Annotated in this window: 56 protein-coding genes and 2 tRNA genes (2 of these 58 cut by a window edge); 34 read left to right on the top strand and 24 right to left on the bottom strand. The window is 60.1% G+C overall.

The features are described from left to right. Positions 1-905 carry the 3' portion of a M24 family metallopeptidase gene (locus tag ACZ5GQ_RS04120; RefSeq protein ID WP_498855923.1) on the top strand. Its footprint begins 298 nt before the window's first position, so only the last 905 of its 1,203 coding nucleotides appear in the window; the start codon falls outside the window, past its left edge; it ends in the stop codon at positions 903-905. Here ACZ5GQ_RS04120 and ACZ5GQ_RS04115 read toward each other — a convergent pair. Together ACZ5GQ_RS04115 and ACZ5GQ_RS04110 are read right to left on the bottom strand one after the other, a co-directional pair. Continuing rightward, positions 902-1,549 carry a 16S rRNA methyltransferase gene (locus ACZ5GQ_RS04115; RefSeq protein WP_498855922.1) on the bottom strand — a complete coding sequence of 216 codons (648 nt, stop codon included), beginning with the start codon at positions 1,547-1,549 and terminating at the stop codon, positions 902-904. The genes ACZ5GQ_RS04120 and ACZ5GQ_RS04115 overlap by 4 nt on opposite strands. 66 nt (positions 1,550-1,615) lie before the next feature. Continuing rightward, on the bottom strand, positions 1,616-2,539 hold the full coding sequence (locus tag ACZ5GQ_RS04110) for an MBL fold metallo-hydrolase (protein WP_498855921.1): 924 nt from the start codon (positions 2,537-2,539) through the stop codon (positions 1,616-1,618). Between the two features lie 189 nt (positions 2,540-2,728). Between ACZ5GQ_RS04110 and ACZ5GQ_RS04105 the strand changes: the two genes are divergently transcribed. The 7 genes from ACZ5GQ_RS04105 (at position 2,729) to ACZ5GQ_RS04075 (ending at position 8,984) form a co-directional block, all read left to right on the top strand. Then, positions 2,729-3,274, top strand: coding sequence for an aspartate racemase/maleate isomerase family protein (locus tag ACZ5GQ_RS04105; protein ID WP_498855920.1), 546 nt, complete (start codon positions 2,729-2,731; stop codon positions 3,272-3,274). A 4-nt stretch (positions 3,275-3,278) separates the two neighbouring features. After that, positions 3,279-4,190 carry a hypothetical protein gene (locus tag ACZ5GQ_RS04100; protein ID WP_498855919.1) on the top strand — a complete coding sequence of 304 codons (912 nt, stop codon included), beginning with the start codon at positions 3,279-3,281 and terminating at the stop codon, positions 4,188-4,190. A gap of 20 nt (positions 4,191-4,210) precedes the next feature. Further along, on the top strand, positions 4,211-5,266 hold the full coding sequence (locus tag ACZ5GQ_RS04095) for a TIGR04084 family radical SAM/SPASM domain-containing protein (RefSeq protein ID WP_498855918.1): 1,056 nt from the start codon (positions 4,211-4,213) through the stop codon (positions 5,264-5,266). Between the two features lie 53 nt (positions 5,267-5,319). Then, on the top strand, positions 5,320-6,060 hold the full coding sequence (locus ACZ5GQ_RS04090) for a DUF5131 family protein (RefSeq protein WP_498855917.1): 741 nt from the start codon (positions 5,320-5,322) through the stop codon (positions 6,058-6,060). A 124-nt stretch (positions 6,061-6,184) separates the two neighbouring features. Then, the gene (locus ACZ5GQ_RS04085) at positions 6,185-7,447 is read left to right on the top strand and encodes a winged helix-turn-helix domain-containing protein (protein ID WP_498855916.1); all 1,263 of its coding nucleotides are present in this window, start codon (positions 6,185-6,187) and stop codon (positions 7,445-7,447) included. Positions 7,448-7,450: 3 nt separating this feature from the next. Further along, a complete protein-coding gene (locus tag ACZ5GQ_RS04080; protein WP_498855915.1) occupies positions 7,451-8,284 on the top strand; it encodes an ABC transporter ATP-binding protein in 834 nt (277 codons plus the stop codon). Further along, positions 8,268-8,984: an ABC transporter permease gene (locus ACZ5GQ_RS04075; protein WP_498855914.1), complete on the top strand. Its 717-nt coding sequence runs from the start codon at positions 8,268-8,270 to the stop codon at positions 8,982-8,984. The genes ACZ5GQ_RS04080 and ACZ5GQ_RS04075 overlap by 17 nt, the downstream gene beginning before the upstream one ends. A gap of 1 nt (position 8,985) precedes the next feature. On the opposite strand, the gene ACZ5GQ_RS04070 is transcribed toward ACZ5GQ_RS04075, so the two are convergent. Continuing rightward, complete coding sequence (locus ACZ5GQ_RS04070) at positions 8,986-10,128, bottom strand: glycosyltransferase family 4 protein (RefSeq protein WP_498855913.1); 1,143 nt, start codon at positions 10,126-10,128, stop codon at positions 8,986-8,988. 113 nt (positions 10,129-10,241) lie between these two features. Between ACZ5GQ_RS04070 and ACZ5GQ_RS04065 the strand changes: the two genes are divergently transcribed. The 6 genes from ACZ5GQ_RS04065 (at position 10,242) to ACZ5GQ_RS04040 (ending at position 17,914) form a co-directional block, all read left to right on the top strand. Beyond that, positions 10,242-11,117 (top strand): glycoside hydrolase family 12 protein, encoded by an 876-nt coding sequence (locus ACZ5GQ_RS04065; RefSeq protein ID WP_498855912.1) that lies wholly within the window; start codon positions 10,242-10,244, stop codon positions 11,115-11,117. Between the two features lie 98 nt (positions 11,118-11,215). Further along, complete coding sequence (locus ACZ5GQ_RS04060) at positions 11,216-13,969, top strand: ABC transporter substrate-binding protein (protein WP_498855911.1); 2,754 nt, start codon at positions 11,216-11,218, stop codon at positions 13,967-13,969. 37 nt (positions 13,970-14,006) lie between these two features. Further along, a tRNA-Arg gene (locus tag ACZ5GQ_RS04055) sits at positions 14,007-14,082 on the top strand. A gap of 97 nt (positions 14,083-14,179) precedes the next feature. Next, positions 14,180-15,985, top strand: coding sequence for a peptide-N4-asparagine amidase (locus tag ACZ5GQ_RS04050; RefSeq protein ID WP_498855910.1), 1,806 nt, complete (start codon positions 14,180-14,182; stop codon positions 15,983-15,985). Between the two features lie 253 nt (positions 15,986-16,238). Next, positions 16,239-16,317: transfer RNA gene (locus tag ACZ5GQ_RS04045), tRNA-Gly, on the top strand. A 133-nt stretch (positions 16,318-16,450) separates the two neighbouring features. Continuing rightward, positions 16,451-17,914: an APC family permease gene (locus tag ACZ5GQ_RS04040; RefSeq protein WP_498855909.1), complete on the top strand. Its 1,464-nt coding sequence runs from the start codon at positions 16,451-16,453 to the stop codon at positions 17,912-17,914. Positions 17,915-18,043: 129 nt separating this feature from the next. On the opposite strand, the gene ACZ5GQ_RS04035 is transcribed toward ACZ5GQ_RS04040, so the two are convergent. Next, complete coding sequence (locus ACZ5GQ_RS04035) at positions 18,044-19,363, bottom strand: MFS transporter (RefSeq protein WP_498855908.1); 1,320 nt, start codon at positions 19,361-19,363, stop codon at positions 18,044-18,046. 406 nt (positions 19,364-19,769) lie between these two features. Between ACZ5GQ_RS04035 and ACZ5GQ_RS04030 the strand changes: the two genes are divergently transcribed. Then, the gene (locus tag ACZ5GQ_RS04030) at positions 19,770-23,609 is read left to right on the top strand and encodes a S53 family peptidase (RefSeq protein ID WP_498855907.1); all 3,840 of its coding nucleotides are present in this window, start codon (positions 19,770-19,772) and stop codon (positions 23,607-23,609) included. A 5-nt stretch (positions 23,610-23,614) separates the two neighbouring features. On the opposite strand, the gene ACZ5GQ_RS04025 is transcribed toward ACZ5GQ_RS04030, so the two are convergent. Beyond that, on the bottom strand, positions 23,615-25,129 hold the full coding sequence (locus tag ACZ5GQ_RS04025) for an extracellular solute-binding protein (protein WP_498857366.1): 1,515 nt from the start codon (positions 25,127-25,129) through the stop codon (positions 23,615-23,617). Between the two features lie 146 nt (positions 25,130-25,275). Between ACZ5GQ_RS04025 and ACZ5GQ_RS04020 the strand changes: the two genes are divergently transcribed. Then, positions 25,276-26,712, top strand: coding sequence for an ABC transporter substrate-binding protein (locus ACZ5GQ_RS04020; protein WP_498855906.1), 1,437 nt, complete (start codon positions 25,276-25,278; stop codon positions 26,710-26,712). 195 nt (positions 26,713-26,907) lie between these two features. Here the strand turns inward: ACZ5GQ_RS04020 and gapN are convergent, their stop codons facing one another. Beyond that, entirely contained in the window at positions 26,908-28,440 is a 1,533-nt protein-coding gene (gene gapN, locus ACZ5GQ_RS04015) for an NADP-dependent glyceraldehyde-3-phosphate dehydrogenase (protein WP_498855905.1), read from the bottom strand. Between the two features lie 182 nt (positions 28,441-28,622). Between gapN and ACZ5GQ_RS04010 the strand changes: the two genes are divergently transcribed. Next, entirely contained in the window at positions 28,623-28,949 is a 327-nt protein-coding gene (locus tag ACZ5GQ_RS04010; RefSeq protein WP_498855904.1) for a transcriptional regulator, read from the top strand. Between the two features lie 90 nt (positions 28,950-29,039). Further along, positions 29,040-29,495, top strand: coding sequence for an NUDIX hydrolase (locus ACZ5GQ_RS04005; protein WP_498855903.1), 456 nt, complete (start codon positions 29,040-29,042; stop codon positions 29,493-29,495). On the opposite strand, the gene ACZ5GQ_RS04000 is transcribed toward ACZ5GQ_RS04005, so the two are convergent. Next, complete coding sequence (locus ACZ5GQ_RS04000) at positions 29,461-30,525, bottom strand: FAD-dependent oxidoreductase (RefSeq protein WP_498855902.1); 1,065 nt, start codon at positions 30,523-30,525, stop codon at positions 29,461-29,463. The two genes, ACZ5GQ_RS04005 and ACZ5GQ_RS04000, sit on opposite strands and share 35 nt — an antisense overlap. A 73-nt stretch (positions 30,526-30,598) precedes the next feature. Here ACZ5GQ_RS04000 and ACZ5GQ_RS03995 point away from each other — a divergent pair, with 73 nt between their 5' ends. From ACZ5GQ_RS03995 to glcS, 3 genes are all read left to right on the top strand, one after another. Beyond that, positions 30,599-30,943 (top strand): hypothetical protein, encoded by a 345-nt coding sequence (locus tag ACZ5GQ_RS03995; protein ID WP_498855901.1) that lies wholly within the window; start codon positions 30,599-30,601, stop codon positions 30,941-30,943. Between the two features lie 47 nt (positions 30,944-30,990). Beyond that, positions 30,991-31,221: a sulfurtransferase TusA family protein gene (locus ACZ5GQ_RS03990; RefSeq protein WP_498855900.1), complete on the top strand. Its 231-nt coding sequence runs from the start codon at positions 30,991-30,993 to the stop codon at positions 31,219-31,221. Between the two features lie 259 nt (positions 31,222-31,480). Next, positions 31,481-33,052 (top strand): glucose ABC transporter substrate-binding protein GlcS, encoded by a 1,572-nt coding sequence (gene glcS, locus ACZ5GQ_RS03985; RefSeq protein ID WP_498855899.1) that lies wholly within the window; start codon positions 31,481-31,483, stop codon positions 33,050-33,052. A 377-nt stretch (positions 33,053-33,429) separates the two neighbouring features. Here the strand turns inward: glcS and ACZ5GQ_RS03980 are convergent, their stop codons facing one another. The 3 genes from ACZ5GQ_RS03980 to ACZ5GQ_RS03970 are packed head-to-tail and all read right to left on the bottom strand — an operon-like array spanning position 33,430 to position 35,570. Continuing rightward, the gene (locus ACZ5GQ_RS03980) at positions 33,430-34,146 is read right to left on the bottom strand and encodes a class I SAM-dependent methyltransferase (protein ID WP_498855898.1); all 717 of its coding nucleotides are present in this window, start codon (positions 34,144-34,146) and stop codon (positions 33,430-33,432) included. Positions 34,147-34,192: 46 nt separating this feature from the next. Continuing rightward, positions 34,193-35,221, bottom strand: coding sequence for a V-type ATPase subunit (locus ACZ5GQ_RS03975; protein WP_498855897.1), 1,029 nt, complete (start codon positions 35,219-35,221; stop codon positions 34,193-34,195). A 10-nt stretch (positions 35,222-35,231) separates the two neighbouring features. Continuing rightward, the gene (locus ACZ5GQ_RS03970; RefSeq protein ID WP_498855896.1) at positions 35,232-35,570 is read right to left on the bottom strand and encodes a hypothetical protein; all 339 of its coding nucleotides are present in this window, start codon (positions 35,568-35,570) and stop codon (positions 35,232-35,234) included. Positions 35,571-35,834: 264 nt separating this feature from the next. On the opposite strand from ACZ5GQ_RS03970, the gene upp reads away from it, so the two are divergent. Next, positions 35,835-36,470, top strand: a complete 636-nt coding sequence (gene upp / locus ACZ5GQ_RS03965) for a uracil phosphoribosyltransferase (RefSeq protein ID WP_498857365.1) — start codon at positions 35,835-35,837, stop codon at positions 36,468-36,470. Here upp and ACZ5GQ_RS03960 read toward each other — a convergent pair. Genes ACZ5GQ_RS03960 through ACZ5GQ_RS03945 form a run of 4 tightly spaced genes read right to left on the bottom strand, consistent with a single transcriptional unit; the run spans position 36,467 to position 39,642 of the window. Beyond that, positions 36,467-37,222 carry an enoyl-CoA hydratase/isomerase family protein gene (locus tag ACZ5GQ_RS03960; protein WP_498855895.1) on the bottom strand — a complete coding sequence of 252 codons (756 nt, stop codon included), beginning with the start codon at positions 37,220-37,222 and terminating at the stop codon, positions 36,467-36,469. The two genes, upp and ACZ5GQ_RS03960, sit on opposite strands and share 4 nt — an antisense overlap. A 32-nt stretch (positions 37,223-37,254) precedes the next feature. After that, on the bottom strand, positions 37,255-37,620 hold the full coding sequence (locus ACZ5GQ_RS03955; protein ID WP_498855894.1) for a hypothetical protein: 366 nt from the start codon (positions 37,618-37,620) through the stop codon (positions 37,255-37,257). 40 nt (positions 37,621-37,660) lie between these two features. Beyond that, positions 37,661-38,830, bottom strand: coding sequence for a CaiB/BaiF CoA transferase family protein (locus ACZ5GQ_RS03950; RefSeq protein ID WP_498857327.1), 1,170 nt, complete (start codon positions 38,828-38,830; stop codon positions 37,661-37,663). Then, complete coding sequence (locus tag ACZ5GQ_RS03945) at positions 38,827-39,642, bottom strand: HpcH/HpaI aldolase/citrate lyase family protein (RefSeq protein ID WP_498857326.1); 816 nt, start codon at positions 39,640-39,642, stop codon at positions 38,827-38,829. The genes ACZ5GQ_RS03950 and ACZ5GQ_RS03945 overlap by 4 nt, the downstream gene beginning before the upstream one ends. A 152-nt stretch (positions 39,643-39,794) precedes the next feature. Here ACZ5GQ_RS03945 and ACZ5GQ_RS03940 point away from each other — a divergent pair, with 152 nt between their 5' ends. Continuing rightward, positions 39,795-41,084: an MFS transporter gene (locus ACZ5GQ_RS03940; RefSeq protein ID WP_498857325.1), complete on the top strand. Its 1,290-nt coding sequence runs from the start codon at positions 39,795-39,797 to the stop codon at positions 41,082-41,084. Here the strand turns inward: ACZ5GQ_RS03940 and mvk are convergent, their stop codons facing one another. The 6 genes from mvk to ACZ5GQ_RS03910 form a co-directional block, all read right to left on the bottom strand. After that, a complete protein-coding gene (gene mvk / locus ACZ5GQ_RS03935) occupies positions 41,085-42,059 on the bottom strand; it encodes a mevalonate kinase (RefSeq protein ID WP_498857364.1) in 975 nt (324 codons plus the stop codon). A gap of 38 nt (positions 42,060-42,097) precedes the next feature. Further along, positions 42,098-42,889 (bottom strand): tRNA (adenine-N1)-methyltransferase, encoded by a 792-nt coding sequence (locus ACZ5GQ_RS03930; protein ID WP_498857324.1) that lies wholly within the window; start codon positions 42,887-42,889, stop codon positions 42,098-42,100. A gap of 280 nt (positions 42,890-43,169) precedes the next feature. Continuing rightward, positions 43,170-45,197 carry an APC family permease gene (locus tag ACZ5GQ_RS03925; protein ID WP_498857323.1) on the bottom strand — a complete coding sequence of 676 codons (2,028 nt, stop codon included), beginning with the start codon at positions 45,195-45,197 and terminating at the stop codon, positions 43,170-43,172. Between the two features lie 247 nt (positions 45,198-45,444). Then, complete coding sequence (locus ACZ5GQ_RS03920) at positions 45,445-46,623, bottom strand: UxaA family hydrolase (protein WP_498857322.1); 1,179 nt, start codon at positions 46,621-46,623, stop codon at positions 45,445-45,447. After that, the gene (locus ACZ5GQ_RS03915) at positions 46,620-46,916 is read right to left on the bottom strand and encodes a UxaA family hydrolase (protein ID WP_498857321.1); all 297 of its coding nucleotides are present in this window, start codon (positions 46,914-46,916) and stop codon (positions 46,620-46,622) included. Before ACZ5GQ_RS03915 ends, ACZ5GQ_RS03920 begins: the two co-directional genes overlap by 4 nt. A gap of 25 nt (positions 46,917-46,941) precedes the next feature. Further along, positions 46,942-47,646: a creatininase family protein gene (locus ACZ5GQ_RS03910; RefSeq protein WP_498857320.1), complete on the bottom strand. Its 705-nt coding sequence runs from the start codon at positions 47,644-47,646 to the stop codon at positions 46,942-46,944. Between the two features lie 102 nt (positions 47,647-47,748). On the opposite strand from ACZ5GQ_RS03910, the gene ACZ5GQ_RS03905 reads away from it, so the two are divergent. Beyond that, complete coding sequence (locus ACZ5GQ_RS03905) at positions 47,749-47,979, top strand: MoaD/ThiS family protein (RefSeq protein ID WP_498857319.1); 231 nt, start codon at positions 47,749-47,751, stop codon at positions 47,977-47,979. On the opposite strand, the gene ACZ5GQ_RS03900 is transcribed toward ACZ5GQ_RS03905, so the two are convergent. Then, positions 47,976-48,311 carry a hypothetical protein gene (locus ACZ5GQ_RS03900; RefSeq protein WP_498857318.1) on the bottom strand — a complete coding sequence of 112 codons (336 nt, stop codon included), beginning with the start codon at positions 48,309-48,311 and terminating at the stop codon, positions 47,976-47,978. The genes ACZ5GQ_RS03905 and ACZ5GQ_RS03900 overlap by 4 nt on opposite strands. Positions 48,312-48,452: 141 nt before the next feature. On the opposite strand from ACZ5GQ_RS03900, the gene ACZ5GQ_RS03895 reads away from it, so the two are divergent. The 5 genes from ACZ5GQ_RS03895 to ACZ5GQ_RS03875 all read left to right on the top strand — a co-directional run bounded on the left by ACZ5GQ_RS03895 (position 48,453) and on the right by ACZ5GQ_RS03875 (position 51,175). Beyond that, complete coding sequence (locus ACZ5GQ_RS03895) at positions 48,453-48,929, top strand: aminoacyl-tRNA deacylase (RefSeq protein ID WP_498857317.1); 477 nt, start codon at positions 48,453-48,455, stop codon at positions 48,927-48,929. Continuing rightward, the gene (locus ACZ5GQ_RS03890) at positions 48,926-49,333 is read left to right on the top strand and encodes a vitamin K epoxide reductase family protein (RefSeq protein WP_498857316.1); all 408 of its coding nucleotides are present in this window, start codon (positions 48,926-48,928) and stop codon (positions 49,331-49,333) included. Before ACZ5GQ_RS03895 ends, ACZ5GQ_RS03890 begins: the two co-directional genes overlap by 4 nt. 310 nt (positions 49,334-49,643) lie before the next feature. Further along, positions 49,644-49,853, top strand: a complete 210-nt coding sequence (locus ACZ5GQ_RS03885) for a hypothetical protein (protein ID WP_498857315.1) — start codon at positions 49,644-49,646, stop codon at positions 49,851-49,853. Beyond that, positions 49,850-50,254 (top strand): cytochrome b family protein, encoded by a 405-nt coding sequence (locus tag ACZ5GQ_RS03880; RefSeq protein ID WP_498857314.1) that lies wholly within the window; start codon positions 49,850-49,852, stop codon positions 50,252-50,254. The genes ACZ5GQ_RS03885 and ACZ5GQ_RS03880 overlap by 4 nt, the downstream gene beginning before the upstream one ends. Positions 50,255-50,632: 378 nt before the next feature. Further along, the gene (locus ACZ5GQ_RS03875) at positions 50,633-51,175 is read left to right on the top strand and encodes a hypothetical protein (protein ID WP_498857313.1); all 543 of its coding nucleotides are present in this window, start codon (positions 50,633-50,635) and stop codon (positions 51,173-51,175) included. A gap of 3 nt (positions 51,176-51,178) precedes the next feature. Here the strand turns inward: ACZ5GQ_RS03875 and ACZ5GQ_RS03870 are convergent, their stop codons facing one another. Further along, positions 51,179-52,657, bottom strand: coding sequence for a dihydropteroate synthase-like protein (locus ACZ5GQ_RS03870; RefSeq protein ID WP_498857312.1), 1,479 nt, complete (start codon positions 52,655-52,657; stop codon positions 51,179-51,181). A 105-nt stretch (positions 52,658-52,762) separates the two neighbouring features. Between ACZ5GQ_RS03870 and ACZ5GQ_RS03865 the strand changes: the two genes are divergently transcribed. Genes ACZ5GQ_RS03865 through ACZ5GQ_RS03850 form a run of 4 tightly spaced genes read left to right on the top strand, consistent with a single transcriptional unit; the run spans position 52,763 to position 56,625 of the window. Further along, on the top strand, positions 52,763-53,779 hold the full coding sequence (locus ACZ5GQ_RS03865; RefSeq protein WP_498857311.1) for an alcohol dehydrogenase catalytic domain-containing protein: 1,017 nt from the start codon (positions 52,763-52,765) through the stop codon (positions 53,777-53,779). After that, a complete protein-coding gene (locus tag ACZ5GQ_RS03860) occupies positions 53,776-54,546 on the top strand; it encodes a CBS domain-containing protein (RefSeq protein ID WP_498857310.1) in 771 nt (256 codons plus the stop codon). Before ACZ5GQ_RS03865 ends, ACZ5GQ_RS03860 begins: the two co-directional genes overlap by 4 nt. 34 nt (positions 54,547-54,580) lie before the next feature. Then, positions 54,581-55,879, top strand: coding sequence for a histidine--tRNA ligase (hisS, locus tag ACZ5GQ_RS03855; protein ID WP_498857309.1), 1,299 nt, complete (start codon positions 54,581-54,583; stop codon positions 55,877-55,879). Beyond that, positions 55,879-56,625, top strand: coding sequence for a PEP/pyruvate-binding domain-containing protein (locus ACZ5GQ_RS03850; protein WP_498857308.1), 747 nt, complete (start codon positions 55,879-55,881; stop codon positions 56,623-56,625). The genes hisS and ACZ5GQ_RS03850 overlap by 1 nt, the downstream gene beginning before the upstream one ends. On the opposite strand, the gene ACZ5GQ_RS03845 is transcribed toward ACZ5GQ_RS03850, so the two are convergent. After that, positions 56,604-57,119, bottom strand: a complete 516-nt coding sequence (locus ACZ5GQ_RS03845) for a hypothetical protein (protein ID WP_498857307.1) — start codon at positions 57,117-57,119, stop codon at positions 56,604-56,606. The two genes, ACZ5GQ_RS03850 and ACZ5GQ_RS03845, sit on opposite strands and share 22 nt — an antisense overlap. A 76-nt stretch (positions 57,120-57,195) precedes the next feature. Continuing rightward, positions 57,196-57,366 (bottom strand): ribbon-helix-helix protein, CopG family, encoded by a 171-nt coding sequence (locus ACZ5GQ_RS03840; RefSeq protein WP_013267398.1) that lies wholly within the window; start codon positions 57,364-57,366, stop codon positions 57,196-57,198. Between the two features lie 174 nt (positions 57,367-57,540). Here ACZ5GQ_RS03840 and ACZ5GQ_RS03835 point away from each other — a divergent pair, with 174 nt between their 5' ends. Further along, on the top strand, positions 57,541-57,671 hold the 5' portion of the coding sequence (locus ACZ5GQ_RS03835; RefSeq protein WP_498857306.1) for a hypothetical protein. 229 nt of this gene lie beyond the right edge of the window; only the first 131 of its 360 coding nucleotides appear in the window; it begins with the start codon at positions 57,541-57,543; its stop codon lies beyond the right edge, outside the window.

Here is a 57,671-nt window from a genome sequence, read left to right as displayed (position 1 = left end):
TGGCCAACAAAATAGCCGATGCCATAGCTAGCTCTGGGCTCAGGTCAGTCATGGGGGAGCCGCTGGGGCCCAAGGGAGCATACGGCTACGCCGGCCCGCCGCTCCAGGAGCTGCTTGCCAAGAGGGGGGTCAAGTGGAGCGACATGGGCGACCTAGTGGCCAGCATGAGGCTCATCAAGTCGCAGGAGGAGCTCTCGCTGATAGAGGAGAGCGGCAGGTGGGCAGCAAGGGCCATAGACAAGGCCATGGAGCTCATAGCCCCTGGCACTTGGGACTGGGAGGTCTCGCTGGAGGCCAGCCTTGAGGTCAGCAGGGAGATGAACAGCTACTACTCGCCCTATGTGCCTTTGAGGGGCACAGTTGGCTGGGTTGTGGGCTTTAGGGGGCAGGTGGGCGAGTTCTCGGCGTATCCCCACGCCCTGGTGGCCGAGAGGCCCATGAGGGAGGGAGACGTTATTGGGATAGGCTCTGGGCCCGAGGTCGGGGGCTACTTCGCCGAGCTCGAGAGGACGCTGATCTTAGGAACACCAAGCGGCGAGGCCAGGGACTACTTTGATAAGATGCTGAAGGTGAGGCAGGCGGCCATAGACTCCCTGAGGCCAGGGGCCAGGGCCTCAGAAGTGGACAGGGCCATGAGGGCCAAGGCTAGGGAGCTTGGGGTTGAGGGCCTGCTGAGGCACCACAGCGGCCACGGCCTGGGGCTTGAGGAGCACGAGCCGCCGTTCCTCGACGTTGGAAATGACCAGGAGCTCAGGCCAGGCATGGTAGTCACCATAGAGCCGGGCCTTTACGTGTCAGGCCTCGGGGGCTTCAGGCACAGTGACACCTTCGTCATAACCGAGGACGGGGCCAGGAGGCTTACCAGGTACCCTGAGGACATTGACGAGCTTACAGTCAGGCGCTAGAGCTCGTAGTAGGCGTTGGCTATTGAGCAGGCCACGTCCCAAGACTTGAGGGGCTCCCCCTCCCTTATCCTGTAATACTTGAGGGCCAGCGACCTTACCTCGTCTGAGAAGTCGCCCCTTGGGAAAGCCCCGAAGCCCACGGGCACCCCAAGCTGTGACGCCTCCCTGATAACTGAGAGCGCGTCAGAGCTGGCCCCGCCCTCGGAGAAAACTATGATTTTCCTGCTCCCCAGGAACTCCCTGAGGCTGTCAGCCACCTTCCACGCCAGCGGCCTCCCGCTCGGCGGCACCCTGTTGTTCCTCAGCAGCTGCGACATGAGGCCCTTGAACCTGTCGTAGTTCTTTGGCACCCTTATGTCAGGGGCGAACGCGAAGACCCTGCCATCCTGGAGGTGCATGTAGACCTCCACCACGCCCTCGAGCACTGGCCTCTTCTCGAGCAGGTTAAGGAGGCTGAGGTGCACTATGTCGGGTCTGCCCCTCCTCCACCAGTCCCTCAGGGACCTCATGGCCTTCCAGTGTAGGCCAGCGTCAAGGACCATCTCCTCGGGCCTCAGGCCGTACCTCCTGGCTGACTTGAGCACCTGGGGGTGGGAGGCAAGCTCCTTGGGGATTACCTCAAGCGCGGAGTCAAGGAGGATCACTGTAAGCTTTGCCAGGACCCCTCACCCTTCCCATTTTATAAAATTAGGTATAGTTCAGTTGCGCGATTATTCATAATCCTCGTTATCCTCAGCGCCCTCCTCGCCCGCCCTGCCCCAGAGCTCCCTCCTCCTGGCCTCCAGCTGGTTCACCTCGACGCCCATCAGCTCGGCCGCGGTCAGCAGCCTGACGCCGGCGTCCTCAGCGGCCCTGTAGTGCTCCCTAAGCCTCTCCCTGTAGTTGAGGTCCCTGAGGAGATGATGATCTACTACTATGGTGTCAGCCGCGTGGGCCTTGATCAACTCCATCAGGCCGTCAAGGCCCCTCTGGACGGCCTCAACGGGCACCTTGAAGCCAGCGAAGTAAGTCGGGGGGCCGCTGAGCACCAGGAGCCTGGCCCCAGCCCACGACTTGAGCTGCTCCACCGCCTGTGGGTCAGCGGGCCCCTGGGAGTCGCTGGCGAATATTATGGACTCGCCGTCACACGAGGCCCTGACCATTATCAGCCTGCCCACCTTGGTGCCTGGCTCGCCGTGCCACACGGGCGGGGAGAACTCGAGTGTTAGGTCGCCCACCTTGAAGGACTGCCCATCCGCGTAGGAGACCTGGGAGTTCTGCTCCACCTTGCCCTCAACCAGGAACCTCCTAGCCCTCCCCCTCTGGCTCCAGTTTATGTTATTTGTTGGATCCTTGATGAACAGCCTCTTGCCGTAGTAGAGGTCCGGCCTGTCCTTTAGGTAGTGGTCATAGTGGTAGTGAGTTATTATTATGGCGTCTGACCTCGAGACCTCCTCGGCTATCCTCTCAAGGGCGCTGTGCAGCGCCTGGAGCTCAAGCTGGTGAGGGGGCAGGCCGTACCTCCTGGGCGCGAGCGAGGCGCCCAGGTCTATGCCAAGCCTGACGCCGCAGGCCTCGGCCACCGTGGCTATGCTCCTTACCCCCATGCTGTCGGCGGCGAGTATGGAGACCTCAAAGGGCCCAGCCCTTACCAAGCTCCCGCCGGGGGTAGCCGTGGTCCCCGGCAATAGTAAGCGTTACACCCGCAGCTCAGGGTTAAAGGCCCAAGCGGGCCCAGGGCCCAGCAGGGGATAGAGGCGCTCTCAGTAATACTCTCAAGCGAGAACCCGACGCTGCAGAGGGACCTCGAGGCCCTTTACCCGGGCCAGTTCAGGTTCTTCTACATGCAGTACAGGCCGGGCCACGGGATAAGGAAGGACGAGATGGACCTGATGTTCGCCGAGCTCTCCAAGTTCAAGAAGGAGGCGGAGCGGGCTGACGGCATACTGTACGCCAGGTCCTACGGCGCCTTCAAGAGGTTCCAGTTCAAGCTGTTAAAGGACTTCTTCTCCGTGCCGGTTATAATAGCCACGGAGGCCATAATTACTAGGCTCACGGAGCTCGGTGCCAGGAAGGTCTACCTGGTGACGCCCTACAACCAGTGGAGGCACGACTACGAGGTCAGGTGGCTCAGGCAGAACGGCTTTGAGGTCGTGGGCTCCATAGCCCTTGGCAGGACAGGGGGCAAGGCAATAGCCTCAACGCCCCACGAGCTGGTGGTAGACGCCGTGAGCGTGGCCCAGAGGAGCGAGGCTGACGCAATATACGTGGCGTGCACGATACTTTCAACGCTCCCCATACTTGACAGGCTCAGGGGGAGGCTGCCGGTCGTGACGGCGTCGTCGGCGATGCTTGACGTGGCTAGGGAGATGGGCATCTTCAAGGGGTGATCCCTTGCTCTCCATAAGCTCCGAGGTGCTGGAGTTCCTGAGGCTCAGGGAGGGCACTGTGGAGGTCATAGACAGGGCCCCTCCCTCGGACGGCCAGCTCGTGGGGCTAGTCAAGGAGGCCATGGAGAGGGAGAAGTCCCTGGTCTCCGGCCTAAGGCTGGGCGACGACATGAAGTATGCCATAGACGTAGGCCTCACCAATGCCTCGGCTGGGCTCCTCTACCCTGCTGAGGTTGCGGTGAGGTTCTTCCTAGAGAGGGGCTCGCTGTGCCTCATAGCCTCAAGGACCACGGACCTCTACATAAAGGCCCTGAGGGAGAGGGCCTGGCACGCCATGGTTGACGACGGCTACATAGTTAGGAGCGGGCCGGAGGCCGTGGGCAGGGTCAAGAAGCTCAGCGGCAGGAAGAGCCTCGAGGGGGACGCCATATTCCTTGCTGGGAAGCCCGTGTGCGAGAGGCACCTGAAGTGGCCAGAGTACTCAAAGCCCATAGAGGACCTGCCCCTGGAGAAGAAGTACCTCAGGGCCACGCTTGAGACCAGGAAGAGGAAAAAGGGCTCCGCAATAAAGTGCGCCTTCTGCGGCAGGGAGGCCAGGTACTTCACGCTGCCCATGATAAAGGCCAGCGCACTGGTGTTCATAGCCAGCTACCTGGCGGGCCTGAACCCTGATGGACCCATGGAGCTCTACTCCAACCTCTCAAGGGTGCTTCACCCATACGGCTTCTCCTGGCTGAGGCCAGAGGTCGCGTTCACCGTGTGGGCCAGGGACATGCTAACTGCGGCCTTCTACGTAAACGCAATGCTCGGCTTCCCGCTGCCCAGGGTCAGCCCAAGGAAGGCCCCGGCTGAGGCGGCCCTCGAGCAGCTGCTGTCCATAAGAGACACTGACGAGGCCTCAAATGCCCCGGCCTAGGGCCCTCCAAGGGAAGGAAGTTGCTGTGGCTGGTGTTCACCACAGGCTTCTGCAACCTGAGGTGTGACTACTGCGGCGGCTCCTTCCCCAGCAAGGTGGTGCCATACACAGTAAAGTATGACATTGAGAGGCTGAGGAAGCTCGTGGAGGCGGACCCCCAGGCCACAGTAATATTTTATGGCGGCGAGCCCCTGGCCAACCCCAGGTTCATAGAGGAGTTCATGGACAGGGTCAGGGCCAGGAGGTACGGTGTGCAGACCAACGGCACGCTCTACAGGCTTCTGCCAGACTCCTACTGGAAGAGGATGAACGTGGTCCTGCTCTCGATAGACGGCAGGGAGTCGGTCACTGACAGGCACAGGGGCAGGGGGGTCTACAGGAAGGTGCTGGAGGCCGCCAGGCACCTGAAGTCTCTTGGGGTGGAGACCATAGCAAGGATGTCAGTCACCCAGGACACTGACATTTACGAGGACGTCACACACCTCCTGGGCCTCGGGCTCTTTGACAAGGTTCACTGGCAGCTCGACGTGGTCTGGTCCCCCAGGTGGGACTTTGAGGGGTGGGCCGAGAGGAGCTACCTGCCGGGGGTAAGGAGGCTCGTGGAGCTCTTCATATCAGAGCTGAGGAGGGGCAGGGTGCTCAAGATAGTTCCAATACTTGGAGTTATCAGCGCCCACTTCTTCGGCGGCTACCCTGGCTCCCCCTGCGGGGCCGGCTACAGGAGCGTTGCGGTGAGCACTGACGGCAGGGTCCTAGCATGCCCCATAGCTGTATATGAGAGGTGGGCCGAGCTGGGCACCGTGGACAGGGGGTTCAGGCTCATGGGCCCCTACCTGGCCAAGGAGTGCGCCTCCTGCCCTTACAGGAGGTACTGCGGGGGCCGCTGCCTCTACGCCTCAATAGAGAGGGACTGGGGTGACGAGGGCTTCATGGCAGTTGACAGGGTCACAAGGGCCTACCTGGACTCCGTGCTCTCAATAATGCCGGAGGTGGAGAGGCTTGTCAAGGAGGGCGTCGTGAGGCTGGAGGACTTAAGGTACGACCCGACGGAGGACTCCACGGAGGTCATACCGTGAGCTCTCTAACTCAGGGATATTAGCCTTGAAAGCCCATACTGTAGCTGAAGATCATGTCCCTGCTGCCTGACCTGGGCAAAAGGAGGCCGGTGAGCCCCAACAGGTCGTGGAACCCGGTTACCGGCTGCCCTCACCTGTGCACCTACTGCTGGGCCATGAGGCTGATAGAGGGGAAGCTCAGGGATAGCCCCAAGTACAGGAACGGCTTCGTCCCAACCCTCCATGAGGAGGACCTCGAGAGGGCCAGGTTCAGGCCGGGCGACACAGTGTTCGTAGTTGACATGGGTGACCTCTTCAGCGACGCCATGCCCTCGGAGTGGATAGCCAGGGTGTTGAGGAAGGCCAGGGAGTTCCCCTCAACCAGGTTCATGTTCCTGACTAAGAACCCGGCAAGGTACGGCGAGTTCCTCGACCTGTTCCCCAGGAACTCTGTGCTAGGCGCCACCATAGAGACCAACAGGGACGACCTTGCAAGGTCCGTGTCAAGGGCCCCTCCGCCGTCGGCCAGGCATGAGGCCATGGCAGAGCTCAGGTGGCCCTACAAGTACGTCTCCATAGAGCCCATAATGGACTTTGACCTGGACGTCATGGTCTCCTGGGTGGCTGATATAAGGCCCGTGAGCGTGCACGTGGGCTACGACAACTGGAACTCAAGGCTGCCCGAGCCGCCCCTCTGGAAGGCCAGGGAGCTGGTCAGGAGGCTCTCCTCCATGGTTCCCGTGGCCCTGGGCTCCATGAGGGAGCCCTGGTACGAGTCCGCGCTCAGGAGGAGGCTGGGGAGCGAGGTTCTCTGATAGTTTAGAATACGTCAGCTAACTGGCGAGCCCGCTCGCCACATGGACCAGCGGCCTGAGGAGGAGGCTCGTCAGAAGGCCTTATCTTTGACGAGTCTCCTCAAATAATTGAGCGGGTGAGCAGTTGTCAGAGGACGTGTTCGAGGCCCTCTCGCACCCGACAAGGAGGGCCATAATAAGGGCCCTCGGCGACAGGGGGCACCTGACGTTCACTGAGCTCATGGATGCGGCCGGGGTCAAGGACACCGGCACCATGACCTTTCACATGAGGAGGCTCTCAGCGCTGGTGACCAGGAACAGCTCCGGCGAGTACGAGCTGACGGAGCTTGGGAAGAGGGCCTACGAGGCCATAAGGCTCGTGGAGTCGCAGGGCCAGGTCAAGGTAGAGAGTGGCGGTAAAGGCGAGTCGGGCCTCCTGGTTATGTCAAACAGGCTACACGTTGACGTCACCAGGTCCCTTCTCGAGGACGCCAGGGCCCAGGGCAGGAGGGTGCTCGTCAGCGACTGCGTGAGCGTGAGCGTAACTGACGACGTTGACGAGGCCCTGGTCAGGGAGGCCCTGGAAGGCATAAGGAAGGTCGTGTCTGTCGAGGCGCCTAAGTCGCTGGCCGGCGTCCTGGAGCCCAGGCTCAGCGACGTGGCTGTCGTAAGCTACAAGGACCACGTCAGGGGGTACCACGGCACCTACGCCTCTGGCCTTGGCTGGCTCGACAGGCTGCTGGGGAGGGCAATAACTAGCGCCGTCGGCGCTGCTCTTGGCGAGGCCGCTGGGAGGGGGTCCGAGGTTTACTCCACTTCAATAAGGCCGGTCAAGTCTGTGAGGGCAAGCCTGAGGAGGAGCTCCCTGAGGCTGGGGCAGGGCGAGGGCAAGGTAACGGTTTACCCCTACTGGAGGGGCTGCAAGTACGACGTGAGCCTTAAGGACGACGAGCTCGTAATAGATTCCAACGGCTGTTACGTTGAGGTCTCCCTGCCGCCCGGGGCCTCCTCCCTGTCAGTGGAGTCCGAGGAGGGGGACGTTAAGCTGGCCTACGGCGGCCTGGGCTCGTTCAGGGCCGACCTGCTGGAGTCATCCATGTCAGTGTCCCTGAAGGACCTGGGCAACCTGGCGGCTGAGCTCGACCTCAGCGACAGCGAGGCAGACCTTGAGCTCTCATATGGGGAGCTCAGGGGCGAGTCCAGGATAGCGGTGGACGCCGAGGGGAGCAGCGTTAACATAGATGCCACGGCCAGGGAAAGCGTCTCGGTGACGCCTAAAGTTAAGGAGAGCGAGGACAGCTCAATCTCAGTAGACGTTGACAGCTCCCTGGGCGGCGGCGAGGGCTCCATAGTCTTTGAGCTAAGCTCCAGCGAGAGCCGCGTGAAGGCCAAGTTCAGGAGGGGGTGAGGCGTGGAAGCTGCCATAGAGGTGGAGGGGCTGAGCAAGTCATATGGTAAGGTCGTGGCCCTGGAGAACGTCAGCCTGAAGGTTATGAAGGGGGAGCTTGTCTCCCTGCTGGGCCCCAACGGGGCGGGCAAGACGACCCTGGTGAGGCACCTGTACTGCGAGCTCAGGCCGCAGTCGGGGAGGGTCAGGGTCCTCGGCGGCGACCCGTGCGACAGGAGGGTGAGGCTAAGGCTGGGCGTCGCCCCCCAGGAGGCGGTCCCCTTCCTGGACCTCAGCGTGTTTGACAACGTTTACTACGCCGCCAGGATAAGGGGGGTCCCGCGCGGCAAGGCCAGGGAGATGGCTGAGGAGGCTGTGAAGGCCCTGGGGCTCTGGGAGCACAGGGACAAGTACGTCATAGACCTCTCGGGAGGGCTGAAGAGGAGGACCCTGATAGCTATGGCTGTTGTTCACAGGCCAGAGGTGCTCATACTGGACGAGCCCACCACTGGCCTCGACCCCGAGGCCAGGAGGGAGCTGTGGGGCCTGCTTAAGCAGCTCAGGGGCGAGGGCAGGGCCATACTCCTGACCACGCACTACATGGAGGAGGCCGAGGCGCTCTCCGACAGAGTTTACTTCATTAACAGGAAGGTCATAGCCGAGGGAACGCCGACGGAGCTGAGGAAGAGGTTCGCGTACTATTACGAGGTAGTTGACCTGGACGAGGGCAAGGTCTACAGGGTCAGGGAGGACGAGGTCAGGGACTTCGTGTCAAGGCTTAAGGGTAGGTTTGAGGTGAGGGCCCCGTCCCTTGAGGACGTGTACCTGGAGGTGATGAGGGATGCTGAGGGAGCTTGAGTCGCTGGCCGAGATGTTCATTAAGGAGGCCAGGACCTGGTTTGCAGTGAACATATTCTACTTAATAGTGTTCCCAGTTGCCATAATAGCGTCATTCGGATACATAGTGAGCAGGCAGGACATCTACTACCTGGTCTCAGGGACCATAGTCTTCCAGGTAGCCCTCTCCGGCGTGCTCTCAGTGCCAAACAACATAGGCATCGACAGGCAGGGCGGCAGGATCTCCATCATGGTTGCCAGCGGGGTGCCCCTGTGGGCGTACGCTATAACGTCAGCGCTGGTGAACAACATCTTCGCCATGCTGTCGGGCCTGCTCATAGTTGGCGTGGCAGTGGCGCTCAGGTACATGACGCTTAGCGACGTCGGGTTAGCCTACCTTATCATTGCGCTGCTACTGAGCACCTTTGAGGGCTCCATGGTTGGCCTCCTGATAGCGGCCAAGGTGAAGAACTGGAGGCTGCTGCAGCAGGTGAGCCAGATAGCGGCCTTCTCGCTCACCTTCTTTGCTCCTGTCTACTTCCCGCTCTCGGCTGTGCCCAGGTACCTGCTGCCGCTGGCCATGCTTGAGCCCACGACTTACGCGGCGCAGGCCGTAAGGCTGGCGCTGCTCGGCAGCCCAGCGTCGCTGCTCTGGGGGCTGGCCGCCCTGGCTTATGGCATAGCTGCGGGGGCCGCGGCAGGCAGGTGGGGGCTCGCCTGACCTACCCCAGCTCCTCAAGGTACCTGGCCAGGGTCTCCTTGAATGAGCTGTAACTGAACCTCCTCGCCACCTCTGCCGAGGCAGCTGACAGCTTGGACCACCTGCCCTCATTGCCCAGGAGCTCCGCTATGACCTTGGCGGCCTCCTCTGGCGTGGCGTAGCCGAGGCCCTGGTCGACCCTAGAGGCCATGTCGGTCCAGCCTCCCCCGTCCCTGTAGACTACCGGCACGGCCCCAGCAGCCATGCCCTCCGCAATAGCTATGCCGAAGTGCTCCGCGAAGGGCGGGTGGAGGTACACCTTGGCCCTGGCGTAAAGCCTCAGGAGCCCCTCCCTTGGCACATTGAACTCTAAGTGGACTATATCATCAACGTTCAGCCTCCTCGCCTCCTCCCTTATCGAGTCTATGACCGGCCCGGAGTAGCTGGCTGTGGAGCCGACCATGTAGAACTCAGCCCTCACGCCCATATCCCTGACGGCCCTGGCTATCGCAGGGATGACGTCAAGTCCCTTCTCAGGGCTGAACCTTGACACGGTGAGGACTATGGGCTCCTTCTCAGCGGCCCTCGCAGCCTCCCCTATGGCCTCGACCTCAACTGGGGGGTAGAGGACCCTAGCCTCAACGCCGTAGGCCTGCTTAACCTTCCCAGCAGTCCACGAGCTGTTGGTCAGCACGAGCCTTGGGGGCCTCCTGGAGGCTTCCCTCAGCACGGGCCTGGCCGCAAGCCTCACAGCCAAGTTGTAGGCCCACCTGAGGCCACCCCCTCCCATGTAGTCCAGGAGGGCCGGGTAGTGTATGTAGACAGCGTCGGAGGGGAAGGGCAGGTTTGCCTGGGTCTCAAAGATAAGCTCGTAGCCCTCCTCCCTGAGCCTGGGGAGGCCCTCCCTCATGAAGGCCCTCAGGGCCATTATCCTCCTGAGCCTTGTTAGCCTGTTCCTGGAGATGCCCTCCAGGGGGAACCCTATGTCTAAGACCCTGGGCGGCGGCTCCCCGGGGGCCAGGAGCTCCCAGGCCTTGGCGTTGAGCCTCATCGTGTAGAGGTCTGCCTCGTGGCCCAGCTCCCTCAGAGCCCTGTAGATGCTTATGGCCAGCCTCTCCCCGCCGCCCGCCTCCTCCATCAGCGTGTGGACCACTGCTACCTTCATGACTTACCGATGCTGTAAGTTGAAGCGGCATATAAAAAGCGTGAGGAGCGCAAGACGTGGGCAGGCAACATGGAATATAGCCCCCTGCGGCCTCCCTAGCTGGGAATGCCCTCTTGGCGTCCCTTGGAGGCTACCTGAACCTGGTCCCTCCCGGCGGCCTCAGGGACTGCGTGGCCGCGTCCTCCACCAAGGCTGGTGAGCCCAGCTGGGTCACGGTGAAGGATCCCCAGGGCCACGGCATAGTAGTTGACCCAAACCCGTGGAACACCTGGGAGGGGTCCGGTAGCTCCTCAGCGAAGCTCTGCAGCGACGGGCTTGACGTCGTGGTCTCCTACAGCGAGGCCACGGCCGCCAGGCCGCCTGAGACGGTACTTGGCTACCCTGAGGTGATCTATGGCTACAAGCCTTGGGGCACGCTCTCGACGCCCACCTCACCACTGCTCCAGCTGCCGGCCAAGGTAGGCCAGCTCCCCCAGTCGCTGGTGTACGTTGACTACTCCGTTGAGTTCCCCAACGGCAGGGGGGACCTGGCGTTCGACCTCTGGCTCACCAGGGGGCCTGGCCAGAGCAGCGTGGGGCCCAGGGAGCTGGAGGTCATGATATGGCTTTACCGCACCCCCGGCTTCAACCCCATGGGCTACCAGTCGCCCAGCTCAACCCTGGCCCTGCCCACTATAGTTAACGGCAGGCCTGGTGTCGTTAACTGGGGAGTTTACATAGCTGACCCCATGGGCCCAGGCCGCTGGACCTACGTGGCCTTCACGCTGGAGCCTCCGCTGGCCTCTGGGAGCGTCATGGTGCCCCTGACCCTTATGCTGAGGTCTCTTCAGGGCCTCCTGCCGTGGGGCGGCGAGGTGGGCGAGCTCTACCTCAACGGGCTTGAGTTTGGCATGGAGTACACGTCGCTGACCTGGCCGCCAACTAAGGTGAGCGTCATGGCCAGGTATAGGCTGAACTCATACGGTGTCCTGGTCCTCCCCCAGGCTTAAGGCTTAATAGCCTCCGCTGAAGCCGCTTAGTGGCCCCAGAGGGGATTGGGGGATGTCGGTTCGCGTGTCACTCGCGGGCCTCCATTAGTAGGCTCGCCTTGGGTCTGTTCGTAGTCCTTGTTGTAGTCCTTGCGTCCCTGGGCGTCCTCCTGTGGCACCAGCACGGCTCTAGCAGTGCGCCATACACGGCAGGGCCCACGTACACTTTGTCGCCGCCCGCGCTGAGCTCCTACACTACAATAGCCGGACAGCCCATCTACATAACCGTGCCCTCGTACTCGCCTTCCCCTGGCCAGTACGTTATCATATATGTTGGCAACGGCAGCGCCGTGAACTCAACGACGGGCTCGGCGCAGGTTACGTACAGCTACCCAGGCCACTACCTGGTGTACTACGCCATCTACAGGAACGGCCAGCTCGTGGGGAGCTCCCAGGGCAACCTGCTCGAGGTCCTCGTCACGCCGCCTCAGTTCAACGAGAGCTATGCCCAGCTCATAACGGTGCCGGTGGTAGCTCCCTCGGCCCAGGCGGTTAACGTTGATCAGCCGGTCAACCTCTCAGCGGGCTTCCTGCAGCCGCCGTCCGGGACAAACATGACCATAGAGGAGTACGTCTGGAACCTGGGCAACGGGACCACAATAACCATACCTTCAGTTAACGGCACGGGCTACGCGGAGCAGGTAGCCCTCACGGGCCTAGGTAACGTGACCTACCTGGAGCCAAAGGAGAACCCCATAACTGTTAAGTATGACAAGCCGGGCCTCTACACCGTGTGTCTAACAGTTGTAACTAAAAACGTGAGCGATGAAACCGCGTATAACTATACCTCGTGCTATACCCTGGCAGTAAGCTCCGTGAAGGACAAGTTCTCCATATTTGCGCCGCAGCTGTCCGTGCCCAACCCGGGCACCATCGTGGTTGCAGAGAACGTGCCGGGAGGCCCCTTCAGCTTCGACCCAGCTATAGATTATGAGACCGTTGGCTTTGAGGTAATAGATAACATATTTGCGTCCCTGCTAATATATGATGGCCCCTACACGGACAAGTTCATACCCATGGCGGCCGAGTACCTGCCCACCGTGGGCAACTGGTCCAACGCCACGGCCAGGTACCTTTACGGGGCCATATCGCCGAACTACACGGTGTACATATTTAAGGTGAGGCCTGGCCTTAGGGCCGCCAACGGCGACCCGATAACAGCGTACGACGTCTGGTACAGCGTGATAAGGGACATACTGCTGGCCGGAGGAGTGCCCTCCACAAGGGGCTGGATATTAGCGCAGTACCTCATACCGAACTACACGCCCTTCACCTTCGTCGTCACGTCGCCCAACGACACCCAGGGGGCCGAGGAGATCATAAACGCTGTCAGCTACAACAACGAGACCGACACTGTCACGTTCCACCTGGTGAGGCCTGTCAGTCCACAGGTGTTCTTCACGGCTCTGGCCGAGGGATGGGGGCCAGGAATCCTTGACGCGAAGTGGCTCGAGGAGGTGGGGGACGGCATAAACTTCACAGGCCTCTACGACCACAACATGACCCAGCTGGCGGAGGCCTTCTACAGCTACGAGCAGACCGCCAATGAGTGGGACTACAACGAGGAGGTCAGGTGGGACCCCATGGCAACAGGGCCTTACTACATAGCGGCGTACACGCCGGGCCAGAGCATTGTGCTTAAGCCAAACCCCTACTGGCCGAACAACATAACTGACGTGCCGAGGCCAAACGATACCGTGGTTATAGAGTGGGTCAAGGACCCGACGACCGCCTATGAGCTCTTCGCCTCCGGCCAGGCGGACATAGTGACTGGGCTGCCCAGCAGCTTCATACCAAGCATAGAGCAGCTTGAGAGCGAGGGCGAGGCCAAGGTTTACGAGTTCCCCAGCCTACTTGAGGAGTTCTTCGGCTTCAACCTTAACATAACAGAGTCCCTGCTCTCGCAGCTCAACCCCGCGTACCACGTACCCAGCTGGTACTTCGCCAACCCCCTGGTCAGGGAGGCCTTCGCCTACGCCTTCAACTACACTGAGTACATAAACGACATAGTTGGGAACGTGAAGTACCACTTCAACTTCGGCAGCCTTTACTGCGGGGCCATAATCAAGGGTCTCGATATCTACATACCCCCCTCGCAGCTCGCCGGCTGCCCCACGTTCAACCTGACGTACGCCAAGGAGCTGCTCGAGGAGAGCGGCTTCTATAACATAAGCGTCTACTTCCCGATAGTAATATCAAGCGGCGACACGACGGACTACACGGCGGCCCAGATGTGGGCCGCGGCCCTCCACAACATAGACCCGAACATAGTGGCCCAGCCGCTCTACCTCCCGTGGCCTACCATGCTCTCCTACTGGGTGCCCGGCATGAACCCGATGGCCGTATGGAACAGCGGCTATGTAGCTGACTACCCACTGGCCTCAGATATGATGAACGCCCAGTACACCGGGACCGTGTGGGTGGAGCCTGACGGCTGGAACGTGACCTACCTGGAGAACCTCAGCGCCTACTTCAACCAGTCAAAGATTAGCTACCCAGGCCTGAGCCCGAGCGTCGAGCCCGAGATAGGCAAGTGGCTCTGGCAGGAGGCCATGGAGTACCAGGAGCTTCAGAACCTCATATCTGAGGCCGACAGCGTCGAGCTGACCAACTCATCAGCGTCACTGCCCATCTTTAGGCAGGCTGAGGACCTGGCAGTGGAGCTCTACATGTACGTCTACACCATACAGCCCAACGCCTACTGGGTTGTGAAGCCTTACATAGTCGGCTACGAGGGCTCGGTCTCGTGGGAGGAGAACCCCATGATAGGCGGCGGAGGGGACTCCATATACTGGTGGTGGGTCAAGGTGTAGGGGCCGCGCTTTATAGGCCTGAGGCCCTCCAATTCCTGGGCCCGTGGCGCAGCCAGGATCAGCGCGCCAGCCTCCGGAGCTGGTGGTCCCGGGTTCAAATCCCGGCGGGCCCGCTGTCCAGCTTCAACAAAGCCCACGCTTGTAACTTTATAGCAAAACATATTTTTCCCTCCAGAGTTACACACCTGCAGAGGCTAAGTGGTGGACATTATGAGGTCTCCGATCTTTGCCATAGCGGCCGTCCTGCTTGTCGTGCTGTTCATAGCACCGCTGGCCGGCGCTGTCTCTCCAAGGACTTACCCACAGCTGCCAGCCGCCCATGAGGTCGCGCCGCCCTCAGGCCTCCTTAACCTGGCAGTTAGGGACGCAGGGGTAGCCGGCAACCACGACGGCTACTACTCTTTCCAGGCTTTCAGGTACGTGCCTCCCAACGAGACGCCCATAGTCATATGGATAGGCAAGAACGTGGTCTTCAACCACACGGGCCTGCCCTACAACGCCACCGTTTACATACCTCCAGGGAACTACAGCCTGATACTGCTCAACATGTCAATAAGGGAGCTAGGGGGCACCCAGTATGACACCGTGGCTTACGTCTTCGCCAACGGGACCCCGCTTCTCTGGGGCTCGACGCAGGAGATACTGAACTCCACCACGACCGTTGACGTGACCCTGTTCGAGAACCTGCTCAGGGGCCCGGTGAGGTTCCAGTTCATGGTGCCTAACGGCTACGCTCCCTCCATAGGGATAACTGGATACTACATAGCTAACGTCAGCCTGCTCCTCTACAAGGGGAGCCCGCCGCCCGGCCTGCCGAACTACTTCATACCGCTCTTCGTGAACAGGCTGGGATACTCAATGACGCCTTCAATAAACGCCTACAATGACTACGTCGAGCAGCAGGTGACCATACCCAATGGCACCTACAGGGTGTGGCTTATACTCTACACCAAAGGCAACGCCTACGACGAGTTCTGGTACACCAACATACCAGCCGTGAGGTACGTCAAGGTTTACTACAACGGCCACCTGGCCGGCGTCGTGAACCCATTCGAGACCATATACACGGGCGGAATAAACCTGTTCTGGTGGAAGCCTGTGCCGTCAATAAACACGCTCTCGTTCCACATGCCAGATATCATAGACCTGACACCGCTGTTGGCCTACGGCCTTAATGCGACCCTTGCGATACACATAGCTGACCTGCTGGCCTCCTCGGAGGCCCTTGGGGTGCCGGGCACCGAGTTCAACTGGAACCTTGGTGGAGTGCTGCTCCTGTGGGTCAACAGGAGCAACCCGCTGGTTGGGGCTAAGATAATTACTAGCCAGGCCTCCTACCACGACACAGGCCCGCTCATAATGAACCCAGGGGTCGCGGGCTTCTACTTCCAGGAGGGGGCCAGCTACTTCATAAACTACACGTCGCTGCTCGAGTTCGAGCATGGCCAGGAGATAGTTAGCAGTCAGCAGGAGGGCGTAACTAACGTGGACCAGGCGTACAACTACGCCGGCACCTTCGCCTACAACTACCTCGACGAGGACTTCACAGTGAGCTCATGGGCCCAGGGCTATGAGCCCTACAGGCTCTGGGTCAGCGCCAACTGGCCCGTGACCCTCTACTATGACTTCGTGGCAATACCGATAACACCGCCGACGAGGTTCCCGTATAACGCGACCTTCCTGCAGAACGGGAGCATAGCCCTTGCGCCTACCTACTCTTTGAGCTACTCCTGGCCAGGCTATAACTTCACTGAGAGTCTTGACTATGATCTCAACGCAGTGGGAGGCTTCTCCGGCATACTGGAGTTCATAAACCCGACGGGCGCGGTCATAATTGGGCTGACAGCAAACAATGCCCTGACGCAGAAGTCATTAACGGCTGAGGTGCTAGTGAACGGCAGAGGGTTTGAGGAGAACGCCTACCTTGAGGGCTTCCAGAACAGCACTGTGAACACGGCGGGTTACCTGATAGCCAACCAGTTCAGCTACCAGCTCATAAATGGGGGCCTCCAGTAAGCCCTGACCACCTAACTCTAAGCTCCTTTTTTCTTGTTTTATTTACCCTTTTAACCATGTTCACATTCCTGCTTGAGCCTCCATGCCTATAAGGAAAGGCCTCAGGCCGTGAAGCCTCGTCACTGGTCTCGCGGTTGGGCTCCGTGGGAACGTTTGTCCTCATCGGCCTGCGCTAAGGTAAGACCCAGGGCTAATAAGCTCAAGCCGAGGCCGCCTTAAACTTAAAACTCCAAGCACCTGGGATCAGCAAGGTGCGGCGGTAGTCTAGCCTGGACTAGGACGTCGGCCCTCCAAGCCGAAGGTCCCGGGTTCAAATCCCGGCCGCCGCACCACGTCCACATTTCATTTTCATAAACCGCGGCTTTCCTTAGTGCATGTAGCCCGCTGATGGGGCCAGCTCATTCATACGACCCTAAGGTCAAGAGCTTTTAGGCCGACCGCTTCCCTGTGCATAGGTGGGCTTCTGTGGGGTCCCAACTCAGGAGGGGCTCCATGCCCTTTTATGCGATGGTCGCCGCTGTGGTAGCTGGGGTCCTCCCCATAATAGGTCCCATAGAGGTCACTGCGTTCATAAGTGACTCAGGGCCCGCGGCCATATGGCCCGTGATTATAGGCTATATACTCTTTGTGCTTGTGTCCTTGCCAATACTTGAGTACACCAGGATAGTGTCGTTCGCCGGCGGCTACTATGGCCTCGCCGAGCTGGGCTTCGGCAAGGGCGCTGGCAAGTTCACCGCCCTGGGCAACTACTTCTTCTACAACTGGTGGCAGGCGGCCAACGCATTCTTCATAGGCTGGCTGCTGGTTGACACTGTTTACTACGCGTACCACCTAATGCTGCCCATCTGGGCCTGGCTGCTCTCCAGCGTGGTCACCCTCGTGGTGACCTACATAATGTCAGTGCAGCCGGCCAGGAGGCTCGGCATAGCAATAACCGCAGCGGTGCTGACGACGCTTGTTATAGTGGTCGCCTTCACCGCGGTCGTGATAGCGAGGAGCCCGTACAACTCAGCCTATTACCTTAACCCTGCCAACAGCACTGGGGGCCTCAAGGGCCTCATGTTGGCCACGGCCATAGTGGGGTTCTTCACCTTCGCTGGCTACGGAACAGCCCTCTTCTACTCAGAGGAGGGCGTCAACCCTACTAAAGACGTCTGGAAAGCTATATACGTTGGGCTCACTGTGTCGGCCATTGCTATAGCCCTGGCGGCCTACTCGGAGCTAGTTGCCGTGCCCAGGGGCGAGCTCCCCCAGGTGACGTCCTCAGCCCTGCCCCAGCTCGTGGCCTGGTCGAGGTATTTCCCCCTCAGCGCCCTGGTCGGGCTGAACTTCCTCATACTTGTCGTCTCCCTGATAGCCTTTGGCGCCGGAGGGGGCTCCCAGGCCAGGCTCCTCTGGGCCATGGCCAGGGACAACTTCATCTCAAGCGGCTGGCTCAAGAGGCTTAACAGGCACGGCGTCCCGGCCAACGCTGCCCTCCTCGACTTTGTGCTCGCCCTGGCGACGACCCTCGCGGTGTCGGCCGCGCTTGTCAAGGCTTACGGGTACAACCCCAACACAGTAGCCGTCGCCTGGTACGTCATGGGCACAGCATCAAGCATAACCTGGTACTTCCATCACTTTGTGCCTGAGTTCGGCCTATTCCCATACGTGAGGAGACACCCGGAGCTGGGATTCTCAAAGCTTAGGCTCGTCGTCTCAGGACTCCTGTTCCCCCTGCTTGGCACCGCGCTCTTCGTGTACACGTTCTACGAGGGCATCATAAGCGATCTAGTGGAGCCATACTTTGCCTTCATGGCGACGTCACTGCTCGTAGTCGTAGGAGTTGCGGCTTATACAGCATACAGGGCCTCCAAGGGAATCCTTGGCGAAAGCGTGGTAAGCTACATGGCGGCCGAGGCAGGAAGGTCCACGGAGCGGGCTCATTGAGATGCTGCTGCGCAAGGAGCGCGGGAGTCCGCGCTGTTAATTGTCCTCAGCCCTTGACAACTTTAGCCGTGTCAAGCTTACATTTAAGGGATGCCTGGGCCTGCCACCGGCCGCAGAGAAAGCGCAACATCACAGCGGCGTGACTGGCTTTGACGACGACACGCTCTCCAGCAGGGCCCTCCTAGTGTCGTAGCCCCTGAGCCTCCAGAACACCGAGGTGGCCGCCCCGACGCCCCAGAGGGCTATGTTGAAGAGCACGAACTGCCACTCGCCCCAGCTGCTGGTGACGTAGAGGGACACGTCATAGGAGGCTATTGGCACGGCCCTGACAAGCCCTATCATGGTGGCCCTCATGTGCGTTGGGAACAGCACGGGCTCATAGATGGTCCTCACGGCCCAGGCCAGCTCGCTGAAGACCATGTTGAGGAAGAGGAGCGGGTAGAAGAGGGAGAGGAAGCCCTGGGAGCCAAGGTAGTGGAGGGCCAGCGCTATGGGTATCATCGAGAGGAAGCCTCCAACGTAGGCAAGCAGCGTGAAGTTCCTGGTGTCCATTATGTCTGGCAGGAGGGCGGCCGGCACGCCAGCTATGGAGGCGCCCAGGAGGGCCACCAGCTGTATGAAGTACACGGTGGCGCCGCTGTAGTAGAAGTAAGCTATGGTGAACGCCATGAGACCAAAGGTTAGGTACTGGGAGAGCCCAAGCAGCGCAAGGAAGGCGTACCTGCCGCCTATGCCAACCGTTGGGCTCACGGTTGACACCTGCTCGGTGGGCTGCGAGACGAGGGCTGAGGCCTCCCTTGAGGCCCTCTCGCTCATCCCCTTGGCCACGAGCCACCTGACGGACTCCGGCATGGTAGCCCTCACGGCGAACGTCACTGCCAGGGCAACGGCCGTTGCTATCAGCAGCGCAAGGGCAGCGTAGAGGTAGGACCTGGTGCTAATGTACGTCAGGAACAGCACGGCAGCGCCGACAGTGCCGCCTATGTTATTGAAGTTGGGCGAGAGCACGAGCACCCTGTTCCTGTACTTGGCCGGGGTGTTCTCTGCAAGGAACGCGAGGGACACGGGCACGTCGCCCTCTATGCCAATCTTCATTAAGGCGGCCCCGGCGAGGCCTACCAGCACGGCCAGCAGTCCCCTGCCAGCCGTAATCACGAGGTCAAGGCCAAGCACTATGAGGCCGGCGCCTATCAGGGACATGGTGACGTAGAAGGCCCCCTTCCTCGCGAGCTTGGTGTCGGAGAGCCTGCCTATGACTATATCGCCTATGAAGTCAAACGCGTAGAAGACTATAAGGAAGGCAAGGCTTTTGTGAAAAGCGAAGTACCCAGCGGGGCCTATCATGGCCTCAAGGCCCCATATGAACATCCCGAGGCTTGTTGAAGCGAATATTACTCCGTGTGCTGGCGTCCACCTAGAGCTGTCGAGCCGACGGGCCAGCTCCTCCAAGCCCCACACCGCGTTGTTACTACTGGAGGTGGTAAAATGCCTTTCCTACATAGGTTAGGCTAACGAGGTGGGAGATGCAAGGAAGGACTGTCAAAAAGGGCTACCACTGGGGCGGCAGGAAGGCCTGGGCCACTAACATGGCCTCACAGGGAGGCATGGGGGAGTAGACCTCAGGCGACTGCCTCTTCCTGGACTTCCTTAGCAGGCTCACTTATTATCACCTCTCTTGCCTTAGTTATTAGTATAGAATTACAGGCGAAGTTTTTAAACTGTAACACTTATCGCGCAGGGTCAATCCCAGCTATGTGGGAATAAAAGCGAGAGGCCCTCCTACACATCATTTTTACTCCCCGGTCTCTGCCCAACGAATATTAACGCCCCTAACGGTCAACCACTGGGTGGCCGCTTGAAGGGAGTCCTAGGCCTCATAATTGTAGCTGCCTTCATACTTACCATCATAGTGCCTGCGAACGTTACAGCCCTGGGCGTCAGGCTGCAGCAGGTTCCGCAGCGGCTCGACGGGGCGCTGCCTGGCTTTAGGCTGGTCGGCCAGGTGCCCTCGCAGTCGCAGGTGGTAGGTGTCCTCTACGTGCCTCTCAGGGACGTGCCCCTGATATTCTACTACGCCCAGGCGGTGGGCGACCCAGGCTCGCCGCTCTACCGCAGGTTCCTGACGCCGTCCCAGGCTGAGTCCATGTTCGTGCCTGAGGCCCAGGTGGAGCGGGCCGTAGGCTACCTGAGGTCGAGGGGCCTCAGGGTCATTGCGGTGGCGGGCTCAATGGTCGTCTTCAGCGGCCCCGCGTCGCTGGTCGAGGGGGCCCTCGGCGTCTCCCTGGGGCTCTTCAGCAACGGCACCTCAAGCTACTACGCGGTGACTGGATACAGGGGCAACCCGCTGGGCCTCATGCCCTACGTCTCAAACGTCACGGGTCTCGTGTTCAGGCCGTTCGTGTCACTTACGTCGTTTACGCCGGTGGTTAAGGAGCAGGAGGTTTACATTACTGCGGAGGCCTACCCTGTGACCAAGGTAGCCCTCGCCTACAATGTGACGCCTCTCTATTCCAAGGGCTATATGGGCCAGGGAGTCAACGTCGGAATAGTAGACTTCTACGGTGACCCAGAGATCTACCAGGTCATGTCATATTATGATAGGGTGTTCGGCCTCCCGCCCGCCAACATAACCGTGGTCCCCATAGGGCCGTACAACCCCAACCTGGGCGTGCTCACCGGCTGGGACGTGGAGATAGACCTTGACGTTGAGGCTGTGCACTCGGTGGCCCCAAGGGCCCACATATACCTGTACGTGGCCGCCGGCTACCTGCCGCTCTCCACAGTTATAGCCTACATAGACCAGCGCGACAACGTATCCATAGTGAGCCAGAGCTTCGGCATACCTGAGTCCATAATATCTAACATGGGGGCTACGTTCTACTACTACAATATTTACCTTAGCGACGTCTACTACGCGCTTGGGGCGGCCGAGGGAATAACCTTCCTCGCGGCGAGCGGCGACGGCGGCGGCATGGGGTACAGCGCCGGGCCCGTGGGCGGCGTTAACTACCCCGCCTCGTCGCCCTGGGTCCTGGCGGTGGGGGGCACTACAACGTACCTGGACTTCTACCCCAACGGCAGCGTGAGCTCATACTACAGCACGGCCTGGTCCTCGGCCGGCTTCGTGCCGTACATGCAGAACGTGGGAGGCTCCACGGGAGGTTACAGCGCATATGAGCCCATGCCCTGGTGGCAGCAGGGCGTGGCCCCGAGCCCCCCTCAGGGGTTCCCACACGGCAGGGCTGTGCCTGACGTCTCTGCCAACGCTAACATTTTCCCGGGTGTCTACGAAGTGACTTATAATAACACGACTATAGTGGAGGGCGGCACTAGCGAGGCGTCGCCCCTGACGGCCGGCCTCCTGGCCCTGGTTGAGAGCTACGTGGGCCACAGGCTGGGCCTCATAGCTCCCACGCTCTACTCTATGTACAAGGCCTACCCAGCCGCCATAGACAGGGTGACCTTCGGGTACAACATACCATGGAGGGCCGGGGGCAACTACAGCCTCGTCACAGGCCTCGGAACCATAAACGCGGGCCAACTGGCCTTTGCACTGAGCAGCGTGGACGTGATGGACAAGGTCAAGTCAATGCTCCCATCCCTCTCAGTCAGGGTTAACGTCAGTGGGGCGCCCAGCGACCTGGAGCTGGTGCCTGGAAGCAGCGTGACAGTCATCGCCAACATAACTTACCCCAGCGGGACCCCGGTGTCCTTCGGCAGCTTCCAGGTGACCCTTGAGACCACCCAGGGCGTCGGGCTCGTGAAGGACATGACCTTCAACGGCACCGTCTGGGAGGCCAACATAACAGTGCCGGCCAACGTCTCAGGTCCCACCCTAATAGTTGTGAACGGCTCCTCAGGGGGCCTCAGGGGCGAGTCCTTTGTTGAGGGCTTCATAGGTTACTTTGCGTCGTTCACGTACCCCGAGGCAGCGTACCCATGGGACCCATCGCTCGGGCTCCCAGTGGTGGCCAACCTGACCTACGTTAACGGGACCCCAGGGCCCCAGATAACCTACAACGTGTCCCTGCTGTACTATAACTACATAACTAACACGTACTCCGTTTACAACTCCACAAAGATCATTGTCCAGGGGAACTTCGCCCAGGGGGTCGTGGCCTTCCACGCGCCCTGCGGCTACGTGGTCATGGAGGCAGAGCCGCCGGCCTTCGGGCTCGTGCCCATATTCTTTGGGGACAGCCTCCAGGACATGCTGGTCCTCGGCGAGAGCGCCATGATGCCGGGCATAGCTGAGCCTGGCCAGGACATAGTTGTCATGGGCTACGTGCTGCCGCCCGTGGAGACACAGGCCTACACTTCTTACAGCACGGGCCAGTCGCTCTTCGACGCCATAGCCCTTGGCAGCAACGTCACTATAACGCTGGAGTACATCAACGGGACACCCATAGCGTCCTCCCAGGCCTACTATGACCCGAACCTGGGCTACTATTTGGGCACCCTTGCGGTGCCGCCGCTGAGGTCCGGCTACTACTGGGTGCTGCTCAACGCCTCATACAACTCCACCACGCTGGGCGGCCTGGTCAAGGGCTACGGCGTCGACATGATCTACGTGGGGCAGCCCCTCAGGGCTGATGCCTGGGCCCTCCCGGCGGAGCCGGCCGAGGGGCAGAGGGTGACGATTTACGCTAACGTGACATACCAGAACGGAACCCCCGTCAGGTACGGCCTGTTCTCTGCAGTCCTCGTGCCCAGGGCCTATGGCGGCGCCTACTGGCAGCTTGACGGTAACCCGCAGGCGACCGTGATGCTCTACTACAACTCTACCCTGGGCCTCTGGGTAGGGGAGGCTACGACGCCATCGCCCTACTCGCAGGGCAGCACGGGGCTCTCAGGCCTCTACGTTGGGGAGCCGTGGGTAGCCGTAATAACTGGGGCGGCGTTTAACGGCATGACCCCTCAGCCGACGATCAACGCCACAATCATGGAGACCAGGTACGTTTACTACGCCAATGAGACCCTTAGGCCCGGCGGCTTCTACCCATACTATGGCCTCTTCTACGACGTTAACATAACTGGCTACAACGGCGTCATAGAGGACTCGGTGCTCAACGGCACAGTTTATATAGTGGACAGCAACGTGACCCTCATCAACGTGAGGTCCCTGGGTCAGCTCTACACTGTGAACAGCAACGTCAGGATAATGGGCTCCCAGCTGAGCTACCTAGGGGTGATGGAGGGCCATGTCTACCTTTACCCCTCTGACGTCGTTGAGAGGCTGTCGCCTAACGGCACGGTTAGCTATGTGATGCCAAGCAAGTTCATAAGCATAATAGAGTCTAGCACGAACACAGCAATAGCCAACCTCAGCAGGCAGCTCAGGTCCATCTACGCCCACCTGAGCACAGAGATAGTGTCCCTCAACACCACCCTTGGGGGCCTCATCGCCTCCTTTAAGGAGCTGAACAGCTCCGTGAGCTCACTAAGCTATGATGTTGCCAGGCAGGCTGAGGAGCTGGGCTCGAACGTCACCCAGATAGACTCCCAGCTTCACATCCTAAGCCAGGAAGCCAGCGCCGCCAGCTTGACGTCCCTTGAGGCTCAGGCCAGCTCTCAGAGGGCCCTGAGGGAGGCAGGCCTTTACTTGGACGCCATGATAATTAGCGCGGCCTCAGCAATCATGTCCGTGGCGGCCATAATAAGTGCCACAAGAAAAAGAGGAGGGGGCTCCCAGTAGGGCGGCTAGAGCCTCCTGGGCTCTAAGGGCGCTGCCGGGCAGTAGGGAGCAGGGGCTGCTGATGTTGTTGTAGTGCTGGTGTACGCCTCCAGGTCCTGGACCCAGGCCAAGGCCGCCTGCTGCAGCGCCTGGGAGGCGTTGGTTATCTGTCCCTCCAGGTAGCCGAGGACCTCCTTCTCCAGGGCAGGTTCAAGGGCTGTAGTGCTTATGGAGACAGCAGGTATTGCGGCGTACGCGTGCTCGGCCGCATAGTAAGTGGCGTTTATCCACTCCCTCTCATAGGCCGGGAGCGAGGCGTTCTCAAGAAGCATGTGGTAGGCCTCCTTTGATATGGGGAAGTTGGTCATGTTGTAGAAGGAGGCCACTTGCAGCTGGGGGCTGGCTATGAAGCTCAGGAACTCCAGCGCCGCCGCCTTGTGCTCTGAGTACTTGCTGACCCCGAAGAACGTGGCTCCCCCAAGGGCGTAGCCTCCCGGCGCTGGGGCCAGCCTTATCTCGGAGAGGTTGGCCTTGTTAGTGAAGTACGACAGCTGTATCGCGAATATGAAGCCTCCTGGGGCGTACCTGGGCTCCTCGAGCAGGGGCACTATGTTATCATAGGATACTAGGAGCTGGGTGGGCGAAGGCATGTAGCTCACGAGCTGCTTCTGAAGCTCCAGGGCCTCCACGCCCGCAGTGCTGTTAAAGGCGGGCGGCGGGAAGCTGTGGTTCCACCAGCTCGGCACGCACCCCATGAAGAGGTCGCCGTAGAGGGGCATCATGCCCATGACGTTGCCGCAGTTGAGGCTGCTGTTATGCATGTAGTACCACTCAAAGATAAGGGCGTACGCCTCGTAAAGGTCAAGGTCGCCCGGCTGGTCCCAGAGCAGTATGCCGTACTTAGTTATGTTGTGGCTTACGAAGAACTGGTCAACGTCCACCACCTGGCTCCAGTTGCGCCATGTCCATGGGTTAAGGCTGAAGCCGTACTCCCTCTGGAACTCCTGCTGCAGGGTGGCGTTGTCAAAGTAGTTTGCGTAGTAGGCCAAGAGCATGACGCTGGTTCCCCTGGCCACCCCATAGGTCACGTTGTTGATAGTGCCTCCAAGGGCCTGGACAGGGTAAATTAGGTCTGACTCGTTGATGTAACTTGAGTTGAGCGGCACAAGGTATGGTATGAACTCCATTGCGTTGGCCGGCGTGTACGTTATTATGTCGTACTTGCTCTCCCCTGCCTCAAGCTCCGTCAGCTCGTTGGTGACGTACTGCGTGAACGGAAACGCTATCACCTGTACCCGTATGTTGGGGTGCTCCTTCTCGAAGAGGTGCGCTGCGAACTCCATGAATCCCTGGCCGGAGGGTCCCGTGTAGGTTACGACTGTTATAGTGACCTGGGGGCCTGACGGCGAGGTCGTGCTTGTGGACTCCGAGCTCGTGGACGCAGTGGCTGTCGTGCTGGGCCTTGAGCGGTATAGTATGGCGCCCGCCACAGCAGCTATTATCACTATGATAATAACTGCCGCGAGAGCTGCCCTGCTCACGGAGTTCAACAAGCTGTCACCGGCTTTCCTGAGCTGAAATGAAAATAAAAGTTGTAGGGCTTCGGAGGGCCACTGAACCTATATAGAGAACAGCTGTTTATGTAGGTACAGTAGATAACCTTTAAATAGCAGAGCATCACTTCACAATGGTGGTTGCTCTGAACAGAGCCTCAGCGTCAAGGGCGGTTCTAGGAGCGATCATAGTTATCGTTATTGTGGTCGCTGTCCTCGGCGCCTACTATATGGCTAGGACAGCCAAGAAGCCAGCGACTCTGACCGTAGTTACCTACAGCGGCGCCCCGGCCCAGCCTCTGCTCAGCCTGGCGGCCCAGCTCTTCGAGCAGGAGCACCCTGGCGTTAAGGTTGACGTGGTCACGTTCCCCTACAGCGAGTACATATCCAACGAGCTCTCGGTGCTTGAGGCAAAGAGCCCGGAGTACGACGTGGTCACGTACACTACAACCACGGTAGGCCAGGTGGCGCCCTACCTGCTGCCCCTGAACTCCTCTGTCATAAATGAGAGTGACATACTTCCGCCTGACCTTCACGCGGCGGGCTTCTACTACAACCCCCTGACAGGCAACTCTACGTGGGTCGGGGTGCCCATACAGACGGACGGCATAGTTATACTTTACAACACCAAGTACTTTGACAACGCCACCCTGCAGCAGGAGTTCTATGATGAGTACCACGTGCAGCTGAACCCTGAGACCTGGGGCAATTGGACCACGGTGCTTGAAGTTGACCAGTTCTTCGTAAGCCACAACATAACTAAGTACGGGGTGCTGCTCTACACCGACCAGGCTGACCTGCCGGTCAACTCGTTCATGGCAGTCTTCGGGTGGTACTACGTCAGGAACTCAAGCCTCAACTGCGGCAACCCCCTCGGCATGACGAGCTTTGGGACCATGTTCATGGGGTGCGTGCCGAGCTGGTGGAACCACAGCTTCCCGCCGCCCGCCATAAACACCTCGGCCGGAGTCCAGGCCCTTGAGACCCTCAAGCAGCTCGTGAGCTACATGCCTTCGCCCACCCAGCTGCAGGTGACCTTCTATAACTCGCTCCCCCTGATGCTCAGCGGCCAGGCACCTGCAATAGCTGGCTACCTGGGGCAGCTGCCGAGCATAGCGAACAAGTCTAACGCTAGCATAGTCGGGGTTGCCCCGCTCCCGGGCAACTCAATAAGGATAGGGCTTACGTACATAGGGGTGAGCAAGTACTCCCAGCACAAGAGGCTGGCCCTCGAGTTCCTCCAGCTCGTCGAGTCCCCGCAGTTCCAGGTTGAGGCGTTCCTCAGGGCGTACGTGTTCCCCTCCAGCAGGCAGGCCTACCAGATGATAATATCGAACACCACTATACCGGCCTACCTGAGGCAGTGGGCCCAGGCGGCCTTCGCGGCGGCAGGGAAGACGGCCTATGTGGCGCCGTACTTCCCAGCTATAACCTCGTCCGTGAACGGCCAGGTAGGCGAGTACCTGTTCAACTACATAGTGGGCGCGACCCCGAGCGCGGAGCAGGCCCTCCAGCAGGCCGCGGCCACCCTGGCCAGGGCAATAGAGATCTACTACAGCGGCTCATCGTGAGCCGATCCCAAGAGCCTAACATTAGAAGATAAGATCCCACCTCCTTTTACGCACTTTTTATTGTTCTCTGGGGGAAGGCGACCGCAAGAGCCGCTTAGACAACAATTGCCCTAAAGCGCTACGAGGCCTAGAAAAGTCCTTTTACTGGGCAGTTGCCTGCGGGCACGGCTGCTCCTTCTAGAGACGTTAGGGCGGCTACAGGTAGTCCCAGACGCCCCTGCCCTTGTAGTTGTAGATTACGGACTTGTATGCCGTGACGAAGTCTATGGTGTACCCTATGCCCTCCCTCCCTATGCCTGAGTCCTTCATGCCCCCGAAGGGGTAGTAGCCTATGCCGTGCTTCGGGTAGTCGTTTATGTAAACGGCTCCAACCTCCAGAAGCCTGGCAGCCTTCCTTATCTTGCCTACGTCATTGCCAAATATGGCGGCATCAAGGCCGTACCTCCTGCCGTTGGCTAGGGCTATGGCCTCGTCCAGGCTGTTTACCTTGACTATGGCGGCCAGGGAGGCGAAGACCTCCTTGTTGTACATATAGAGGTCAGGCAGCCTCGAGGCCTCGACCTCTATCAGCGTGGGCTTAATGTAGTTCGGTCCAAGCTCATCTACCTTCTCGCCGCCGTAGAGCACCCTGCCTCCCTTGGACACGGCGTCCTTGGTTGCCCCTATCACCTCGTCTGCCGTCTTCACGTCAATAAGTGGGCCCATGTCGGTGTCCTCGTCCCTCGGGTCCCCCACCTTCACCTTGGACAGCTGCTCCACGACCTCCCCCTTTAGTTCGTCATAGACCTCGGGCTCTGCAAGTATGTACTTTATTGAGTCACACCTCTGGCCGGAGTAGCTTGTTATCCCGGTCACTATCTTAGACGCGGTCTGCTTAACGTCAGCGTCGCTGAGAACTATTGCAGGATCCCCTCCCCCAAGCTCCATGACATACTGCTTCACGCCTGCCTCCCTTATGACCTGAAGGCCCGTCTCGGTGCTGCCGGTGAAGGACACGGCCGCTATCCTCCTGTCGGCCAGTACCTCCCCCATGTCCCTGCCCCTCATGGGGACCACTGCCAACGCCTCTGGCGGGAAGCCCGAGTCCACCAGCGCCTTTGCGAGAACGAGGGCCGGCAGCGGGTCGGCCTCGGCGGGCTTCACTATCACTGCGTTGCCAGCTATGGCGGAGTAGACTATTTTATTTACGGCGTCGAAGAGCGGGTAGTTGAACGGGAGTATTGCCGCCACGACGCCGAGCGGCTCCTTCTTCACTATTGCCTCGGTCTCCAGGGTGTCGCTGGACCAGTCGCCGGGCACGAAGTCGCCGTATATCCTCCTGACGTCAAGCTTGGCCAGCCTGAGCCTCTCTATGCTTGCAGTGACCTCGCCCTCGGCGGCCCTCCTTGTCTTGCCAGCGTTTATCATGAGTATGTTAACTAGGTCATCCCTCATCCTCTCCAGGGCGTCGGCCGCCCTCTCGAAGATTTCAACCCTCTCCTCGCCTGGCGTGTCTCTGATCCTCCTCCTGCCTACTGAGTAAACCCTGTCAAGGATGGAGAGGGCCGCCTGCACTGAGGGCCTAGCGGTCACAGCCACGGTGCCAAGGTCTATGGGCGACTTGACCTCAAGCCTGTCCCCCTCGAGGCTCCACTGGCCCGCCGCGAAGTATGGGAACGTGGGCACCTCCCCTTGCTTTATGAACTCCTTCACTGCCTCCGAGCTTAGGCTCAGCTCTGCCTTCCTCATAGTCTCGCCACGGTTTATGTGCAGGGGAAGGGTTTAAATGAGTGTTAGTATTGCGACTTAGCTTTAACTGTGTATTAAAACTTATACACGCCATACTGAGGCCTGAGGAAGGCGTTTATCCTTCCCGCAACACTAGGAACACGTGACCCGGTATGTCCTTTGACGTAAGACAGGTAGTAAACATGAGTCCTGACGAGAGGGAGAAGTTCATGACTCAGGTCTTCAATCAGCTCATGGGAATGAGCAGGGAGCAGGTGATCTCGACGCTTGTAGAGTTCATAAAGCAGCTCGCGGCTGTCGCCACCGACGAGCAGTACAAGGAGGTCTGTAAGACCAACGTGGGCATCATAGGGAAGCTCCCAGAGGACGTGGCCAAGCAGGTGGTTCAGATGAGGCTCGAGGCCCAGTCCAGGCTGCCCCCAGGGCTAAAGGAGAGGGACCAGCGCCTTCTCATGCAGGCCATAAGCGAGAGCCCCTACGGCAACAAGGTCATGTCATTGCTTAAGTGACGCAGCTAATGCCTCCCCTTTCTTCTTTTTTCATTTTACCTAGGCCTCAGGCCCTTTAACTGGGCCAGGCGAAGCTTCCTGGGGGAACGCTTGAAGAAGTGCATAGTGGCCAGCGGGGTCCTCGTGGAGAACGGCAGGGTGCTTATGATATGGCACAGGAAGCTCGGCGTCTGGCTCTACCCAGGAGGCCACGTGGAGCCCGATGAGACCCCAAGGGAGGCGGTGGTTAGGGAGTTCAGGGAGGAGACGGGGCTTGACGTAGAGGTCGTGGGCGCCACGTACAACCTAGGCTCTGGTGAGGTCCTTGACGAGCCCATGCCCATGGCGATACTTCTCGAGACCGTGAGGTACCCCCAGGAGACCCACCTACACTATGACCTGATATTCAGGGTCAGGAGGGTGGGAGGGGAGCTCAGGGAGGGCACTTGGATGACGCCTGAGGAGGTGGAGAGGTCCAACACATATGAGAACGTAAAAAGGATAGTTAAGCTAGCCGTGGCCCTGAACTCCGTTACCTCTGGCTCAGGTACCTCATTATCGCGTTAGCCGCGTCCATGCCGCTCTTCAGCGCGGGTCCCAGCTGGCTTGGGCCGTGAACCACGTCGCCGGCCGCGAACACGCCCTTCCTAGTGGTCATCATGTCCTTATCTACAACTATGGTGCCCCAGTCCGTCAGCTTTATGCCGCAGCACTCCTTCCCCTCGAACGGCGGGGTTGGCCTCTCCCCTATAGCCTCCAGCACGAAGTCAAAGTACGCGTCGAACTCGCTCCCCGGTATGGGCTCAGGCCTCGGCCTCTTCTCGCCCGGCACCTGGACTAGCCTGTTCCTTATTATCCTTGCAATCCTCCTGCCGTTCTCCTCCCTGTAGGCTATGGGCACCGTGAGCTCCCATATCTCGACGCCCGAGGCCTCTATGTTGGTCATCTCCATGGGACCCATGGGGGCCTCGTTCCTGGTTCTCCTGTAGCTGAGCACTATCCTCCTCATCCTGTCCCTGTACTCCGGGTAGGTCCTCGGCACGTAGGCCGCGTCCTCGGCGGTGTACCCTCCGCCTACGACCAGCAGGTCCCCCTTGATGTCAGGCACTATGTCCCATGGCCTGTAGCCGAACTTTGCCAGGTGGGTCGCCACGAGGAACTCCATTGCTGGGTAGACCCACGGCAGCTCCTCGCCGGGCACCCTTGACTTGTTGCTCGTCCACGTGCCCGTAGCTATGAGAACGGCGTCATACGACTTTATTATGTCCTCTAGGTCAACCACGTTCTTAGCCTTTACAAGCTCGTCCATCTTTTCAAGGTTCTTGTTGCCAACCTTGGTGTTGAGGACGAACTCGACGCCCGCGTCCATGAGTTCCCTTACCCCCTCCCTTATGGGGGGCTTCGGTATCCTGTCGACGTGAATGCCAAATATCAGCATACCACCCGGCTCCGGGAGCATGTCATACACTGTGACGTCATAGCCCTTGCACCTGAGGACGCCGGCTGCCCCAAGCCCTGCGGTTCCAGCACCTATGATTGCAACCTTCTTCCCGTTGCTCGGGGGCACCTGGTTGGGCTTGCACCTCAGGAACTTCAAGCTGAGGCACCCCTTGCTTCACAAGTGTCAAAGAATTTATGCATTAAGAGGGCTAGGCCACTGGTGCGTTGCCTTGCAGTGCGAGAGGGGAACTATAGGGGAGTGCAGCGCCTCATGGATGGTGTGTTCCTCGGGCCTCCCCGGGGCCCTAGGGGAGGCGGCCAGGCTCTTCAGGTACCTCAGGCCAGGCTCCCTGCTGCCGGCCGTCTCCCAGGACATGGAGTGGGCCTACTTCCTCTACTTTAACGAGGCTGGGGCCGGCTTCTACCTTGCGATGAGGAACGAGGACTTCAACAACCCCGCCTGCGCCCAGAAGGTTAAGGAGGAGCTCATGAACAGGGTCGACGAGGTTCTTGAGGGGGACCCCCACAAGGCGGTGGTCGAGTATATTATAACGAGCGTGATGTTCCCCCTGTAAGTGCTAAAGGTTAAACGCCTCCCCATTCTCTATGTAAAGATGAGACCATGGAGATCTATGACTACAGGGGCAAGGAGTGCCCAGAGGGTTACGTCCTAGCTATGAGAGTAATCGATAGGTTAATGGATGGCGAGAGCGCGCAGGTAATTATGGACTCGTGGAGGTGCGCTGCCATGATAATCTACTCACTTAAGGATAACAGGAGAGTTAAGGTTGACGTTGACAAGGACGGCAGCATTATAAAGTTCACATTCACCAAGCTCCCTCAGGGCCGCTGACGGTAAGCGGTGGATCTTCACCCTTATCATGCAGCCACCTGCAACACTGACCTGATGCCTGAGTGACAGGGCTGAGCGAGAACGAGAATAGGAGCAAGACATTTTGGTCATAAAATAGTCACGACAGGCTCAACTCAAAGAACTAAAAAGAAGGTAGAACAAATAAGTAGAATAGATATAGTGAAAAAGTAAGTATATGTACCTTTTGTGAGAACCACTATAGCCTCTGTCTTATTGCTTCCTTAATTTGGGTGTTATTATGGAGGGTGAAAGCAGATATTCTATAAGCACTGCTGCGGTGGCCGCTATAGTTATTGTAATAGTTGTTGTGGCGGCCGTCGGGGGCTACCTAGCCTACGTCTCGTCAAGGCATCACATAACCACTACTACCACGTCTACTACAACGACAAGCATAACAACGCCTATAACGACAACTACAACCACTACAGTTACAACGATAACGTTCTACACGTGGTGGGCAACTACGGGCAAGGTTGCGCTGGACCACCTTATATCGTCGTTTGAGTCCATCTACCCCCAGTACCAGGTAACAAGGGAGCTAGTGCCCGGCGCTGGCGGGACTAACGCTAAGTATGCTATAATGGGCCTGATAATCGCGGGAAAGCCGCCGACCTTGTTCCAGAGCCTCCTGGGAGCCAACATGTTAAGCTATGCCGAAGCCGTGCCTAAGAGCTGGAAGAGCATGTTCATGAACTTAACCCCGCTCGCAAAGTCAATGGGCTTCTTTAACCCGTCCGAAGTCTCGCAGCCAATAATAGAGGCCGCGGCTTACAACGGCACAATACTCAACATGCCAGTCAGCGTCCACAGCGGCTTCGTCCTGTACATAAACCTGAAGCTGCTTAGGCAGTACAACCTCCCAGTGCCGACTAACCTGAGCACGCTCATCTACGATACAGTTCAGCTGGCTGACCACGGGGTTACGCCGTGGATGGTGCCAGGCGGCGACGGCGGGTACGACCAGGAGCAGCTCTGGTTCGCCATATTCCTCTCGCTTGGGGGCCCAAAGCTGCTTGACGAGGTTCTCTACGGAACCTTAAACCTGAGCAACCCTGAGGTAATGAAGGTGTTTAATGAGACCAACTACCTATTCCTTAACTTCACCTCGTATAACGTCCCAGGCTGGCAGAGCCTCACATGGTCCCAGGGCATAACTGATGTGGCCCTCGGCAAGGCCGCCTTTGAGGTTGACGTTGACTCAGCTACTAACTACCTCTACGACTTTGACAACATAACTACCTACCCAGCCACCGAGCCCTACATAAGCTGGCCCAACGTTACGGTTGTGGCTGAGCCGTTCCCAGGAACCCAGGACTACTTTGTTGTGGTGTCGGACGCCGTGGCCATACCCTACGGCCCGCTTCAGGGAGCGGCAGAGACCTTCACTAAGTACTGGGTCTCGTACCAGGGACAGCAGGTTTGGACCAAGTGGAAGGCGGTCACGTACTACATGAACGCCACGGACTGGTTTAACACTCCGCAGCAGTGGTGGATGTACCAGCACCTGGTAAACCTGAGCAAGACGGCGCCGCAGAACTTTGTGATAGATCCTCTCTCCCTGTTTGCCGACACCGACGAAACTATATACAGCGGCCTCCTGGCCCTCCAGGAGACTGGCAAGTCGTACTTAGGTGCCTGGACGTCGACGTTTGAGCAGGCAATGCAGGAGGAGTGCAGCGACTGGATATCAGGGGCCCAGCTGGGGCTTGGATACCTAGGATACCCAGGCCACTACTTCGGCGGCTACGTGCCTCCGTGGGTCAACGCCTCAAACGGCGCTTTCATAAGCACATACTCATGTACTGGCTGAACGTTTACTAAGTTACCATCTATTGCACTGCCTACATTAGCAAAATGCTGACAGGCAAAGCCCTTTAGAAGCGGAGATAGTTTTTAATTTTAAGTTTATTTTTAAGAAGTTTTATGGGTTGCTAGATGAGATTTGCCTCCGCTGGGTAGCAAGGTTTGCAAGCTGTTCAATAAAGTCGATAACCACGTTATAAATTAGCCGGAAGAGAGGCCAGAAGAGCTACGCGGCTTATTGAGAAGTTAACCATTAGCTCACAAACCTCATGAGGGCAACTAGAGCGCCCTCTTCTTCCTTCTGAATGCAGGTTCCTGGTACATCGTGTCATATAATCTCATGCAAAACGGGGTCGCCGACGCTTGCTACATGCTATTAGTTGCCTAAAGCCTTGGACCCTCAGCATAGAGTATCCCTACGAGAAAAGGCGTCGGCTTGAACTTAACTCTCCTGAACCTCCTAGAGGCCTCCCTAACTAGCTGGCTCGGGGTCAGCATGCTGAGCACCGTCCTGTATATGTCACCAAACTTGAGGCCGTCCCTGCCGCACCCCATGGCAAGTCCTATTGCTGGGCCCACGTACCTGAACTGCATGAGCGACATGGCGAGCTCCAGGGGGTTCTCAGGCCTATAGAGGTCAAGTATTGCAAGCCTCCCGTCATCCCTCAGCACCCTTGAGAACTCGTCAAGAGCCATCAGGTAGTTGGCAGCGTCCCTGAAGGAGAACATGGCCACGGCCCCGTCAAAGCTCCTCTCCCTGAAGGGCATGTGCTCAAACATGCCCTGAACAGCCCCAGTGCCGTCCCCGGCAGCCCTTGAGGCCCTGAGCAGGTTAAGCGTGCCAGGATCCATGGCCACCACCCTGGCCCTGGGGTACAGGGCCCTTACGACCTTTGTTGAGGTGCCCGGGCCGCAGCCTGCGTCAAGTATGACGCCCGGGGGGTCCCTGTTAAGCCCTATCAGAGCGGCGGTGAGCACCCTGAGCTTCCTGGCGAGGTAGAAGCTTATGGCGTCGCTCACGGGCTCGTAGCAGCCCTTGGTTGAGAGCCTCTGTATGTCGTCAACTATTAGGTTCCACAGCTCGCCCTCAAGGCCAGACATAACGTTAAAGGCCCTTGGGCTCCCTGGGCTCCTAGAAATTAAAAGGCTAGACCAGGGCCTGCTCCAGCTCCTCCTGCGTCAGGTTGAGCATTATGCCCCCGAGGGCTGACCTCACGTTGTCGACCTCAAGCATTAGCAGGGTCAGGGCCGCCGCCACCAGGGCCGGCGTGAACGGGTAGCCCTCGTAAATGGCCTCCGCGGCCCTCTGGGCGGCCAGCCTCGCGGACCTCCTCACGGACACCATGAGCTCCCTCCTCGTCTTGCCCTCAAGCTTTGAGCTCCTCAGCAGCGGGGCCACATCAAGCGCCAGGCCTGAGAGCTCGCCCTCGAAGCCCCTCTCATAAGCCGCAGCCATGAGGTCCCAGCTGACGCCGCACACCTTGGGCCCCTCTATGGCCCTGGCGAAAGTCTTGGGGTTGACCCTTATGGCCCACGCCTCCAGGAGGCCCAGGGCTGCCCTCTCCTCTATCAGAGGGCACACTACGCTCTCGACGTCAGTCAAGTCCTTGCCGTTGAACTCTGCCACGGCGCTCCTGAATATCAGGAAGGAGCCGGTGAGCGAGAAGAACGTGAATACCTCAGGCTGCCTGAGCTCGGCGTAGGCCTCAGAGGCCATAGCCAGCGTCTTCGCCAGGTCCCTGTCACTCACGACCTCCTGGAGCCTGGTCATGGTTGGTGATGCCTCGAGCTCCTGCAGAACGTACGCCATGGAGCCGAGCCTCCACTCCACCGACGGCAGCCACCTCGGGGGCCGCTGGCCCTCAGCCACGGCCCTGGCAACAGTCATCAGGTCCTCGACCTCCTTCGCCTTGGCGAAGGCCGCGGCGAGCCCCTTGGCCTCGTCAGGCGACATCTTGTAGATCTCCTCCACGGTTGAGAAGTAGAGCGAGGCCAGGGCCCTCTCCATGCCCTCCAAGTCCTTGGCCTCTGCCACTGGCGCGTACATGGTGTCCCTCAGCACGGCCACAGCCTCGGCCAGCGGCGGGGCCAGCTCCCTTACCTTGGGGCCCAGCATCCTCGACTTAAGGTACCTGAGCAGCGGGACTACCTTTGCGTAGTCCGCGGGCCCGGCCAAAGCCTACACCTCAGCCCGAGAGGGCCTTCTTGATGGCATCAACAACAGCCTGGACTGCTGCCTCCCTGTTCTGCTGGGCCAGCCTGTTGAGCCTCTCCTCTACCTCCGCCAGCCTCCTCTTCAGGTCCTCGTCAACCTTAGCCTTCTCAGCCCTGTAGGCCTCCTCGAGCTCCTTGGTGGCCTCCGCTATGAGGGGGTCCACGGAGGAGCTCAGCTTCGACGACAGCTCATCCGCGGTCCTAACTATGTTCGCCTGCTGCTCCTTCACGTAGGCCTCGGCCTCCCTCAGCCTGGCCTCAAACTTCACCACGGCGTTCAGCAGCCTGTCCACGTCGCCCCTGGATGACAAGTCCTGCACCGGTAAGTTGACCACGGCCTTAGTTAAAAGCGTTTAAGTTCAGGGACATTTGCCTGACTACAGTCAAGGCCTTAGCTGTCGTGGCCGGGACGCATGGGCAGCCCTGGTTCGCACCTACGCGCTGTCAGGAGCCCTCATGCCAAGCTGAACCCCCGTGAGGCGAGGGTCTCGCTCCGGACCTCTTTACCTTGGCCTGAGCGATCAGCCCTAAAAACCTCCGCAGGGAGATAGTTAGGGCGTCAGAGCTTGGAGCGCGTGCGGGTCTTAGGTGACGAGCTGCCATACGCAAGGTGGCTGCTCCTGAAGCTGAGGGACAGGAGGACCGACCCGCCTACGTTCAGGTACTACATGAGGGAGGCCGGCAGGCTCCTGGCGATAATGTCCTCTGCGGAGCTCGAGTGGACCAAGGAGGTTGTCACCACTCCCCTTGGGGCTCAGACTGAGGAGCTGAACCTGGCCGCTCCCCCGCTGCTCGTCGGAGTCCTAGGCGCTGCGCTGCCGCTCCTTGAGGGCTTCTCAGACGTCTACCCGCAGTCGCCTATCGGCCTGGTTGCCGCCAGGAGGCTCGAGGACAGGGACGGCGTCAGGGTTGAGCTTTACTACAGGAGGCTGCCGAGGGTTCACGAGGGCGTGGCGGTGGTCCTTGACCCAATGCTGGCCACCGGCAGGACCCTCGACAGGGTTATAGCGGAGGTCAAGTCGCTGGGCTCGGGCAAGGTGGTGGTGGGCTCCGTCATAGCGTCAAAGCAGGGGCTGTCCTACATACTCTCAAGGCACCCCGACGTCTCCATTTACACGCTTGCGGTTGACCCTGAGCTCAACCCCTCGTTCTTCATAGTTCCAGGGCTTGGGGACGCAGGGGACAGGGGCCTTGGGGTCGCCCCGCCTTAGGCCTTCTTCCTGTTGAGGAACTGGAGCACCCTCTCGCGGACCACAGGCCTTGCCGTGAACGCTGCCAGCGTCCTCAGGCCCTTGTCACTCAGGTACTGCATCTTGGCCTCAGCCATGAGGGCCCTGGCGGCGGCCACGGCCTCGGGCTCAGCCTCGGCTATCTTAGCTGAGACCCCCTCGACTGCTGACCTCAGCTGCTCCAGGCTGTCGACGACGCCATTTATTATGCCGTACCTGGCGGCGTCCTCGGCGCTTATGAAGTCACCGGTGAGCACAAGGTATGAGATAACCTTTGGGATGCCAAGGAGCATCCCTATCGTTGACGAGGCCGGCGGGACCATGCCGTACCTCAGCGGCGGCAGCCCAAACTTGGCCCACCTGACCGCGTAGGCCAGGTCAGCGGCGTAGAGCACCTCGAAGCCGGCCCCCAGGGCGTAGCCGTTAACTGCTGCAATGACGGGCTTCCTGCAGTTGAAGGCAGCCCTGCAGAAGCCCCCCAGGCCCTCATACATTAGCCTCCAGGCGTCCTCCTCGCTCTGGGCCTCGGCGGTCTCCTTAAGGTCTATGCCAGTTATGAAGAACTTCTCGCCGGCCCCAGTTATTGCCACGGTGGCCGTTGAGCCGTTCGAGCACTCGGCGTTTATGGCCTGCGTGAGCTCCTGGAGGTCCCTGTACCCCAGGGAGTTGCCGGCCTCCTGCCTGTCAACTATGATCCAGGAGGTGTGCTCGCTCCTCTCAACCCTTATGGTCATACTATCCCCACTGGGCCAAGTACCTCAAGGTATTAATGCCTTTCATTGTTGTCCAACAGTATAAAGGCTCTCCTATACCCTGGGCCTGACACTATGACTGCCCTCCTCGGCCTCGCGGCGTCGGCTGAGAGGTAGGCCGCGAAGGCGAGGCCTAAGAGTATGCCGTAGTATGCCACTGTTATTGCGAAGCCTGCCCTGAGGGACCAGGGAGGGTAGGAGGCGATTATGAGGGCAGCCAGGGCCAGGGACGCGGCCAGCGAGGCCAGGGCCCTGGACCCCCCAAGGCTTGCCCTCCCCAGCGAGGCCCTGCCCCTGAGCCTCAGCTCCCCGCTCGGCGTCACCAGGACTACCTCGTCGCCCTCGACCCTGTAGGATATGGCGAGGCCCTCGGCCCTCAACCTTAGCCTCGTAGCGGCCTAGGCTGTAGGGAATAAATGCTCAGCCAACTACCCCGTCGGCCCTGAGGGACTCCACCTCCTTGTCGTCAAAGCCGAGCTCCCTGAGCACCTCCTCGGTGTGCTCCCCCTGCCTCATGGGCGGCGGGGACCTGACCGCAGGCCTCACGCCGTTGAGCCTGCCAGGGAACGAGATGAGGCCGTATGGGGACCCGCTGACCTGCTCCACGTCCTCCTTTGAGTAGGGGTCTGAGAACAGCTCGGAGAGCGTGTAGACGGGCGCCGCTGGGACGCCGGCCCTCCTGAGCAGCTCCACCCAGTAGTCCCTTGGCCTTGTAGAGAAGACCTCCTGCAGCTTCTTGTTTATGTAGTCCCTCCTCTCAACCCTGGCCAGGTTGCCCTGGAGCCCCCTGTCCTCAGCCAGGTCTTTCAGGCCCAGGGCCTCACAGAGCCTGGCCCACTGCCTGTCGTTAACCACTGCAACCACGAACCACCTGCCGTCTGAGCCAGCGTAGGCCTGGTGAGGGGCATAGGACGGGTGCTCGTGGCCCGTCCTCCCAGGGTCCCTGCCCGTGGCCAGGAAGGCGTTGACCAGGTAGTTCATGGAGTATATGCCCACGTCGAACAGGTAGGCCTCGGCGTAGTACGGCCTTACGCCCGAGTAGAGGCCCGCCAGGGCCTCGAGGGCAGCCATATAGCCCGTGAATATGTCAAAGAGGGCAAAGGGGACCCTGAGGGGAGGGTCAGAGGGTGTCCCCAGGGACATCATGAGGCCGCTCATGGCCTGGACTACCATGTCGTAGGCCGGCAGGCCGCCGTACTGGGAGTCGGGCCTGAAGCCCTTTATGCTGACGTACACCAGGTTCCTGTTTACCTTGAACAGGGACTCGGGGTCGACCCCGAGCTTTTCCCTCACGCCAGGCCTGAAGTTCTCAAGCACGACGTGGGAGGACCCTGCAAGCCTAGATACGACCTCCCTGGCCCTCGGGTGCCTGAGGTTCACCACTATGCTCTTCTTGTTCCTATTAGAGGCGGCAAATATGGCGCTGAGCCCTCCAACGACGGGGGCCGCCTGCCTGACCTCGTCGCCCTCCGGGGGCTCAACCTTTATGACCTCAGCCCCCATGTCGGCCAGGAGCATGGACGCAAAGGGGCCGGCCACGGCGTGCGTGAAGTCCAGCACCCTGACGCCCTCGAGCGGCAGGCAGCTCAAGCGCCCTCACCGTAGTCCTCAAGGATCCTCTTAGCCGTCATATAGTGGACGTAGTCCACTAGCTGGTCCCTGAACCTTATGGCACCCCTGCCCTGCTGGGCCGCCGACTCATAGGCCTTAACTATCTCCCTGGCCAGCTCCACCTCCTCCTTTGATGGGGTGAACACAGCGTTAGCTATCGGTATCTGGGAGGGGTGTATGACCTGCTTGCCGACGTAGCCGAGGGCCTTGGCCTCCCTGCACTCGGCCTCGAAGCCCGCCAGGTCCTTTAGGTCAAAGAACACCGAGTCTATGGGGTCGACCCCGTAGGCCTTGGCGTAGACCACTATGGCCGTCTTAGCGTACTCGTTCCTCTGGTACCTCTGCGTCTGGCCCCCGACGCTCAGGGCCAGGTCGGCGGGGCCGTAGGTTATGGCCACGACCCCCTCCGAGGTGACCAGGTCCTCGATCCTGGAGAGCCCCCTGGCGGTCTCAACTATGGGCTCCAGGCCAACCCCGAGCGACCTGTGTATGAAGCTCAGGTCCCCCTCAGCCTTTGGGACTACCACTAGGTCCACCTCAAGCTCCGAGAGCAGGGCCAGGTCCTTGAGGCCCTCCCTGGTTGACGGGGAGTTGATCCTGACCGCCAGCTCCCTTTTGCCCCAGTCGAGCTCCTTGATGAGCCCCTTCAGGAGGCTCCTCGCGTCCTCCTTTTTGTCTGGGGGCACCGCGTCCTCAAGGTCTATTATAACGCTGTCAGCCTCCAGCTCGGCGCTCTTCCTTATCATGTGCTCGTTGTTGCCAGGCACGTAGAGTTGGGACCTCCTCCTCAAGCCTGGGCACCGCTCCTGCCTTGCTGGGAGGAGTCTATTACGCGCAAGCCCTTCTGCTTTAATTACAACTTTCGTCTAAAGACCACTTAACGATAGTCTAAACTTTTAATTCGGCCACAGCTCAGCTTCAAGCAAAAGCCCGGTGACGCCTGTTGAGCGGGTCCAGCAAGAGCCTAGGGGAGGCCCTTAAGCTGGCCATATCAGCTAACCTGGGGTGGGGATTTGAGCTCTTCGACTTTGTTGTATACCTCTATGCTGGAACCGTCATGGCTGAGCTGTTCTTCCCGTCCTCGATTAAGATAGCGAGCCTCCTTGAGTTCTACTTAACCCTGGTGATAGGTTACCTTGCAAGGCCAGTGGGCGGCGTCATATTTGGCCACTACGGAGACAAGCTGGGCAGGAAGAGGCTCTGGTTCGTCTCGCTGCTGGGCATGGGCATCTCAACTATAGCGATAGGCTTCCTGCCCACCTACGCGGCCATAGGAATAATGGCGCCCATAGCAATAGTGCTCCTCAGGGTAGTCCAGGGCCTCTTCGTGGCGGGCGAGTGGAGCGGCGGGATGACGTTTGTCGTCGAGAACGCCCCTGACCACCTCCGCGGCCTCCTGGGAGGGGTGCAGCAGGGAGGGGCTGCCCTTGGCCTCATATTTGCGGCCATAGCTGCCGAGGTGGCCAGCTACTTCGCTCCAACTCAGGCCCAGTTCGCCTCATATGGCTGGAGGATAATGTTCTGGTTCGGCGTCGTCCCCCTAGTAATAGCTCTCGCGGTGAGGTGGAAGGTCTCAGAGAGCGTGGAGTGGCTGGCCAAGGTAAAGGGTGACCCGGAGAGGGTGCCGATACTTACAGTGTTCAGGAGGTGGTGGAGCCTTGTGATAATCTCAACGCTCATAATACTCGGCGAGGCGACAGTTTACTACGGCGTCGTTGCCTTTATGCCTGACTTCCTCCAGGACAACGTAGGTATGCCGTCTAACGAGATAGCCATGGTGGTCCTAGTTACGAACCTCGTCTGGTTCGTGACCTCACCTCTCTTCGGCTACATAAGCGACGTGATAAGGTCCAGGAAGCTCTACCTGGCGGCCGCCTACGCCCTGATAGCGGCAACTTCCTACCCTGTGCTTCGCATGCTTTACAGCGGCAGCTACGCCGCCGCCCTTGCAGCTGGGGCAGTGGTGGGCCTGCTGTTCTCGTGGCAGTACGCAGTCCTGCCCGCGTTCCTGGGCGAGAACATAAGCACTAGGGTCAGGTACTCATACATAGCCTTCGTCATAAATGTCGGCGTCGCCCTATCCTCCCTGGCGCCGTTCGTGGTTACGTACATGGGCTACAGGATAAACAACATGCCGCTCGCGAACATACTGGTAGCGACAGGGGCTGCAGTGCTCGCCATGGTATTTACCCTCGTGTCGCCCAGGGACAGGGTCGGGACCCCGCTGATGTAATTAGTTGCTGGCCTCTACCACCCTGGCCCCCTCAGCCCCTGCCTCAAGGGCCCTGACCCACCCTGAGCGGGCCGAGAGGGCCTGGAGCACGTCTTTTGTTTTCTCGGGCGGGGCAACCGCTATTATTGAGCCTCCCCACCCGGCCCCTGTTAGCTTAGCGCCTAGGGCTCCTGCCCTCCTGGCGGCGTGGACTAGCTCCTCAAGCTCAGGGGTTGAGACCCCTATAGCCGAGAGGAGCCCGTGGTTTATGTTCATGAGGTTCCCCAGGTCCTCCAGCGAGCCCTTCCTGATGGCGTCGGAGGCCAGGTCTATTATCTGCTCCACGAGACCTATCATGGAGTCCCTGAGCCCTCCAATCCTCTCTAGGAACTTTATCACTGAGAGCACTCGCGCGCTGGTGCTCCTCCTCGCGCCTGAGTCTGCGACTATCAGCGGCACCCCGAGGCCGGGGCTTATGGTTCCAACGACTCCAACGCCCTTCCTGAATATGATGGTGCCACCGTATATCACAGCGGCCGGGTCTACGCCGCTTGGGTTACCGTGGGCAGCCCTCTCGCCCTCCATAACTGCCTGGTAGAGCTCCTCCCTGCTCAGGCTCACCCCTGCGAGCTCTGTCAACGCTGATGCGAGGGCTGCGGAGGAGGAAGCGCTGGAGCCAAGCCCAGCTGAGGCCGGCGCCTCGCTGCTTATTACAACCCTGGCCGGGGGCACGTCTACGTCGGCGCTCCTAAGGGCCCTTATGACTGCAAGCAGCGGGGCGGCCTCCCTTGAACTACAGGAGAGCTCAGGCCCCGTCACGCACCTGAGCCCGAGGGCCGGGGACTCTATCTCCATGGGCCACGACTGCTTCTCATAGGCTACTGCCTGGGTCCAGAGGCCCAGGGCAGTGGCTATGGCCCTTGAGCCGTTTACAACGAAGTGCTCGCCGAAGAGTATTGCCTTAGCCGGAGCTACAGACTTAACGTACCTCGTGATAGCCCCTGAGGCCTGCCGTGGTCCCAGGAATATTTAAGCTAGGCCAGGGCCCTGAGCACCGTTATGAAGCCGGTGTGGCCTATCATCCTTACGCTGGGCCTCAGGGCCTCGGGCCTGGCCTCCCACTCCCTCTTGATTATCTCTGTTACCTCCTGTACAACGTAGCCTCCCGTGGACCTCAGGGCGTCAAGAAGCTTAACGACCTGGTTCACCGTCGGCGTGAAGACCACCACTGGGGCCGAGGGCTTGAGCGAGGGCCTTATGGGGCCCAGGGCCTCCCAGGGGTCAGGCATGTCAAGGAACGCAGCGTCCAGGTCCCTCTCCTCAGCCCCCCTCCTTATGTCGCCCTCCTTTATGGTGACGCACCCCTCGAGGCCCGCGGCCCTCACGTTTGAGGCGGCGAGCTCCATCATGTCCTTCCTGACCTCGTAGGTGTACACAGCTCCACCTGGGCACACGTGGGCTGCAAGCCATATCGTAAGGAAGCCGCTCCCGGCCCCGGCCTCCAGGACCCTCATGCCCGGCAGGAGGCCCGCCACTGATGCTATGTAGCCGGCGTCCTTCGGGTATATGACCTGGCTCCTCCTCGGGAGGACGTGCATCATCATGTCGTAGATGTTTGGCCTGAGCACATAGGCGGTCCCCTTGTCCAGTTCAAGCCTTGAGCCCCAGGGGACCCCCATGAGCTGGGACCCCCTGAGGCTGCCTGCGAAGGTAGAGTATGAGGCCCTTGACCTGACCCTAAAGACGTAGCTTCTCCTCCTGTCCCTGCCCTCTACTATTAGCAGCACCCAGTCTCCCTCGGCAACAGTCGATGAGATTGATGACAACCCCAGCCCCTTGGGGCTGTGAAGGCTTCAAGATTTTAAAGCAAAGCTGCGCAGTCGCTCATGTTGCCTAAGGCCCAGGGAGAAGGGGCCGCGACCTTGGTAAAGGTAATGTCAAGTGGCCTCATTTGAAGGGCCTTGGTAGGTTCCCGGCCTTCACGTAGCCCATCCTTGCTGCTGGAGGGCCTGCGACTATAGCAAGCCTAACAAAAGGTTCCTAGAAAAGAATAAAGAGAGTGAGAAAAGAGGGCAGACAGCTAAGTTAAGGCAAGCTCAGTAGGCCTTAGGGGGAGCTCTTTCCTCCGTCCGCCTGGACAGGAGCAACTCCAAGCTCCCTGAGCACCGCGTCGAGGTCCCTCGTGAAGATGCCGCTGTACACCGAGTAGAAGAACATAGCCAGGGCCACCAGGGCAGCAACCACGGTGTCCCACGGGAACGGTATTATTGGCGACTTGAAGGGGCCGTAGGGGCCCAGCCAGGAGAGCGTGTAGGCGCTGAAGAGCACCGCGAGCACCCAGTAGCCGGCGTTTGTGTGGGCCCTGCCCTCCTCGTTCATCTCCCTCTTGAGCCACTCCGTCAGCCCAACCGCGACTGCCAGGTTTATCAACACAAAGCCTACCAGCGAGCCCACCGTGGTGGCGTTAACGGGCACCGGGGCCACTGACATCACGTTCCTCCAGACCAGGAAGTAGGTGGTGGCCGCCAGCACGGCCCAGAACACGATGCCAGCCACTGCCCCGTGGGACCTGCTGACGCCGAACCTGGCTGGGGCCACCATGATGTAGTAGAGGCCCACGCCTACCAGTATGAAGACCGAGGCCAGCCAGAGCACCGAGAACATGGACCAGTACACTATGAGGAACGAGGCTATGAACGCTATGGCAGATATGACCCAGGCCACCCTGTCGCTGCCGACCCTGAATGGCCTCGGCATGTTAGGCGCTGTCCTCCTGAGGACCATGAGGGCAGAGCCCCCAATTATGTAGGTCAGCACGGTTGTCAATGATATGAAGCTGACCATGAGGGCCCAGCCGCCGTATGGTATCATGAAGAGGGCCCCGAGGAGCCATGAGGCTATCAGGGCTATCCAGGGTATCTTGTACTTGTTGAGCCTGAGGAACCACTCTGGCAGCACGCCGTCAGCTGCCATGCCGTAGAGCACCCTGGTTGTGGTGCCCTCGTATATCCATCCTGTGCCGCTGGGCGAGACCACGGCGTCTATGAGCAGTATGAAGGCCCAGCCCAAGAGCACTCCAATGCCAGTGACCGCCAGCAGCTCATAGAAGGGCCCCGAGGAGAGCACGGTGTAGCCAAGGCCCTGCCAGTTGCCCGGCGACAGCTGGACGACCTTGTAGACGGTGGTCCCGTTGGGGTATGTGTACGTGAGGTTCATCTGGTACTTGGACCAGTCTATGCCCCCTATGAACGAGACCTGGAGGAGCACGTAGAGCACTATTGCTATCACGAAGCCCAGTATGGTTCCGAGCGGCACGTCCCTCTGCGGGTTCCTGGCCTCGCCTGCGTACTCAAGGCCCTGCCTGAACCCGAGGTAAGCAAACACTATGCCTGTAGAGGGCAGCGCGAAGAAGACGGGGGCCCAGCCGTAGGGGGCGAAGCCGCGGGCCGGCGAGAAGGTGAAGGTCTTGTTGCCTATCGTTATGTTAGCGCCTGGGTACGCTATGGAGGCAAAGTTAGCCGGGTGGAACGCGAGGGCAATTATTAGGAAGACAGTGACGAAAGGTATGACTAGCTTCCACCACCCGGCCCCGTGGGTGACGGCCCCGAGCAGTTTGACGCCGAACCAGTTAAGCAGGAAGAAAGCTGTGAGGAACGCGAAGGCTATAGCAAAGCCGACGCCTGTGAGCAGAGTGACCGTTGCCCCCATGACCGTTGTTGTGTACGTCAGCGGGGGCCACCTGGAGGGCCACCAGGTGGAGAGGTAGGTCACGGCAGCCTCTGCCTCAGCCGGGGCCACCGTCACTGCACTCAGGAAGTAGGCCCAGCCGAGCAGGGTCGAGGCAAAGCTGCCGTGGCTATACTGGGGGTACCTCACTATGGCTCCTGACTTAGGTATAGCAGCTGAGAGCTCAGCGAAGACCAGGGCAACGAAGAGCAGCAGGACACCAGCGATTATCCATGAAACCACGGCCGCAGGACCAGCCATGGTCGCGGCGTAGAAGGAGCCGAAGAGCCAGCCGCTGCCTATTACAGCGCCGAGCACTAGGAACATTATCTCGAGGAGCCCCAGGGCCTTCCTGAGCTCCCTGTCGCTCGCCTGGGCCTTCTCTATATAGGAGTTAGAGCTGCCCACTGAAGTCACCTCTATATATCGCTGCTCCTAATTAAGTGGGAAAGATAAAAATTTTACCTGTAATTAGTTCTCCTAAGGTCCCACTTTCTATTGCTAGGGAACTTTAGGTCCCAGGACGTTGCTGAGCCCAGCAGCGGTCACTTTGCGGGGCTAATTTGGACCCCAGAACAGGCCTTCACGAGCCATGGCCATACCGCGAGTGGGAACGTCACGGGGCCGCCCATAACCTTTAGCGTTGGTCTTTGCGTCAGAAGGTAGGCCCTATTCTGAATATGCCAAAGTCGTCCTGGCCTAGCTCCTCCGCCTTAGTGAGCTGGCCGCTGGCCACCCTCAGCAGGAGGTCAAAGAGCTCCCTTGCCGCCTCCTCGAAGCCCTTCCTGCCGTCAAGTACTGGGCTCGCGTCATAGTCTATGACCTCCCCGAGCGCCTTAGCAGTGTCAGGGTTAGCAGTAACCTTTATGACTGGCGCAACTGCGTGGCCTGTGGGCGTCCCCCTGCCCGTCGTGAATAGGACCACCTGGGCGCCTCCCGCAACCATGCCGCTCACGGACTCTATGTCGTAGCCCGGGGTCACCATCAGGTAGTGCCCCCTCCTGTCCCCAAGCCTCTCGGCGTAGCCCAGGACCCCTGAGACGGGGGCCGTGCCTGACTTCTTGACCGCGCCCAGCGACTTCTCCTCTATGGTGGTTATGCCGCCCGCTATGTTGCCTGGGCTCGGCTGGGCGCCCCTGAAGTCCACCCTGGCCTCCCTCTTGAGCCACTCCTCGAAGGACCTGACGGCCTCTATCACCTGACTCCTGACCTCCTCGTTCACGGCCCTCCTCGCGTATATGTGCTCGGCCCCTATGAACTCGGGCACCTCACTTATTATCGTGGAGCCCCCTGCGCGGACCACCATGTCTGACACCATGCCCACCAGGGGGTTTGAGACGAGGCCGCTCGTGTAGTCCGAGCCCCCGCACTCAAGGCCCACGACGAGCTCGCTCACGTCAAACTCCCTCCTAGCCTGCCTCGAGGCCTCCTCGACGAACCCCTTTGCTAGGGATCTGACCCTGTCAAGGGCCCTTGAGTAGCCCAGGTCCTGGATCCTCACGAGCTCTGCGGGCTTGTGCTTGGCTATCTCGTCAGTCACCCTGTCGGCGTCCACGCTCTCGCAGCCCAGGCTTACAACAATGGCGGCGTACACGTTGGGGTTCAGGGCGGTGTTTACGAGCGTCCTGGTTGTCTGCTCCAGGTCAGCCCCGGCCTGGCCGCAGCCGTGGAGGTTCCTGAGCAGCTTCACCCTCCCTTTGCCCACCTCCTCGGCGGCCCTCCTGAGGGCGAGCTCGCTGAGGCCAAGGCTGCACGACACCGTTGGAACTATGAGCACGTGGTTCCTGACGCCCGGCCTGTCGTTGCCCCTCTCGTAGCCCATGAAGGCAGTCAAGGCGCCCTGCCCCTCAGGCTGTCCACGTTATGGACGTGGACGTGCTGGCCAACCCCTATGTCAGCCGTGGCCACACCTATGACCTCCCCATACTTGAACACGTAGGATCCCCTGGGTATGCTGGCTATGGCTATCTTGTGCCCCCTCGGTATGTCCTGGACCGCGGTGACTGCCCCCCTGACGGAGCCCACCAGCTCCACGGCCTCCCCGGCCTTAGCGTCAGTGAGAAGCGTTGCAACATTATCCTTAGCGTCCACGACTATGGCCCTGGCCGTGCCCTGTCCCCAGCCCACTTATGGGGGCACGCGATATTAAGGCCTATGGCAGGGGCCTCCTTGAGCCCCTGGCGGCCCTCAGGGCGCCCTCTATGGCCTCGGCCACGGCTGAGCCTATGAAGTCCCTGGTCAGCCCTCTCGCCGGGAACCTCAGCGACGCAGTTCCCTCTGTTGGCCTCACGTACACCTTAGCGCCCCTGGGGGAGCCCTGAAGGCACTCGCACCTGCCGAAGTCAACGCTGTAGCCCAGGGCCCTCATGACCTCTGCCTCGGCCTCGCTGGCGTGCCCTACGTCGAGCTCCAGCACCTCCCAGTAGTTGACCTGCACCACCGCGACGTCAGGGGGCAGGGAGGGCATGAGGTCCCTGAGGGCCGCCTCTATGGCCGGCGAGTTGCCGTAGTGGCCGTTCACTATGGCCACGTTCCTGGCTCCGGACCTCAGGAGCGACGTTATGATGTCCCTCAGGGTCAGCTGGAGGGCCTGGAGCGAGAGGGAGACCGTGCCTGGTGTTAGGGACCACTCTGCAGAGAATCCGTAGGCAATGGCGGGGGCCAGCACGCAGGCGTCCCCAAGCCTCTCGCACGCCGCCTCGGCCACCCCCTCAGCTATCATGAGGTCCGTGCCGAGGGGGCCCTCGCAGTGCTGCTCCACGCTGCCAACTGGAATAACCACCACCGCTGAGTCCCTGGACATGAGCTCCCTGGCCTGGGCCGAGCTGAGCTCCTCAAGCCTGTGCAAGCTGTTCACCGGCATTGTTAAGCCTGTCGCGGTATATTATAGAGGAGCCGTTGGGCGTAAGTGCTAAAGCGTTAGAGTCCCCTCAGGCGTTGTTATAAAGGGAAAGGACGGATGGGCAAGGTCAAGGTCAAGTACCTGGGCTTCCTGGCGGACCTGGCTGGAACCAGCGAGGCCCTAGTGGAGGTCAACGGTGAGGCTAAGGTTGAGGACATCGCCCCAGTCATAAAGAAGCTGAGGAGGTCCGACTACGTTTTACTGGTTGACGGTAAGGGGGCGGAGCCTGACACCCCGGTTAAGCCAGGGAGCACCGTGGTGCTGCTGCCCGAGACCGGCGGGGGCTAGAGCCTGAGCTCCACCTCCCTGCCTGGCACCCTGGCCCTCAGGTAGCACAGCCTCCCCCTCAGCCCTGAGCCTGGCAGGGAGCTTGCCACGTACTCAAGCAGGTCCTCAAGCGTGCCCTCCCTGCCAGTGACCTCCCAGAGGGGCCTCCTGTTGGCCCTGCTGAGGACGGCCTCAAGGGCAGCCCCTATGGCTTCAAGGTCGTCCCTGGCCTCCCCCTCCCCGTAGCAGTAGCATGCCGTGACTTCAACGTCGTGGCCGTGGAGTCCGTAGCCCATGCTCTCCAGCCTCATGGCCACGCTCACCGTTGAGCTCGCGCAGAGCGACCACTCCAACGCGACCTCACCGCCCTGTAGAGCGACATGGCCAGGGCCGCCAGGGCCAACAAGAGTGATCCCCAGGCTATGAGGCTCAAGGCGGCCCCCGGCCTCCCGTGAGTGCTTAGGCTAAAAGTGTCTCTCTCCACTATAAGCCCGGTGAGCACCCTGGCCTGCGTGGACTCGCCCAGCGACTTCATAAGGAGGTACAGCATAGACGCTAAAATCGTTGAGTTCGAGGAGAGCGTTGAGACCGTCGAGGCCGCGGCCAGGGCAGCGGGGGCGTCGCCAAGCGACATAGTGAAGACCCTGCTCCTCATAGTTGACGGGAGGCCCATGGCCGTCCTCCTGCCTGGGGACAGGAAGCTGGACTACAGGAAGCTCTCTGAGCTCACCAAGGCCTCAAAGATAAGGATGGCGTCACCCGACGAGATAGAGGAGCTCACCGGCCTCATGCCGGGCGGCCTGACCCCGCTGTCTGAGTGCATAAGGGGCCTGAAGGTTATCGTTGACGGCAGCATAGCGTCCAAGGAGAGGGTCTGGACCGGGGGCGGCTCTATGAACGCCCTTGCCAACGTGTCAGTAAGAGACCTTTTAAGGGCCCTCAAGCCAATAGTTGCGGACGTCTCACAGTGAAGTCAAGGACGTCGGCCGCAGTCCTCCTGCTGGCCTTCTCAGCGGTGGGCCTAGCCGCCGCCCTGGAGGTCTACAGCAGCTTCTACGTTCACAGGTCAGCCCCGCTGGCCTGCACGTATCCTGTCAGGGTCTCAGGCGTTGCAGTAAACTGCCTCGACGTGCTCTCAAGCGCCTACTCCAAGCTCTACAGCTTCAGCCTTGACGAGCTCGCAATCGCCTGGTTCTCTGCAGACATCGCGCTCTCGGCAGTATCAATAGCCACGGGGCTCCCCGGGGCCCTGCGGGTCTCCCAGGCTGCCTGGAGGTGGCTGGGCGTCTCCTTCGTGCCCTACCTAATCTACCTTGAGCTCTTCAGGATACACGCCATAGCGTCTACTGCACCACAATGCACGTCATGCTTATAGCTAACGCCGTCATTGCGGCCTTTGAGCTTAAGGGCTCCGGGCCCTTCTAGGTCGCCCAATCAACCCCTCCTCATCGTTTCCTCGGCCTATGTCGGCCCGCTCATCCCAGGCTATGGCTGGCCCCGAGGCAAATTAGGCTTTTAGGCAGGCCCGGTTGCCCTTTTCAGTCAGTAAGGCTTTGCATCTAGTATCCGATACAATAAAAGTACACGTCAATGTTTTAAGGATCTGCCAAATCAATACCAACCCTTAAAAAGACTCGTACATACGTGGCCCTAGATGTTAGTCCTCAGTATGAGGTGGAAACCCTGTGGGAAGCGAGAGGGGGTCAGGCGAGAGGGGCCCGAGGTTCAGGGACATATTCAAGGACCTGAGCGACGTATTCCACATGTTTTACATAGAGACCGTGCCCTCCTATGGCAACAGTTTCTGGTTCCAGATAGGGTTCTACCTGATAGTGCTCGCCATAATACTGGCCGTCACAGGAGCAATAATGATGTTCTTCGGCCCATACTGGTGAAGCTACAGCGTCGCAGGCATGTACGTGAGCCAGATCCACTTCTGGCGGCTGAGATACTGGTAACCCTGCCGTTCGTCCACATGTTCGTCAACTTCTCCACGAAGGCCTACGAGAAGAGGAAGGACATGTGGGTACTCGGGACCATAATGCTCCTCCTGGTGCTAATACAGTACGCCTTCGGCATCGGACTTAACAACAACATAGTGGCCCAGTACAACGACAAGAGCGGCGCCGGCCTCTGGAACGCCCTTGGCCTCGGCTGGTTTGTCAACCCAGAGAACTTCGGGGCCGTCCTTGGATGGCACGCCATAATAGTGCCCGGCATACTTATGCTCCTGGCCGGCGCCCACTTCATGCTCGCCTGGAGGAGGGGCTTAGCAAGCCTCACAGGCCCGAGATAAGGTACTCCATGGTCAAGGCGGACCACAGGAAGATGTTCATAGGGGCGGGCGTCCTGGTGGTCATAGTGATAGCCCTGGGCCTGTTCTTGGGCCGCTCTGGGCCTACCCGTTCATACCGGCGCTCGACGCCCAGTGGGCCGCCCAGCACTACCCTGACCTCTTCGCGGCCACGCTGCTGCAGGAGTACAACTACACCTCGGGGACCGCGACTTACCAGAAGTTCTCAATAGTAGGCTTCATAAACCCGTACTCGTTTAAGTGGGACAACATAACTTACGTCAACACGAGGGAGGTCTACGTTGTTAAGCCCTACGAGATGCTCATAAACGCCACCCACGGAACCAACTACCTGGCCGAGTTCCAGGCCGAGCCGCCTCGGTGCAGCTCGAGCAGCTGAACGCCGCCTACAACTACTTCAGCGACAACGGCTCCATAACGGCCGCCCTGCACAACACCTCAAACCCAATAGAGGTGGTGGCCGCCCAGCTGACCCTGATGGCCCAGTCGGGCCTCTACGACGGGGCCCTGAGCCAGGAGACGTGGGACCACAGCAGCCTGGACCAGCTCTACGAGATAAGGCTGATGACCGACACGGGCCTCCTGCACACCATAGAGGGCTTCAAGTACCACCTGCACGAGTACTTCATGGGCATGATAAAGTTTAACGTGGAGCCGTGGCAGATAGGCAGCTACTGGCTCGCGCCCTACGACGCCCTCGAGGCCTGGGGCGACCACATACCTTGGTGGCACACCCTCTACAACGCCTCAATAGCTATGGCGTTCTTCCTCATAGTGCTGTTCCTGCCCTGGATACCTGGGCTCAGGGACCTGCCGGACTACCTGAGGCTCTATAAGATATTCTGGAACAGGTACACGACACCTGAGATGAGGGAGCAGGGCGCCAGGAAGGGAGGCAAGTGATTTTTAGCACCGCGAGTTCCCGTTTTTCTCCCATGGAGTCACTATGATGGGCTCGTCCTGGACGTATGTCCTGCCGAGCTTCAGAGAGAGCTCCGCCTTGCTGAGCTCGTAGCCTATGTAGGCCGCGTGCTCAGCGCTTATGTTAAACCTCCTGACCAGGGCCCTGGCGAGGCTGAGCGCGTGAGGCCCCTCCAGGCTGCCAACGGCCCTGCCGTCCCTGTAGAGCGTGACCCTCACCACCCCCCTTGCTGGGTCAGCGGAGATCCTTACGTACTCGCTGGCCGAGACCTGGGGCTCCACGTAGCCCACCTGCTCCGCTACTACTTCCTCCTGGGGCTGCGGGGGCGGCGGGTAGTCCTGCTTCAGCACCAGGAGCCTGCTGAACATGCCCCTCTCGCTCGCCCTGGCGGCGTAGGCGCTCTCCGCCAGCCTTATGGCCTCCCTGGCCTCGGAGGTGCCGTGGACAGACTTGTAGGTCTCCTCGACCACAAGGTAGGCCGACGCCCTGACCTCAACAGCCATCAGGGCCAGGACAGCGTGAACCCCTGCCGTGTCAGCCTCCACCTCCTCAGTGACGTTGGCCGCTGAGAAGAGGATCGGCGACGACAGCTCCTTGGAGGCCCTGAGGTACCTTCCCAGGCTCTGGGACAGGCCAAGCGGGGGGACCGCCAGGGAGGGGTCGACAATGAGCTTTACCTTGCCCGAGAGCTCCCTCTCGACGTCCCTGAGCCTATCTATGTTATCACCTCCCACCAGGAGCGCCAGGTCCTGGGACAGCAGGCCCTCAAGGTCAAAGGCCTGGTAGTCTGCCACGCTGAGCCCGTCGGCCCCGGCGGCTATGGCCTCCTCGGCGTAGGCCCTCGACGGCGCCTCAGCTATGACTGGAAGCCCAAGCCCCCTGGCCTCCCTGACCCTGCGGCGGAGCTCCTGGAGGCTCATGCCGTCCTCGGCCCCAACTACTATAACCTGGGCCCCCTCGTTGACGTACCTCCTCGCGGTGGCCGCGAAGTCCTGGGCCCTGGGGTCAACCTCGGAGAACAGCAGCACTGGGGGCCCTCTCCTGGGCACAGGCAGCTGGCCGAGCCTGAAGGCCTCCTCGTAGCCTATGCTGGGGGCCAGGGAGCCAAGGACCTCGTCAGCTGCCTTAACAGTGTCAAGCCTTGCCCCCTGGCTCACGTACCTCAGCGTGACAGGCAGCTCACCAAGGCTCCTGGGGCCCTTGAATGTGGGCTTGCCTGTGACCCTCGCCACCTCCGAGGCGTCTCCCCTCACGGTGCCCGGCAGCACTACTATGTCAGCGTCTGAGAGGGCTGAGAGCAGGTCCCTCCTGGAGCTCAGGAGTGACGCTATGGCCGTCGTGGTAAGCAACGATATGGCTGGCACGGGGAGCGCCACCACTACGAAGTCCTTAAGTCCCCCCTCCTGCAGCACCTCCCTGACCACTGGCTCGGCGGGCCTGCTGGTTATGACTCCGAACTTCAACGGCCTTCCCAACACCTGGACACGGTATCCAGGAATTTAAATAGTTAGTTTTTAAGGAGGGCGGCCCCGCTTAAGCTTTTATACATTCCCTTACATAGAACCTTGGTGATCCTGTTGAAGGCTAACCTAATGAAGGCCTTTGGCGTAGACTCGCTCAGCTACGTAGACCTCGACGACCCTAAGCCGGGCTACGGTCAGGTAGTTGTAAAGGTCGTTGAGGCCGGCGTCAACCCAGTTGATTACTTTGTCGTGAGCGGCATGAGGAGGGTTGAGCCCATGCCTCACATACCTGGGGCTGAGTTCGCAGGAATAGTTGACGAGGTGGGGCCCGGGGTAAAGGACTTCAGGCCTGGCGACAGGGTCGTCGTCTACCCAAGGGTGTTCTGCGGCAGGTGCGACATGTGCATGGGGGGCCACGAGCACCTCTGCAGGTTCGGCGGCATAGTTGGGATGATAACCCACGGGGGGTTCGCGGAGAAGGCTGTGGTTAACGAGGCGAACCTGTTCAGGCTTCCCGACAACGTGCCCTGGGACCTCGCGGCCTCGCTGCCCGTGGCAGCCCTCACGTCATTCCACGCCCTCCTGGAGGCCGGCGTGGGGCCCGGAGACGTGGTAGCAATAGTCGGCGCCTCAGGCAACACGGGCCAGTTCGCCCTCCAACTGGCTAAGGTCATGGGCGCCAGGGTCCTGGCGGTGAGCACGAAGAAGTGGCCCCTGGAGCTCGGCGCTGACGCGGTGGCCCCCATAGAGCAGAGCTATGACGCCCTCCTCAAGATGACGGGCGGCAAGCTGGCGGACGTGGTGATAGACGCCATAGGCACCCCCACGCTGCCGATCAGCATGAAGCTCCTCGACAGGAGGGGGAGGCTGGCAATATTTGGGGCCCTGAGGGGGGAGACGGTGACGTTCTCGGTGCCAGAGCTCTACAACAGGGAGGTGAGGGTCATAGGCACCACCGGGGGCACGAGGGCTGAGATGGTCAAGCTAATAGACATGGCGTCAAGGGGGCTCCTGAAGGTTAAGGTCTGGAGGAAGCTCCCAATGTCCCAGGCCAAGGACGCTTTAAGGCTCCTCTTCTCAAGGGAGAGGGACGGAAGGATAATGCTGGTGGGCGAGGAGTGAGCGAGAACGTCATAGAGGTGGCCTCCAGGCCCGTGCTGTCGGTGCCCTCAGGGACGAGCGTCAAGGACGCGGCAGAGTACATGGTGTCCCACAATGTCAGGAGGCTCCTGGTCACCGAGGAGGGAAGCGCCCTGGGGGTGTTCAGCGCCTTCCACCTGATAAGGATGCTGGCCACTGGCACAGACCCCTCCTCAAGGCCCCTCTCAAGCGCAGGCCTGGACGTCCCAGTTTACGTGGAACCCACGACCCCCGTGATAGAGGCCGCCAGGGTTATGGCCTCCAGGGACGTCACGGCAGTGTTAGTGGGCCCTGAGGGGGCGCCGCAGGGGATACTGACCACCCATGACGTGGTCTCGTACCTGCCCTACGGGGCCGCCGGGTCGGCATCCCTCCACGAGGCGCTGGTCCCAGACTACCCGGTGCTTGACCCAGGGGCCACGCTGCTCGAGGCTGCCTCGGTGATAAGCTCCAGGGGGACCAGCGGCGTCCTAATAGTTGATGGCGACAGCTTCCTGGGGATAGTGACCGTGAGGGACGTGCTTCAGGCCTACGCCTCAGCCGGGGGCCAGGCCATGTCAGCCAAGGTTGAGGACCTGCCCATGTCGCCCGCGGCGTACATCGATGAGGGGGCCACCGTGGGGGAGGCGGCCGACGTGATGGAGTCCCTGGGCTCCGACGTGGCAGCAGTCTTCTGCGGCCCCAGGACGTGCGGGGGCATAGATGACATAAGCCTGACGAGGTGGCTGGCCTCCAGGGCTAAGGCTTAAGTTATAGCCTCGCCCCCGCAGCCCGGGGAAGCGCTTGGAGCTCAGGCCCCCGAGGGGCTTCAGGGACATACCGCCTGACCTCGCCATACTCAGGAAGGAGCTCATGGGCAGGGTGGAGGCGGTCTACAGGAGGTACGGCTTCGACCCGCTCGAGACCCCAGCAGTTGAGAGCTGGGAGGTCCTGGCCGGCAAGTACGGGGAGGAGGCCGAGAGCAGGCTAATATGGAGGTTCAAGGACCCCTGGAGCGACAGGGAGTACGCCCTCAGGTATGACCTGACAGTTCCCCTGGCAAGGTACATAGCCTCCCACCCAGAGATACCGATGCCCTTCAAGAGGTACCAGATAGCCCCCGTGTGGAGGCACGACGAGCCCCAGAGGGGCAGGTACAGGGAGTTCTACCAGGCTGACGTCGACATAGTCGGGAGCCCCTACCCAGAGGCCGACGCAGAGATAGTAAACGTCATAGTTGATGCCCTGGACGCCCTTGGCATTGGCTCAGGCTTCAGGGTCCTGGTGAACGACAGGAGGATACTGGCGGGCATATTCGAGGAGGAGCTCTCCCTTAAGGACCCGCTGGCCGTCTACAGGGCAATAGACAAGCTTGACAAGGTTGGCGAGGAGGGGGTGAGGGCCGAGCTTGAGAGGCTTCTTGGGGCGCCGGCCGCGTCCAAGGTTATGGAGGTCATCTCCGTCAGGGGGGACGTGGCGGAATCCCTTGACAGGCTCTCCAGGGAGCACGGCTCCAACGCCACGCTCATGAAGGGGGTGGAGCACCTGAGGCAGGTGGCCCAGCTAGTCAAGAAGCCCCAGGCGCTGGAGTTCAGCATGTCCCTCGTGAGGGGGCTTGACTACTACACGGGCCCGATACTGGAGGTGGTGCTTGACAGGCCCAGGATAGGCAGCGTGGCCGGGGGAGGCAGGTACGACAACCTGATATCGCTCTTCGCCAAGAGGTCAGTGCCTGCCACCGGGGCCAGCATAGGGATAGACAGGCTCATAGACGCCGGCCTTGAGGTCGGGCTCTTCAGGGCTGACAGGAAGACGTACACCCAGGTAATGGTGGTTAACGTGAGGCCCGAGAGCTACTCGTACGCCTGGAGGGTCGCAGACACGCTTAGGTCCTGGGGCTTCAGCGTAAGGGTTGACCTTAACAGGTCAGGGCAGGACGAGCAGAGGAAGAGGGCCATAAAGCTCGGCGTGCCGGTGGTGGCCTTTGTCGGCCCGCAGGAGGAGGCCTCAGGCTCCGTGACCCTGTACTCGTCGTCTAAGGGCGAGAGGGTCACCGTCAAGCTGGAGGAGGCAAGGCAGGCCCTGGAGAGGCTGCTGAGCTGATGATACCCCTGAGCGACGCCACAAGGTCAAGCGGAGTCAAGGCCTACAGGCTCAGGCTCCTCATGGACGCAGGCCTCAGGGTGCCGCCCGGGGCAGTCCTAAGCCTCAGCGAAATAACGCCGAGGGCCGTCGAGGAGGCGTGCTCCTCCTCCGGCTGCTCCTTCCCGGCAGCTGTAAGGCTGAGCCCCCCTGACATAGGCAAAGCAGAGTTCGCACTCTCAGCCATAGGCCTCAGGGTGGCCGAGGGTCCAGGTGATGTGCCCTACCTGGCAGCCTGGCTGATCTCAAGGGCCGCCGAGATAGTTCCTGAGGCCTCAAGGAGCATGATAATAGTCCAGGGGCTGCTGGCCTCCCCAAAGGCGTCCGGGGCCGCCTACACGGCGAGCCCAATAACGTGGTCAAGGAAGCTAATAGTGGAGGCCGTGCCGGGCCTCGGGGACGAGTTCATGAGCATCGGCTCCCCGCACGACAGCTTCACCTTCGACCTTTCCCTGAGGCTAGTTGAAAGGAGGGTCATGAGGAAGGACCACGCAAGGCAATACGTGCCGGGCAGGGGGGTAGTGTCAAGCCCGCTCGCGGACCCCTGGGCCCAGTCCCTCAGCGACTGCGAGGCCAGGGAGGTGGCCTCGTACGCCTTGAAGGCAGAGGAGGTAATCGGGGCGCCCCTGGAGCTGGAGTGGGCCTACAGCTCAGGCCCCTGGGCCCTCGGGTCCAGGCCCCTGCCTCAGAAGTCTATGTCCACGTAGCCGCCCTCGGCCGGGGTGTACTCGCCCTTGGACTCTAGCGTGCTGAATACGTCGGCTATCTCCGAGGGCGGGCCGTTGACAAAGAGTATGCCCACGTCAGCCTCCTCCATCACGTTGCCCAGGTACAGGTAGGCCGCAGTGGTCATCGTGCCCTTCCTCGAGTAATAGACGAAGAGGGCCTTGCCCCCGGAGCCCTCGGCCCACTCAAGCAGGTAGTCCATCTCCCTGCTGGCCTCCACTGCCAGCATGGTGTGCCTCGGCGGCAGGACTATTATGAGGGCCGAGGCCCTGCTCAGCCTGGCCTCAACCTTGGGCATCTCGGACCCCACCCTGACCTCCCTCGGGGACCACCTGCTGGTTGCCTTGATGACTTCCTGCTCCTCCTTAATGGCCTGGCTCACGTCAGGCCTCTGGATGTGTTTAGCCCTCTCCAGAACGTCTCTGTGTACCTCCTCCGCGCCTATGACCTCAAAGCCACCGTACTCCAGAGACACTTTCTCCCCAGAAAGCTGGCTGGGGCCTAGCTCTTAACCCTCAATCACAAGGAGGCGGCAAAAGAGGGCTCAGGGTTCACGTGTAGATCTTTATGTACTTACCCACGTAGGGCCTGTCCCTGTCGGCACTTATGTACTGCCTCAGGGCCCTCCTTATGACCTCTGACTTGGGTATGTTCCTTTTCCTTGAGTACTCCTCAAGGAGCTCGAGGAGGTCATCCTCAAGCTTGAAGCTGAGCACCTTCATGCGTGACACCTCCTTTCTTCACCCTCCAACAGGGCTCCGGTACTACTGCAGTACTACTGGAGGCTTTATTGAAAGCCCCTCTCAGACTGCAAGAGGAATCCTGCAATAGGACTCTATGTAGCATAAGAGTATATTAGGCTCCCTGCAGTACTCCTCTTACAACGGGGAGACAGAGTGCCCACAGTGCACCTATCGCTGAGCGACGCCATGTACAAGCAGCTCAAGGAGAAGAGCGACGAGATAGGCATACAGATAACTGACCTGATAAAGCTCTACATAAAGATGGGCCTCCAGGGAGGCCTCGC

The organism is Caldococcus noboribetus, from assembly GCF_055389385.1.
Note: the sequence above shows the minus strand (reverse complement) of the source record. Positions and strands in the feature narration are given on the sequence as shown.

Coding starts and splice junctions, on each gene's coding strand:
- ACZ5GQ_RS04105 (WP_498855920.1), top strand. CDS start 2,729: ATGCAGTACAGGCCGGGCCACGGGATAAGGAAGGACGAGATGGACCTG.
- ACZ5GQ_RS04090 (WP_498855917.1), top strand. CDS start 5,320: ATGTCCCTGCTGCCTGACCTGGGCAAAAGGAGGCCGGTGAGCCCCAAC.
- ACZ5GQ_RS04075 (WP_498855914.1), top strand. CDS start 8,268: ATGCTGAGGGAGCTTGAGTCGCTGGCCGAGATGTTCATTAAGGAGGCC.
- ACZ5GQ_RS04070 (WP_498855913.1), bottom strand. CDS start 10,128: ATGAAGGTAGCAGTGGTCCACACGCTGATGGAGGAGGCGGGCGGCGGG.
- ACZ5GQ_RS04050 (WP_498855910.1), top strand. CDS start 14,180: ATGAGGTCTCCGATCTTTGCCATAGCGGCCGTCCTGCTTGTCGTGCTG.
- ACZ5GQ_RS04020 (WP_498855906.1), top strand. CDS start 25,276: ATGGTGGTTGCTCTGAACAGAGCCTCAGCGTCAAGGGCGGTTCTAGGA.
- gapN (WP_498855905.1), bottom strand. CDS start 28,440: ATGAGGAAGGCAGAGCTGAGCCTAAGCTCGGAGGCAGTGAAGGAGTTC.
- ACZ5GQ_RS04010 (WP_498855904.1), top strand. CDS start 28,623: ATGAGTCCTGACGAGAGGGAGAAGTTCATGACTCAGGTCTTCAATCAG.
- ACZ5GQ_RS03990 (WP_498855900.1), top strand. CDS start 30,991: ATGGAGATCTATGACTACAGGGGCAAGGAGTGCCCAGAGGGTTACGTC.
- glcS (WP_498855899.1), top strand. CDS start 31,481: ATGGAGGGTGAAAGCAGATATTCTATAAGCACTGCTGCGGTGGCCGCT.
- ACZ5GQ_RS03980 (WP_498855898.1), bottom strand. CDS start 34,146: ATGTCTGGCCTTGAGGGCGAGCTGTGGAACCTAATAGTTGACGACATA.
- ACZ5GQ_RS03960 (WP_498855895.1), bottom strand. CDS start 37,222: ATGACCATAAGGGTTGAGAGGAGCGAGCACACCTCCTGGATCATAGTT.
- ACZ5GQ_RS03905 (WP_498857319.1), top strand. CDS start 47,749: ATGGGCAAGGTCAAGGTCAAGTACCTGGGCTTCCTGGCGGACCTGGCT.
- ACZ5GQ_RS03850 (WP_498857308.1), top strand. CDS start 55,879: ATGATACCCCTGAGCGACGCCACAAGGTCAAGCGGAGTCAAGGCCTAC.
- ACZ5GQ_RS03840 (WP_013267398.1), bottom strand. CDS start 57,366: ATGAAGGTGCTCAGCTTCAAGCTTGAGGATGACCTCCTCGAGCTCCTT.